Raw genomic sequence first — 57,671 nt, 5'->3', positions numbered from 1 at the left:
ACCTCTACACCGAGCAGAACGTGCTCATCACCGCCACCCACACCCACGCCGGTCCCGGCGGCTACTCGCACCACCTGCTGTACAACACGACCACGTTCGGCTTCCACCGCAAGACCTTCGAGGCGGTGGCGGACGGCCTGTTCGAGGCCGTGCGGCGGGCCCACGACGACCTGGCGCCGTCCGAACTGGTGCTCAGCCACGGCACGTTGACCGGGGCCAGCGTCAACCGCTCCCGGTCGGCCTTCGAGCGCAACCCGAAGGCCGACCGCGACCACTTCCCGGACGCCGTCGACCCGCTCACCACCCTGCTCCGGGTGGAGCGGGCCGGGCGGACGGTGGGCGCCGTCAACTGGTTCCCGGTGCACAGCACCAGCATGTCCGGGGACAACCGCCTGATCAGCGCGGACAACAAGGGGTACGCGGCCTACCACTGGGAGCGCGAGGTCCACGACGTCGACTACCTGTCCGACGGCTCCCCGGCGTTCGTCTCGGCGTTCGCCCAGACCAACAGCGGCGACATGTCGCCCAACCTCGACCTGACGCCGCCCACGACACCGGAGGACTTCGCCCGCACCCGCGCCAACGGGCTCCGGCAGTACGAGGCCGCCGCGGCCCAGGTGCACCGGCCGGGCGTCCGGCTGTCCGGCCCGGTGGACTCCCGGTTGGTGTACGTCGATCTCTCCGACGTCACGGTGCGCCCCGAGTTCACCGGCGACGGACGGACCCACCGGACCTCCAAGCCCTGCGTCGGCGCCGCCATGGCGGCGGGCAGCCTGGAGGACGGGCCGGCCTTCCCGGGGTTCGAGGAGGGGGAGAACCCCTTCTGGGACGCCGTCTCCGACTCCGTGATCTACACGGTCTCACCGGAACTCGCACAGGCACAGGCGCCGAAGGACGTCTTCGTGCCCATCGGGGAGATGAACCGCGTCTACCCCTGGGTGCAGGAGCGGGTGCCCGTGATGCTGGTCCGGATCGGCCGGCTCCACCTCATCGGCATCCCGGGCGAGGTCACCATCTGCGCGGGACTGCGGCTGCGGCGCACGGTCGCCGGCATCGTCGGCGCGGACCTCGACGACGTGCTGGTCGCCGGGTACGCCAACGCGTACTTCCACTACCTGACCACCCCCGAGGAGTACGACGCGCAGCAGTACGAGGGCGGGAGCACGCTCTTCGGCCGCTGGCAGCTTCCGGCGCTCCAGCAGACCGCGGCCGAACTGGCCACCGCGCTGCGCGACGGCACGGATCTCCCCCTCGGCCCCGAGGCGCCGGACCTGTCCGGCAAGGCGCTCTCCCTGCAGCCCGGAGTGGTGCTGGACGCGCCTCCGGTCTTCCGGGCGTTCGGGGACGTGCTGGTCGGGCCGCGGGAGAACTACCGGGCCGGTGAACGGGTCGAGGTCGTCTTCGCGGGCGCCCACCCGGGCAACGACCTGCACCGGGGCGGGACGTATCTGGAGGTCCAGCGCCAGGAGTCCGGCGGGACCTGGCGCACCGTCGCCGACGACGGCGACTGGGCGACCCGGTTCCACTGGAAACGCGACGGGATCGCCGCCTCCCGGGTCACCGTCACGTGGGACATCCCGCAGGGGACCGTGCCCGGCACCCACCGGATCGTGTACCACGGCGACGCGAGGAGCGTGGTCGGCACCCTCACCCCGTTCACCGGTACGTCACCGGCCTTCGCCGTGCGCTGACCCGGAGGCCGGGGCGCCCGGTCCGCCGACACGGCCGGCCCCCAGGACCGGCCCGGCACGGCACGGTCCACCGGCGTCGCGGACAGAAAGACGTCCCTTCCCCCACCCGCGTGCCGGCCCGGTCGGCGTCCTGCCGATCCGACGGATCGTACCCGTGAGGGAACCGGCGCGACGCGCCGAGGACGGGGCCCGGCCGCCGGGGTCCACACGGCTTCGCCGCACCGGTGAACGCCGAAAGCGCCCCGCGCGTATCCCCTGGCGCCGTCCGGGCGGACCGCCCGAACCTCAAATGTTGCTCTGAAGGCCGCCGTGACGCGGTTCGGGGGCCGGCTCCGGGGCCATACCCCCGTCAGTCCGGCGGGGGCCGGTGGAAGCCGGACGGCCGGACGGCCGGTGGAGGAGGGGACGATGGTGCGACTGGGGACGGGGATCGGGTGGCGGCCGGAGATCGCGGAGGCCGTCGAGGGCATGCCGGGGATCGACTGGGTGGAGGTCGTGGCCGAGAACGTCTGCCCCGGGCACCTGCCCGGGTCACTGCTGCGGTTGCGCGAGCGCGGGGTGACCGTCGTGCCGCACGGGGTCTCGCTGGGGCTGGGCGGGGCCGAGCGGCCCGACGAGGGACGGCTGGCCGCCCTGGCCGAGCGGGTCACGGCTCTCGGGTCGCCGCTGGTCACCGAGCACATCGCGTTCGTGCGGGCGGGCGGGGCGCTGACCGCCTCGCCGCGGCTGGAGGCCGGGCATCTGCTGCCCGTGCCGCGCACCCGCGACGCCCTCGACGTGCTGTGCGAGAACGTCCGCATCGCCCAGGACGCGCTGCCCGTGCCGCTCGCCGTGGAGAACATCGCCGCGCTGATCTCGTGGCCCGGCGAGGAGATGACCGAGGGACAGTTCCTGTACGAGCTGGCCGACCGCACCGGCGTGCGGCTCCTCATCGACGTGGCCAACCTGCACACCAACCACGTCAACCGCGGCGAGGACCCGGCCGAGGCGCTCGCCGAACTGCCCCTGGAGGCCATCGCGTACGTCCATGTCGCCGGCGGTGTCGAGCGGGACGGCGTGTGGCACGACAGCCACGCCCACCCCGTCCCCGGCCCCGTGCTCGACATCCTCACCGACCTCGCGTCCCGGGTCTCCCCTCCCGGTGTGCTGCTGGAGCGGGACGAGAACTTCCCCGAACCGGCCGAGCTGGCGGGCGAGTTGGGGGCCATCCGGGTTGCCCTGGAGAAGGGTGCGGGTCAACGGGCCGGCACGGGGGCGGAGTCGGAGGCGGAGACGTCCGCTGCGGAGGGGCCTCCCGTCCGCGCGGAGGCGGGGCGGGATTCCTGCGCGCCCTCCCGGCAGCGGCTCGCCCTCGCGCAGACCGCGCTGCTGTCCTCGCTGGTCGCCGGGACGCCCGTGCCCGAGGGGTTCGACCGGGCGCGGACGGCCGTGCAGGCGCGGGCGCTCGCCGCGAAGCGGGCGGATGTCGTCGCCAAGGTCGCGCCCGAGCTGCCGGTGATCCTCGGCAGCCGGTACCGGGCCGCCTTCCTCGCGTATGCGCAGGGGCAGCCGATGGGCGGGGGCTACCGGCAGGACGCGCTGGACTTCGCCGAGCACCTGCTGCTGGCCGGGCGGCCGGAGGAGGAGCGGGCGCGGCGCGAGCTGCGGGAGTGGTGGCTGGAGCGGTCGGGGCCGGCGCCCCGGTCGCGGCGGCCGGCGGTGCGGCTGGCCCGGGCGACGCGGCGGGTGCTGCTGCGGCGGTGAGCCGCCGTGGTCCCGAGTCCCGAAGACCCCGGCGGGGCGTCACGTGTGGACAACGCTCCGTCCCGGATGGTGAACAGGGCATGGTGTTTTCGTGACCGTGTCCCTTACAAACAACCCATGTTCTGGGTCCTCCTCCTGCTGCCGGCCTGGGCCGTCGCCGGTGCGGCGTGCACCCGGCTGTGCCTGGCCGCCGTTCGTGCGGCGGCCGCCGACCACACCGGCACGGCCGACGGCGGGGGGCGTGATCCGGCCTCTGTCCCCCTGACCCTGTACGAGACCGCGTTCCTGTCCGGCGGTCCCCGGCGGGTCGCCGACGTCACGCTGGTCTCCATGGCGCGCCAGCGGCGCCTGCTGCTGGCCCGTACCGGCTGGGCGACCGTGGTCGATCCGCACGGGCGGGACGACATGGAGCGGTCCGTGATAGGGGCGATCGGGCCGGAGGGGCAGTCCCCCCTCGCGCCCGTACGGGCCGCCGCGGCGACCGCCGACCCGGTGCGCGGCCTCGCCGACCGGCTGGTCCGCGCGGGACTGGCCGTGCCCGACGCCCACGCCGGTACGACGGTCGCCGACGCGGTCCGCCAGGTGCGGCTCGCCGCGCTGGCCGTGGCCGGGCTGGGCGCCGCCGCCCTGATGCTGCCGGTCCCCCCGGACACACCGCGCCACCTGGTCGCCCTGTGGTTCGCCCTGCCGCTCGTCCTCGCGCTGAGCTGCCTGGCGATGGCACGGTTCGAGGTCCACCCGTACTCGCGCTGGGCCTCCCCCGCCGGTCAGCGGCTGCTCGGGGCCCTGTCCCGCGGGGCCGACGGCGCCGGTGACGACCGCGCGTACCTCACCTCCGTCGCCGTACGCGGCGTCCGCGCGATCGGTGAACCGGACCTGCGGGCGGCCTTCGCGCACCGTGAGCACGGCCGCCGCGCCGGGGGCGAACGGGAGTACTGACGGCGACACCCGCGAGCGGTGCTTGCCTTACCCAACCATCGAACGAAACATCCCTTTTGTCACCACCGTGCACCGAAGGGACACACGATGAGAACCGCCGCCGTCCACGTGGCCGCCGGGTCCCTGCTGCTCACCGCCCTGGCCGCCGCCCCGGCCGGCGGTGCTCCCCCGGTCGCCCGAGCCGCTCCCGCCGCCCTCACCGCCCCCGGCGCGGCCGAGCTGCGCGGCACCGCGGTGGCCGCCGCGCGCGCCGCGCGCGAGGGCATCGCGTTCGGCGCGTGCCCGGACGCGGAGGACCTGCCGGCCACCGTCCAGTGCGGCACGGTCGGCGTCCCGCTCGACTACGCCCGCCCGAACGGCAAGCGGATCGAACTCACCGTCAGCCGTGTCCGGGCCACGGGCAAGGACCCCGCCGACAGCAAGCGCGAGGTGCCCCGGCAGGGCGCCCTGGTCTACAACCCGGGCGGGCCCGGCGCGAGCGGCATGTCCTTCCCGCTCCTCGGCGTGCTCCCGGAGTGGAAGCGCGTCGCGGCGGCCTACGACCTCGTCGGCTACGCCCCGCGCGGGGTGGGCCGTTCCGCACCGCTGTCCTGCACGGACCCGAAGGAGTTCGCCGAGGGACCCACCGAAGCGCCGGTGCACCCCTCGGCGGCGTACAAGCGGGAGCGCGTCGCGAGGGCCGAGGCGTACGCGCGCGGCTGCGCCGAGCGGGCCGGCGACGCGCTGCGGCACTACACCTCCCTGAACAACGCCCGCGACCTGGACGTGCTGCGCGCCGCGCTGGGCGAGAACCGGCTGACGTATCTGGGCGCGTCCTACGGCACCTACCTCGGGGCGCTGTACGCGACGATGTTCCCCTCCCACGTGCGGCGGATGGTGTTCGACTCGGCGGTGAACCCGGACCCGGGACAGATCTGGTACCGCAACAACCTCGACCAGTCGGCCGCGTTCGAGGACCGCTGGGCGGACTTCCGGGCCTGGGTCGCCCGGCACGACGACGTGTACGGGCTGGGGGACACGCCGGACGAGGTGCAGCGCGGCTACGAGCGGGCGCGGGCGCGGCTGGCGGAGGAACCGGCCGGCGGGAAGGTCGGGCCGGGGCAGTTGCAGCAGGCGTTCCTGCAGGCCGGGTACTACGACGACTACTGGCCGCAGCGCGCCCACGCCCTGTCGGCGTACCTGAGGGGAGACGCCGGGCCGCTGGTCGAGCAGGCCCGGGCGTACCCGGAGGCGGCGGTGGAGAAGGAGAACGCGCGGGCGGTCTACCTCGCCGTGGAGTGCAACGACGCGCCCTGGCCGACGGACTGGGCGGTGTGGGACCGGGACAACACCCGGCTCGCGCGCCGGGCGCCCTTCGAGACCTGGAGCAACGTGTGGACCAATCTGCCCTGCGCCTCCTGGCGGGCGCCCCGGCAGCGGCCGCTGGACGTCCACACCGGGCGCGGTGAGCTGCCGCCGACGCTGATCCTGGCGGCCGAGCGGGACGCGGCCACTCCGTACGACGGTGCCCTGGAGCTGCGCCGCCGGCTCGCGGGCTCGGTGCTGGTGACCGAGCGCGACGCCGGCACCCACGGCATCGCGGGCGGGCCGAACGCCTGCGTGAACGGACACATGGAGGCGTATCTGCTCGAGGGACGGGTGCCGGGGCGGCGCGCGTCCTGCGCACCGCGCCCGGAACCGAAGCCGAGGCCGGCGGACGGGCCGGCCGGAAAGGGGCCCGCCACCCGGCCCGCCGGCCGCCCCGCCGCCTGATCGGCCGGCCGGGCGGACGGCACCGCCGACCGCCCGGCCGGCGTCCTGCTCATCGGGCCGGTCAGGCCAGGCCCGCGACCAGTTCCGCGATGTCCTTGCGGCGGCCCGTGAAGAACGGGACCTCCTCGCGGACGTGCAGCCGGGCCTCCGAGCCGCGCAGGTGACGCATGAGGTCGACGATGCGGTGCAGCTCGTCGGCCTCGAAGGCGAGGATCCACTCGTAGTCGCCGAGGGAGAAGGAGGCGACCGTGTTGGCGCGCACGTCGGGGTAGCCGCGGGCCATCTTGCCGTGGTCGGCGAGCATGCGGCGGCGGTCCTCGTCCGGCAGCAGGTACCAGTCGTAGGAGCGCACGAAGGGGTAGACGCTCACGTAGTCGCGGGGCGTCTCGTCGGCGAGGAACGCCGGGATGTGCGAGCGGTTGAACTCGGCGGGCCGGTGCAGCGCCATGTTCGACCAGACCGGGGTGAGGGCGCGGCCCAGCTCGGTGCGGCGGAAGAGGTTGTACGCCTCCTGGAGCTGGTCGGCGGTCTCGGCGTGCCACCAGATCATGAGGTCGGCGTCCGCGCGCAGGCCCGACAGGTCGTAGGTGCCGCGGACCGTGACGTCCTTGGCGGCGAGCTGGTCGAACAGTTCCTGGACCTCGTCGGCGTACCCGGCGCGGTCCTCGGGCAGCACGTCCTTCAGCTTGAAGACGGACCAGAGGGTGTAGCGGATGACCTCGTTGAGGTCCTTGGCCAGCTTGCCCTTGTTGGGGATCCGGTCGGGGGCGGGGGTGGTGGCGTCGTCACTCATGTCCCTCATTCTCCTGCTCCTCCGTGGAGGCTCTGCACCGGGTGGGCGGTGAGCTCCTGCACACCGCGCAGGTCACCGTGGATCCGGTCGACGGCGGCGTACGCGCTCGCGATGCACGCGGGGATGCCGACGCCGTCGTAGGCCGCGCCGCACACGGCCAGCCCGGTGAGGTCCGCGAGGTGCTCGCGGACGCGGGCCACGCGCGCGTGGTGACCGACGGGATACTGGGGCAGGCCGTCGTCCCAGCGGGTGACGCGGGTGGCGACGGGGGCGGCGTCCAGTCCGGCGGCCGCCTTCAGGTCGTGCCGGGAGACCTCCACGAGGTCGGCGTCGTCGCGGCGGAGGATCTCCGTCTCGCCGTGGCGGCCGACGGAGGTGCGCAGGACGACCAGGTCGGGGTTCTCCTCGGCGACCCAGCCCCACTTGCGGGAGGCGAAGGTGGCCGCCTTGATGGTGCGGCCGTCGACCGGCGGCACCAGGAATCCGCTGCCCTCGGGGAGGCCGGTCTCCGCGCGGCGGTAGGCGAGGGTGATCAGCGCCATGGAGGCGTACTCGACTCCGGCCAGTTCGGCGGCGGCCCGGGGGGCCTCGGCGCGCAGGAGGCGGGCGGCGGCCGGGGCGGGGACGGCGACGACGACCGCGTCGGCGGGCAGGACCCGGTCCCCGGCGACGACCCGCCACCCGCCCTCGGGCGTCCGGCGCAGCCCGGTGACCGGCGTACCGGTGAGGATCTCCCCGCCGCGCGCCCGGACCGACGCGGCGACGGCGAGCGGCAGGGTGCCCACTCCGCCCTCGATGCCCATGAACACGGGGCCGGTCCGCCCGGAGGCGGCGGACCTCGCCTGGATCTCGCGGACGCCCTCGGTCAGGGAGGTGTGGGTCCGGGCGGCCTCGAAGAGCTGCGGGACCGCCGAGCGCATCGAGATGCGGTACGCGTCGCCCGCGTACACCCCGCCCAGCAGGGGCTCCACGAGGCGGTCGACGACCTCGCGGCCCAGGCGCGCCGCCACGTACTCACCGACCGCCACGTCGTCGCCGACCTCGGTGCGCGGCAGGTCGGCGTCGCGCTCGATGCGGGCGAGCCCTTCGTCGGACAGCACGCCGGCGAGGGCGGCGGCGGTGCCGGGTACGCCCATGACGTGGCCCCTCGGCATGGGGCGCAGGGCACCGCGGGTCCACAGCGAGGCCGTCGCGGTGGCCGGGGGCCGGAGACGGTCGGCGAGGCCCACCTCGCGGGCGAGGGCCACCGCCTCGGGACGGCGGGCCAGCATCGACTCCGCGCCGAGGTCCACCCGCGCGCCCGCGATCTCGCCGGGCAGCAGCTTGCCGCCGACCCGGTCCGAGGCCTCCAGCACCGTCACCCGCGCCCCGCGCTCCAGCAGCCGGTGCGCGGCGGCCAGCCCGGCGACACCGGCTCCGACGACGACGACCCGCTGTCCGGCGCCCGTACGTGATCCGCTCATGGCTCCAGCTTCTCAAACGCCACCGGCGGCCCCACCAGGGCCATGGGGCCCTGACGAGTCCCTGCCCCGTCCCCGAACCCTCCCCGGGCCGTCCCCGCCGAGTCCCTACCGTGACCTCATCGGGACCGTTTCGCGCCAACGTCCCGTGCCCGTCCGGCGTCGTAGGAGCGTCAGTCGTCACGACCCCGGGGGGAAGACCCACATGCGCACACGACGATCCGTACGACCGGCCCACGCCCTGGCCGCGGTCCTGCTGTCCGCGGCCCTCGCGGTCACCGGGTGCAGCGGCACCGACGACGCCTCCGGCAGCACGGCGGACGGTGGCGGCAAGGCCGCCGCGCAGGCGGACGCCCAGGCGGCGCCGGAGGGTGCCGAGCAGGGCGCGCCCGGCGGCGCGGCGGACGGTGCCCGGGCGACGGCGCCGGCGAAGGCCCCCGCTCAGCACATCATCCGCACCGCCTCACTGACCGTACGGGTGAAGGACGTCCCGAAGGCCCTGGACGAGGCCCGCGCCACCACGGAGGACGCGGGCGGCTACGTCGGCAACGAGACCACCACCCGCGACGAGGAGGGGCACGAGCGCACGCGCGTGGTGCTGCGCGTGCCCGTCGCGCGGTACGAGGAGGTCCTCGCCGACCTGGAAGGCGCGGGCACGCTCCTCGAACGCAGCGCGAAGGCGCAGGACGTCACCGACCAGGTGGTCGACGTGGAGAGCCGGATCACGTCGCAGCGCGCCAGCGTGGCCCGTATCCGCGAGCTGATGGACCGGGCCACCAGGCTCAGTGACGTGGTCACCCTGGAAGGGGAACTGAGCACCCGTCAGGCCGATCTGGAGGCCCTGCTCGCCCGTCAGGAGTCGCTGAAGGACCGGACGAGCCTGGCCACCATCACCCTGTCCCTGTCCGAGAGGCCGGTGGAGAAGGCCGCGCGGGACGACGACCCCGGCTTCGTGGACGCGCTCGCGGGCGGCTGGGACGCGTTCGTGACGATGCTGCGCTGGCTGGCGGTGGCGATCGGCGCGGTGCTGCCGTTCGCGGCGGCGGTCGTCCTGCTCGTCCTGCTGTGGCAGAAGGCCGTGCGTCCCCGGCTGCCGCGGCGACCGGTGCCGGCGCCCGCGACGAGCGCCCCGGGTCCGCTGCCGGCGGCCCGGCCGGCACAGCGGCCGGCCCGCGGCGGAACGGAGGAGAGCGGGGGGAACGGGGAGGGCTGAAGGGCTCTGCGGCGGGCCCGGGCCGGACCCGAAAGGCCCTGCCCCCGTAGCGTGTTCGCATGAGCATGAGCGATGCGCGGAGTGCGCGGGGCACGCGGGAACGCCTGGTCGTGATCGGCGGCGACGCCGCGGGGATGTCCGCGGCGTCGCAGGCCCGTCGGCTGAAGGGCCCGGACGAGCTGGAGATCGTGGCGTTCGAGCGCGGCCACTTCACCTCCTACTCGGCGTGCGGCATCCCGTACTGGGTGGGCGGTGACGTCCCCGAACGGGACCTGCTGATCGCCCGCACGCCCGAGGAGCACCGCGCGCGGGACATCGATCTGCGGCTGCGCACCGAGGTGACGGAGCTCGACCTCGGCCGGGGACGCGTACGCGCGCGTGACGTCGATTCCGGGGCCGAGTCCTGGACGTCGTACGACAAGCTGGTGATCGCGACCGGTGCGCGGCCGATCCGCCCGGAGCTGCCCGGCATGGACGCCCCCGGGGTGCACGGGGTGCAGACCCTGGACGACGGGCAGGCGCTGCTCGACACGTCGGCCCGCACGCGTGGCGGCCGCGCGGTGGTCGTCGGGGCGGGCTACATCGGCGTGGAGATGGCCGAGGCGATGATCAACCGCGGCTACGAGGTGACGGTCGTCAACCGGGGCGAGGAGCCCATGGCCACCCTCGACCCCGACATGGGGTGCCTGGTGCACGAGGCCATGGTGGGCATGGGGATCACCATGGTCAACGGCGCCGAGGTCACCGAGCTGCTCGTGGGGGACGACGGCCGGGTGCGGGCGGTCGTCGCCGGGGAGGCCGAGTACCCCGCGGACGTCGTCGTCCTCGGCATCGGGGTGCGGCCCGAGACGGCCCTCGCGCGGGCGGCGGGACTCCCCCTGGGCGAGCACGGCGGACTGCTGACCGACCGGTCCCTGCGGGTGCGCGGGCAGGAGAACGTGTGGGCCGGCGGCGACTGCGTGGAGGTGCTCGACCTGGTCTCCGGACAGCAGCGGCACGTCCCGCTCGGCACGCACGCCAACAAGCACGGTCAGATCATCGGCGCCAACGTCGGCGGCGGCTACGCCACCTTCCCCGGTGTGGTCGGTACGGCGGTCAGCAAGGTGTGCGACCTGGAGATCGCGCGCACCGGCCTGCGCGAGAAGGACGCCCGCCGCGTGGGCCTGCGGTTCGAGACCGTCACCGTCGAGTCGACCAGCCGCGCGGGCTACTACCCGAACGCCTCCCCCATGACGGTGAAGATGCTCGCCGAAGTGCGCACCGGCCGCCTCCTCGGCGTCCAGATCGTCGGCCGCGAGGGCGCGGGCAAGCGGGTCGACATCGCCGCGGTGGCCCTCACGGCCGGTATGACGGTGGAGCAGATGACGACCCTGGACCTGGGCTACGCGCCGCCCTTCTCACCGGTCTGGGACCCGGTCCTGGTGGCGGCCCGCAAGGCGGCGGCGAAGATCCGGGGCACGGGGTGAGCCGGAGGCGGTGAGCCGGGTGGGCCGGAGGCGGAGTCCGGCTACGCCGTCCCGGTGATCCGTTCGATGGCCTGGCGCGCCTGCTCGGCCGACGGGCGCGCGGGCAGCGACGAGACGGAGGCGCTCGAGGGCGCCGGGGGCGGCTGCTCCCCCGCCGGCCTGGCGTGCGCCGCGGTCCGCGCCGAGCGCAGGCGGTGGCCCGCCGCCTCGTCCAGCGTGACCGGCCGCTGCGTCTGGGCGGCGAGCCGTCCCGCCTCCTGGCCCAGCCGGGCGACGTCCTCCCAGGGCAGGCGCACCACGAGCGTGAGCTCGGCCTCGCCGCCGGGCAGCGCGTGCAGGGCGGGGGTCACTCGGTCGTTCATCGTGTGTTCCTCACGTCGGCCCCGCGACCCCTTCCCCGCGCCGCGGGCGGTTGACGACAGATACGCACGGCCGGACGGCGGTGTTCAGCGCCGCCGCGGATTCACCGACCGCCGCCCGGGCACAAGGGGGATGTGGTGATCCCCGTCCATGACGTGAACCCCGCGCGGCGCACTCCCTGGGTGACGTACGCACTGCTCGCCGCCAACTTCACCGTCTTCGTGTTCCTCACCCCCGGTGTCGCCGGTTCGCTGACGGGCGAGGGCGGTCTCGCGCAGCTGTGCGGCCTCCAGGCGTTCCTGGAGCGGTACGCGGTGGTGCCGCAGGAGCTGATCCACCACCGGATGCCCCGCCTGGTGCCCACGGGCGACACCGGGGTGGGACCGCAGGGGCCGGGGTGCGTGGTGGGGCCGCCGGGTTACGAGAAGGTCCCGGAGCTGAGCGTCCTGACGTCGATGTTCCTGCACGGCGGCTGGCTGCACCTGCTGGGCAACCTGCTCTTCCTGTGGATCTTCGGCAACAACATCGAGGACCGCATGGGGCACGTCCGCTTCCTGCTGTTCTACGTCGTCTGCGGCTACGCGGCCGCGTACGTCTTCGCCCTCGCGAACTCCGGTTCGGGCGCCCCGCTGATCGGCGCCTCCGGAGCCATCGCGGGGGTGCTGGGCGCCTACCTGGTGCTGTATCCGAAGGCACGCGTGTGGGTGCTGGTGCCGTTCCTGATCTTCCTGCCGCTGCGGCTGCCCGCCTGGACCGTGCTGGGCTCGTGGTTCGTGCTGCAGGCCGTGTACTCGTCCGGCGGAGGCGTCTCGCAGGCCGGGACCGTGGCCTATCTGGCACACGTCGCCGGCTTCGTGGCGGGCATGCTGATCGCCTGGCCGCTGCGTCCCGGCACTGCGCCACCGCCGGAGCCGCGCGGCGTGCGGTACGGCAGGCACGCACGGCCGGGTCGGTGAGGGAGCCGGGGCGGCGCACGAGCGGAGCCCCGGCCGTCGCAGCGATACGCGCGCTGCCGGACTCCGCCTCCGCCGGTCAGCGGCAGCCCCTCAGCTCCTCGAGACGCTCGAGGTCGTCGTGCACCGACTCCCGCTCCCGGTCGGTGAGGCGGACCGCGGCGGCCCGGGCGAGCGCGGAGGCCGCGGTCTCTTCGTCACCGAGGCGCCGGGCGACATCCGCACGCAGCACGAGGAGGCGGAGCAGCTGCACGGGCGTCGGCCGTTCGTCCTCGATGCGCAGCACCCGGTCGACGATCTTCGCGGCGCCCTCCGGGTCCTCCCTCGAGTCCGCGAACAGGGAGGCGTGGTGGAGGGCCCGGGAAAAGGTTCCCCCGGGGGCGGGCCGGTGGTGCTGGTCCCGGCCCGTCGGCTGCCCGACGCGGAGGCAGTTGCCGCCCGGATCGGTCACGAGGAACTGCCGCACGCCGTGCGACGTGTCCTTCAGCGGCCCGATGCGCGGCAGCCCCCGGGTCGGGATCCTCCCGTACGCCGCCTTGAGCCTGGTCCGGAAGACCTCGTGCAGACCGTCCACGTCATCGGTGCGGATGTGACACGTGCTGAACGACTCGGCCGGCTCGTACTGCTTCATTCCGAAGAAGTGGAGCTGGATGCCGCCGCGCTCCACCACCGCGTACGGATGGGGGCTCTTCTGCTGGAAGGTCACCTCGAACCCGAGGACGGTGTAGAAGTCGAGAACGGGCTGGAGGGTCCGGCACGGCAGGATCGGGATGGTCCTCTCACTCATGCCCGCCACTGTAGTCAAATTTGAGTAGCAAGGGGGCGGGTTTGTCGCGGGAGGGCCGGCGGGACGTGCCCGCTACCGGTCCGGCCTCTCGTGGTTCCGGTGGAGCCTGCCGTCGCGGTGATCGCGGTCGTCGGCGGGGGGCGCGGGCAGTCGCAGGGCCACCATGGCCACGTCATCGTCGTTGTCGACGGTCAGCAGGTCGGCGAGCAGCTCGTCGCAGAAGGCCTCCAGCGGGCGCCGGACGGCGATCGACGCGTGGTGGCGCAACCGCTCCAGACCGACGGTGAGGTCCTCCTCGCGGCGCTCCACCAGCCCGTCGGTGTACAGCAGCAGGGTCGAGCCGGGCGGCAGCGGTTCCAGGGCGCTGCTGTACTCGGGGTGCGGGACGAGCCCGAGCATCGGGGAGCGGCCCTCGGTCAGGAAGCGCGCGGTGCCGTCCGCTTCGACCAGCAGCGGCGGGGGGTGTCCCGCGACGGAGTAGTGGATCTGGAAACGGCCGGGCGCCGGGCGTTCGACCCGGGTCAGGATGCAGGTGGCGGTGCACTCCAGGTAGAGGGTCTGCAGGGAGACGTCCAGGCGGCGCAGGATCGTGCCGGTGGGTTCCTGGCGGTCGAGGGTGAGTCCGCGCAGCATGTTGCGCAGCTGGCTCATGGTGACGGCGGCGGGCAGGTCGTGCCCGGAGACGTCGCCGATGGTGAGGACGGTGGCGCCGTCGCGCAGCACGAAGGAGTCGTACCAGTCGCCGCCGACCTCGGCGGCCGAGGTGCTGGGCCGGTAGCGGACGGCGATGTCGAGGCCGGGCACGTCCGGCGGCTCGGTGAGCAGGCTGCGCTGGAGGGCCAGCGCCACCTGCCGGGTGCGCTGGTACTCCAGGGCGTTGCTGAGCGGTGTGTGGGCCCGTTCCAGGAGCGTCTGCAGCAGGCTGATCTCGGGTGGGCCCAGGGGCGGGCGGTCACCGGTGACGGAGGCGGCGACCAGGGCGGCGGCGGTGCCGTCGACGACGACGGGAAGCACGACGACGCTGTTGGCGTCGTGGGCCAGCCAGGGTTCGGCGGCGGGCGGGGCGAGGTCGGGCGGGGGTGAGCCGGGCGGGAAGACGGCGTGGACCGGGCGGCGCTGGTCGGCGGCGCGGGCGAGCGGGCTGCCGGGCCCCAGGTGCTCCGCGTGGTGCGGGGGCAGGTCGGGGTGGCCGTCGCGGATGACGGCGGCGACGCGTTCGGCGGTCAGCGCGGTCCCCGGCGTGCGGTGCAGGGCCTGCGGGAGGAGGTACATGGTGCAGCTGTCGGCGAGGGCGGGCACGATCACCCGGGTGAGGGCGGCGAGCATCTCGTCCAGCTGGGCGGTGTCGGCCGTGACGGCGGTCGCGCGGGCCAGCAGCTCCTCGCGGCGGGCGTCCTGCCACTCCTGCTCGACGTCCCGGCAGGTGCCCACCCACTCGATCACCGTGTCCCCGTCGCGGACCGGTGCCGCCGCGACGGCGAAGTGGCGGTAGCCGCCGGTGGCCAGCCGCAGCCGGTAGGTGTGGGTGAACAGCGGCCGCACCTCCTCCAGGGCCCGGCCCCACTCCTCGAGGATGGCGGCGCGGTCGTCGGGGTGGACCGCGTCGATCCACCCGTCGCCCCGGAACTCCTCCCAGCTCTGCCCGGTCACCCGCTCCCAGCCGGGGCTCGGCTCGATCACCCCGCCCTTGGGGCCCGTCACCCACACCATCTGGGTTCCGGCCCGCACCAGGCTGCGGTAGCGCTGCAGCGCGCGGCGGCGTTCCTCGGACAGGACGCGGATCCGTTCGGCGGCGGTGACCTGCTCGGTGACCTCCACGAGCACGCCCAGCACCCCTTGCCGGCCGTCGCTCGTCGTGCCGGGGGAGAGGCTGAACGTGAAGTAGCGCGTCCCCTCGTCCGTCGCGTCCGAGAAGGCCAGGCCGACGGGGACGGCCGTGAGCACTTCGGCCTTCCCGGTGGCGAGGACCCGGTCGAAGATGTCGAAGTAGCCGGACTGCTCGAGGTCGGGAAAGGCCCGGCGGATGGGCCGGCCCAGCGGACGGTCCCCGAAGATCTTCCGGTAGAGCTCGTTGGTGTACGCGAGCCGGTGCTCCGGCCCTTCGGTGAAGACCACGCCGATCGGAGCGGGGTCGAACATTTCGAGCCTCATGGGGCCTCCACCTGCCCGTGCCCGGGAGCGAACGTGGCGGACAGCGTATGCCCAGTACCCCGTACCCGGGATCCGACTCCCGACCGGCGCGTACGGGGGCCGGCCGGCGGTACCGGGACCGCGTCCGGCCCCGGTACCCGGGGTGGCTCAGCGGGCGGTCTGCGTGTGGACGTACTCCACGAGGCGGGTCAGCGCGTCCGGGTCGGTGGACGGCATCACGCCGTGACCGAGGTTGAAGACGTGGCCCTCCAGGCCTGCGGCCGCCTGCAGCACCTCCCGGGTCCTGGCCTCGACGGCCTCGCGGCCGGCGAACAGCACGGTCGGGTCGAGGTTGCCCTGGAGCGCCTTGCCGGGGCCGACGCGGCGGGCGGCCTCGTCCAGCGGGACGCGCCAGTCGACGCCCACGACGTCCGCGCCGGCCTCGCCCATCGGGCCGAGGAGCTCACCGGTGCCGACGCCGAAGTGGATGCGCGGGACGCCGTAGCCGGCGACCGCGCGGAACACCTTCGCCGAGGCGGGCAGCACCGAGCGCCGGTAGTCGGCCGGGGCGAGCGCGCCGGCCCAGGAGTCGAACAGCTGGACCGCCGAGGCGCCGGCCTCGATCTGGACCTCGAGGAACGCGGCGGTGATGTCCGCGAGGCGGTCGAGCAGGTCGGCCCACAGCCCGGGGTCGCCGTACATCATCGCCTTGGCGTTCTCGTACGTGCGGGACGGGCCGCCCTCGACGAGGTAGCTCGCGAGGGTGAACGGGGCGCCCGCGAAGCCGATCAGCGGGGTGGACCCGAGCTCGCGGGTCAGCTGGCCGACCGCCTCGGTGACGTAGGAGACGTCCTCGGGGGTGAGGTCGCGCAGCCGGGCGAGGTCGGCGCGGGTGCGGACCGGCTGCTCGACGACCGGGCCGACGCCGGGCTTGATGTCGAGGTCGATGCCGATGGCCTTGAGGGGGACGACGATGTCGCTGAAGTAGATCGCCGCGTCGACGCGGTGGCGGCGCACCGGCTGGAGCGTGATCTCGGTGACCAGGTCGGGGCGCATGCAGGACTCGAGCATCCCGATGCCCTCGCGGACCTTGCGGTACTCCGGCAGTGAGCGCCCGGCCTGCCGCATGAACCACACCGGGGTGTGCGGCACGGGTTCGCGCCTGCACGCCTTCAGGAAGGCACTGTCGTACGTCGCGGTCGGCTGCATGCCCGCCGTCGGGCTTACGTTGGCACTCACACCGGCAAGTCTCGCACGGTCCGCCGGCGCCCCCGCACCGCAGGGCACCTGGTGCGCGGCGCCCGTGGGACACGATCCGGACACCGCGGGGCGGCACGGGTGTCCCTCCCCGCACCGGGCACCCGTTCCCCTTAATCTTCCCCGCATGGCTGCGGCTCAGGGACGACTGTCGGACGGCGCTGGCGGAATGGACGAACCGAAGGAGAACGGGACGGATCCCGGGCACGGGGGCGCGCCCCCGCTGCCCTTCCGAGCCGCTGTCGACGCGCTGCGCGGCGCGCGGCTGCGGCCGCAGATCGAGGTGGAGCCGGCTCCCGCGCCCAAGCGGCTCGCGCCGTACGCGTACGCGCTGGAGGCGGCGGTCGTCGACGGCGAGCAGGACGTGGCCGACGGCCGGCTGGTGCTGCTGCACGACCCGGCCGGGCACGACGCCTGGCGGGGCACCTTCCGCCTGGTGACCCTGGTGCGGGCGGAGCTGGAGCCGGAGATGGCCGCGGATCCGCTGCTGCCGGACGTGTGCTGGTCCTGGCTGACCGGCGCGCTCGCGGCGCGCGGGCTGGCGTACGGCGAGCCGAGCGGCACGGTGACCCGTGCGAGTTCCCACTACTTCGGCGGGCTGTCGGAGCGGCCGGCCGCCTCGCAGATCGAGATCCGCGCCTCCTGGACGCCCCGGGAGGGTCTGGGCGGGGTGCCGGACACGGCCGCCCATCTGGCCGCGTGGTGCGATCTGCTGGCCCAGGTCGCGGGGCTGCCGCCGGCCGCCCCCGGGGACGCCTCCGTGGTGACGCTGCCGCAGCGGAGGGGGCCGCAGTCGCGGTGAGTCCCCTGCGGGCTCCCGGCCGTCGCCGACGACGCCGGCCCCGTTGCCCATCTCTTTGTCGATACGGCCACTTTCGGAAGCATTGCGACGCAGAGTGAAACCGTTCGATCTTCGAATGATCGATCGCGCGTCCGAATTGCACGGATTGTTACTCACCAGATCGTGATCATTCCCTAAAGGACACCAGGTTTGTTGCCGAAGACGACTGTGACCTTGAAAGCACGGTTATCCCGGCTTCACCCCCCACGAGCCGGCCCCGTCCCGCACCCCAGGAGGCCTGGTGTCCGTTCTCCTCGAGCAGCCCGCAAGCCTGGTCGCCTACCGCCCGAACAAGCCGACCGCCATGGTGGTCGTGGCCGACCCCCGCGTCCGTTCCACCGTCACCCGCCACCTGTGGGCGCTCGGTGTGCGCGATGTCATCGAGGCCTCGTCCGTCGCGGAGGCTCGTCCCCGCATCGGCAACCCCCGCGACATCTGCGTCGCCGAAGTCCACCTGCCGGATGGTTCCGGCCTCACCCTCCTGTCGGAGACCCGCGCCGCGGGCTGGCCCAACGGCCTCGCCCTGTCCGCCGCCGACGACATCGGTGCCGTGCGCAACGCCCTCGCCGGCGGCGTGAAGGGCTACGTCGTCACCGGCACCCGCACCAACCTCGGGCTCCCCACCCGACCCGGTGCCGCTCCCATCGGCGCCGCCGCCGCGCGCCTGCACCGCCGCCCCCCGGGTGCTCCGAGCCACCCGGGCGGCTACCGCGAACTGTCCGGCCGTGAGGTCGAGGTGCTGCGGCTGGTGGCGGAGGGCCAGTCGAACAAGGCGATCGGCGTCTCGATGGGCCTGTCCGCGCTGACCGTCAAGAGCCACCTCGCCCGCATCGCCCGCAAGCTCGGCACGGGCGACCGCGCCGGAATGGTGGCGGTGGCCCTGCGCACCGGCATCATCCACTGACCTCCCCCTGCCCCCGTCGTCCCTCGTCCCCACCGGTCGCTTCGCTGACGCGAACGGGACCGGCCGCGGCTCCCGGCCCGCCCTCCCCGCGGGCCCGATCCCGCACCGTCCTGACCGGTTCACGACCCCCCGGCGCCCGCCGACGGAACGTTCCGTCGGCGGGCGCCTCCGCGGCACGGATACTCTTGACATGTGACCGACGCCCACGACACCGCAGCAGACAGTTCACTGCGAACCACCGGAGGCGCCCCTCCGGACGACGGCGGATCTTCTGCTACGGAGGCGCCGATCCCCTTGCTCGCCCCCCGTGAGGGTGTACCGCCCGTGATCGCGGACGAGGCCGGCCTCGCCGAGGTGGTGGCCGCCTTCGCCGCGGGCACCGGCCCCGTCGCCGTGGACGCCGAGCGCGCCTCCGGCTACCGCTACGGGCAGCGCGCCTACCTCGTCCAGCTGCGCCGCGAGGGCGCCGGGACCGCGCTGATCGACCCCGTCGCCTGCCCCGACCTGTCCGCTCTGGGCGAGGCGCTGTCGGGCGTCGAGTGGGTGCTGCACGCCGCCACCCAGGACCTGCCCTGCCTGCGCGAGATAGGGATGGTGCCCACCCGGCTCTTCGACACCGAGCTGGCCGGACGCCTGGCCGGGTTCCCCCGGGTCGGCCTCGGCGCGATGGTCGAGAACGTGCTCGGCTACGTGCTGGAGAAGGGGCACTCCGCCGTCGACTGGTCCACCCGCCCGTTGCCCGAGCCCTGGCTGCGCTACGCCGCCCTCGACGTCGAGCTCCTGGTCGACCTGCGGGACGCGCTGGAGAAGGAGCTGGACCGGCAGGGCAAGCTGGAGTGGGCCCGGCAGGAGTTCGACGCGATCGCCTCGGCGCCGCCGCCGGAGCCCCGCAAGGACCCCTGGCGGCGCACCTCCGGCATGCACAAGGTGCGCCGGCGCCGGCAGATGGCCGTCGTACGGGAGCTGTGGCAGACCCGCGACCGGATCGCCCGGCGCCGGGACGTCTCCCCCGGCAAGGTGCTCTCGGACGCGGCCATCGTGGAGGCCGCGCTCGCCCTGCCGGCCAACACCCACGCCCTGGCCGCGCTGAACGGGTTCGGGCAGCGCCTGGGGCGGCGCCAGCTGGAGCAGTGGCAGGCGGCCGTCGACCGGGCGAAGGCGCTGAGCGAGTCCCAGCTGCCCCAGCCCGGCCAGCCGGTGACCGGTCCCCCGCCGCCGCGCGCGTGGGCCGACAAGGACCCGGTGGCCGCGGCCCGGCTCGCCGCGGCCCGGGCGGGCGTCAGCGCGCTCGCCGAGCGGCTGAACATGCCGGCGGAGAACCTGATCACACCGGACACGGTGCGGCGGGTGTGCTGGGAGCCGCCGAAGCCGGCCGACGCCCGGTCGGTCGCCGCCGCGCTGACGGGGTACGGGGCGCGGGCCTGGCAGGTGGAACAGGTGACGCCGGTACTGGTCGCCGCGCTGGCCTCCGGTGCCGACCAGGGCGCCTAGCCCCTGGGCGCGCTACTTCGTCGCCCCCCTCATGAAGCCGTTGTAGATGAAGCGCTGGAGGGACAGGAAGACGATCAGGGTGGGCAGGATGACCAGGACCGCGCCCGCCGAGATCGTCTCCCAGTGCGCTCCGAACGGGCCCTTGAAGCGGAACAGGGACGTCGAGATCACGCCGAGATCCTCGGAGGGCATGTAGAGGAAGGGGATGTAGAAGTCGTTGTAGACGTTGATCCCCTTCACGATCACCACCGTCGCGATCGCCGGCTTGAGCAGCGGGAAGATCACCTTGCGGTAGACGGCGAAGGCGTTGGCGCCGTCGAGGCGTGCCGCCTCGTCCAGGGAGACGGGGATGGAGCGGATGAACTGCAGGAAGATGTAGATCGACACGATGTCCGTGCCCATGTAGAGCGCGATCGGTGCCCACAGGCTGTCGAACATGCCGAAGCTGTTGACGATCTGGAAGGTCGCCACCTGGGTGGTCACCCCGGGGACCAGCGCGGCGAGCAGGAACAGGGCGACCACCAGCTTCCTGAAGCGGAAGTGGAAGCGGTCGATCGCGTACGCCGTCATCGAGCCGATGAGGATCGTGCCGCCGACGGCGACGACCAGGATGACCGCCGTGTTGCCGAAGGCGGAGAGCATCTGGCCGTCCCGGAACGCCGTCACGTAGTTGTCGAAGTTCAGCGGGTCGTCGGGAAGGGCGAGCGCCCCGCTGCCGTTCGCCATCTCCCCGGAGGACTTCAGCGAGGTCAGGAAGACCACGGTGAGCGGCAGCAGCACGACCAGCGTCGCGAGGATCAGCGACAGGTACACGAGGGTGCGGGCCACGGTGCGGCGGGTCATACCAGGTCCACCTTCTCGTCGGGGACGATGCGCCGCTGCACCCAGGTGACCGCCAGGACGATCAGCAGCAGCACGACGGCGGCGGCCGAGGCGAGCCCCGTCTTGTTGAACTGGAAGGCCAGCTTCACGGTCTGGATCACGAACGTCTCGGTGCCGGTGGCGCCGCCGGTCATGATGTACGGGATCTCGAAGACCGACAGCGAGCCGGAGACGGACAGGATGACGCTCAGGCTCAGCACGGGCTTGATGCCGGGCGCGATGATGTGCCGGAACTGGTGCCAGCGGCCGGCGCCGTCGATCTCGGCCGCCTCGTACAGCTCACCCGGGATGGACTGGATGGCGCCGAGGAACAGCACGAAGTTCAGGCCCAGGTAGCGCCAGACCGAGACGCCGGCGAGCGAGGTGTTCGCGGAGAACGGCGTGCCCAGCCAGGCGTGGTCGGTCTCGACGCCGAGCAGACGCAGCACGGAGTCGAGGGTGCCGCCGTCCTGGAAGAAGTAGAGGAAGACGAAGCCGATCGCCACCCCGTTGATCAGGTAGGGGAAGAACAGCACGCCCTTGAAGAAGTTCCGGAAGCGGACGTCGAAGCTCAGGATCGTGGCGAAGTACAGGGCGAGGACGATCTGCACCACGGAGGCGACGAGGTAGTAGCCGCTGACGAAGAACACCTCGAACAGCTCGGAGCGGGTGAGGAGTTCGGTGTAGTTCTCGGTGCCGGTGTAGTTCAGCTCCGGGCTCACGCCGTCCCAGTCGGTGAAGCTGTACGCGATCATGTTGGCGATCGGCGCGTAGGTGAAGGTGAGCAACAGGGCCAGCGGTGCGATCAGGAACAGCCAGGGGGTGAGGCGGCCCCGGATCCGTGTGCCGCGCGGGGCGGGTGCCCGCTTCGGTCCGGCGGGCGCGGCCGGGGGCACCGGCCGCGCCGCCTTGCGGGTGGTGTCCGTCATCAGGGCTCCAGGGACTTCCGCGCCTCGGCCCACCGCTTCGTGAGGTCGCCGAGGAAGTCGTCCAGGCTGCCCTTGCGCGCGCCGCGGGCCAGGTCGACGAGGTCCTGGCGGTAGTCGGGCTTGTAGATGCCGACCTCGGACTGGTTGTCGATGGACTTCACCTCGGCGCCCTTGGTGTCGTCGAGGTCGAGCAGCTTCACGCCCTCCTCCTCGTACGGCTTCAGCACCTCGGGCAGCGGGGCGTCCTTGAGCGGGGAGAGCGCCAGATTGGCCTCCGCGTAGCCGGACTTGTCGGTGAACCAGTCGATCCAGGCGCGGGCGGCGGCCTTGTTGTCGGAGTGGACGTTGACGGCCTGCTGGTAGTCGGGGGAGGTCACCGCGCAGAACGCGCCGTCCTTCTGCGCCGGGAAGGGCATGAAGCCGATGTCGGCGGGGTCGGTGCCGGCCTGCTTCGCGGCGTCCCGCATCTGCACGACGGCCCAGGAGCCGAGCCACATGGTGGCGATCTCGCCCTTGGCCAGCTTCGGCTTGGAGGCCTCCCAGTTGGTGGTGGTCGGGTCCTTCTCGGCGAGACCGCCGCGCACGATGTCGTACAGCAGGGTGTCGGCCACGCGCAGGTCGGCGCCCTCGGCCCACGGGTCGCCCTCGGCGAGTTTCGTGGTGGCGCTCGTGTCGCAGCCGACGGAGCCGTTGACGTTGGTCCACTGGGTCAGCGGCCACATGTCCTTGAAGTTGGTGTAGTACGGCACCGCGTCGGTCTTCGACTCGATCGCCTTCAGGTCGTCGAGGAACTCGTCGGGGGTGGTGGGCCAGTCGGTGACGCCGGCCTCGCTCCAGACCTTCTTGTTGTAGACGAACCCGGGGACGACGCCGACGGGGCTCTGGCCGTAGACCTTGCCGTCCACGGTGGAGTAGTCGGTGAAGCGGTACTTGGCGTCGCGCTCCGCCTCGCCGCCCAGGGAGGCGAAGAACTTCGGGTAGTCCTTCTTCTCGATCACCGCGGGGATCATCAGGACGTCGCCGTAGTTCTCGGTGTTCATCCGGATCTTGACCTCGCCCTCGTAGTCGGTGAGGGCGTCGAACTCGACCTTCACCCCGGGGTAGGTCCTGTTGAACTCGGCGGCGTACCTCTTCATCGTCCCGTCCTGCACCAGGTCGGTCCGGTGGGTGAGGACCGTGATGGACCCCTTGGCCTCGGAGGGGTCGTCGGGCGCCTCGGCGTCCGCGCCCCCCGATGAGCCCCCTGTGCCCGTGCAGGCGGAGGCCAGGAGGGCGAGGACGGCGATCGATCCGGCGAGTGCCTTGCGGCGGTTCATGTGCACCAGCTCCGTTCACGGGGCGGACGAGCACGAGTGGGTTGGCTGGTTCGGCACTCTGGCAGCCCTTGCTAAACCGGTAAAGTCTCTATTGCGCCAACGATGCCAAAACGTTTCCCAGGCAAGAATGAATCGGTTTAGGGAGTGTGCATGCGTCAGGTCACACCACTCACCGACGGATGGAGTCTGCGCGACCCGGACGGCACGGGGGACCCGCTCCCCGCCGTGGTGCCGGGGTGCGTGCACACCGACCTGCTGGCGGCCGGGCTGATCCCCGATCCGTTCCTCGGCCGCAACGAGGCCGAGGTCGCGTGGGTGGGCCGGCGGGACTGGACCTACGAGACGGAGCTGGCCGCCGGACCGGGCGCGCACGAGCAGACGGATCTCGTCTTCGACGGCCTCGACACCGTCGCCGAGATCCTGCTCGACGGCCGGCCACTGGGCCGGGTGCGCAACATGCACCGCTCCTACCGCTTCGACGTGACCGGGCTGAGCGGCCGGCTCGCGGTGCGGTTCGCCTCCGCCTACGCCGAGGCCGAGGCGGTGCGCGGCCGGGTGGGCGAGCGGCCCGGCGCCTACGCCGAGCCCTACCAGTACGTGCGCAAGATGGCCTGCTCGTTCGGCTGGGACTGGGGGCCGACGCTGGTGACGGCCGGGATCTGGCGGCCGGTGCGGCTCGAACACTGGTCCACGGCCCGGATCGCCCGGGTGCGCCCGCTCGTCACGGTCGAAGGCGGCGTGGGCCGGGTCGAGCTGGCCGTCGACGTGGAGCGCACCCGGGTCGAGGCACCGCTCACCGTCGAGGCGAGCGTCGGCGGCGTACGCGCCCGCGCGGAGGTCGACGGGACGCACGGGACCGTACGGCTCGAGGTGCCGGACGTACGGCTGTGGTGGCCCCGGGGGTACGGCGAGCAGCCGCTGTACGACGTCGCGCTGACGCTGCTGCACGGCGAGGGTGCGCTGGACGAGTGGCGGCGCCGGATCGGGTTCCGCACCGTGGAGCTGGACACCTCGCCCGACGCGCACGGCACCGGTTTCACCCTGGTCGTCAACGGTGAGCGCCTGTTCGCCCGGGGCGTCAACTGGATCCCGGACGACGTCTTCCCGTCCCGGATCACCCGGGAGCGGTACCGGCGGCGGCTGGAGCAGGCGGCCGGCGCGGGCGTGGACCTGGTCCGCGTCTGGGGCGGCGGGATCTACGAGAGCGAGGACTTCTACGACGCCTGCGACGAGCTGGGGCTGCTGGTCTGGCAGGACTTCCCGTTCGCGTGCGCGGCCTACCCCGAGGAACAGCCGTTGCGCGGGGAGGTGGAGGCGGAGGCCCGGGAGAACGTCGTCCGGCTGATGCCGCACCCCTCGCTGGTGCTGTGGAACGGCAACAACGAGAACCTGTGGGGCTTCCGGGACTGGGACTGGGAGCCGGGGCTGGCCGGGGACTCCTGGGGAGAGGGGTACTACCTGGGCGTACTGCCGCGCGTGGTGGCCGAGTTGGACCCGACGCGGCCGTACACGGCGGGCAGCCCCTGGTCCGGGTCCTGGCTGCACCACCCGAACGACCCGGCGCACGGCACGCACCACTCCTGGGAGGTGTGGAACCGCACCGACTACGCCGACTACCGGCTGCACGTGCCGCGCTTCGTGGCCGAGTTCGGCTGGCAGGCGCCGCCCGCGTACGCCACGCTGCGCCGGGCGCTGCCCGGGGAGGAGCTCGCGCCGGACTCCCCCGGCATGCTGCACCACCAGAAGGCGGACGACGGCAACGGCAAGCTGGAGCGCGGGCTGGCCCGTCACTTCGCCGTGCCGGAGGGGGACTTCGACCGCTGGCACTATCTGATGCAGGTCAACCAGGCCCGTGCGGTGGCGGCCGGGATCGAGCACTGGCGCGCCCACTGGCCCCTGTGCGCGGGCACGGTGGTCTGGCAGCTCAACGACTGCTGGCCGGTGACGTCCTGGGCCGCGATCGACGGGGACGGGCGGGAGAAGCCGCTCTACCACGAGCTGCGGCGGCTGTACGCGGACCGGCTGCTGACCGTGCGCGCGCACGCCGGCGGTCTGGTGCTGGCGGCGGTCAACCAGTCCGCCGAGGCCTGGCACGGCACGCTGCGGCTGCGGCGGATGTCCGTCGAGGGCACGGTGATCGCGGAGGCGGGTCCGGCCCTGGCCGCCGAGGCGCGGACCGTGGCCGGGATCGGCGTGCCCGCGGAGCTGGTGCCGGCCGGTCCGAGGGAGTTCCTGGTCGCCGACGCGTGGGGGTCCTCCCGCTCGGGAGAAGCCGGGAGCGGGGACGGGCTGCGGGCGCTGCACTTCCCCGTGCCGGACCGGGAGGTCGCCTACCCCCGGCCGGAGTTCGAGGTCGCGCTCGCGCCGGGCGGGATCACGGTGACGGCCCGCACCCTGGTACGGGACCTGCTGCTCCAGGCCGACCGGCTGGACCCGGACGCGCGGGCCGACCGGGGGCTGGTGACCCTGCTGCCCGGGGAACGGGTGACGATAGGGGTGCGGGGCTGGAAGACTCCGGACCCGGACAGCGCCCGTTCCGCCCTGTACTGCGTGGAGCCCACTCGATGACGGCAACACCGCCCCCTCGCGTCACGATCAAGGACGTCGCCGCGCGCGCCGGTGTGTCCAAGGGGGCCGTGTCCCTCGCCTTCAACCGGAAGCCGGGCCTGTCGGAGGCGACCCGGGACCGGATCTTCCGGGCGGCGCGGGAGCTCGGGTGGGCGCCGAGCTCGACCGCGCGCACGCTGGCGGGTTCGCGGGTGGACGTGGTGGGGCTGGCGGTGTGCCGGCCCGCCCGGCTGCTCGGTCTGGAGCCCTTCTACATGGAGTTCATCTCCGGTGTGGAGAGCGTCCTGGTCGAACGGTCCTGCTCGTTGCTGCTGCGGCTGGTGCGCGGCCAGGACGAGGAGGTCGGGCTGATGGAGTCGTGGTGGCGGGGGCGGCAGATCGGCGGGTCGATCCTGGTCGACTTCCGGGCCGACGACCCCCGCCCGGCGGTGGCCGGGCGGCTCGGGCTGCCGGCGGTCGCCGTCGGGCACCCCTCGCTGACCGGCGGGCTGACCTCCGTGTGGACCGACGACGCCACGGCCGTGACCGAGGCGGTGCGCTACCTGGCGGCGCTCGGGCACCGGCGGATCGCCCGGGTGGGCGGCGCGGCGGCGCTCGGGCACACCTCGATCCGTACGGCCGCGTTCGACGAGGCGGTCCGCGCGCTGGAGCCGGCCGCCCGGGCCTGGCAGGTGGCCACCGACTTCTCGGGGGACGCGGGCGCGCGGGCGACCCGCTCGCTGCTGACCGCCGCACCGCCGGAGAGGCCGACGGCGATCGTGTACGACAACGACATCATGGCGGTGGCCGGCCTGTCGGTGGCGGCCGAGATGGGGCTGCGGGTCCCGGAGGACGTGTCCCTGCTGGCGTGGGACGACTCCCAGCTGTGCCGGCTGACCCATCCGACGCTCTCCGCGATGAGCCACGACGTGCACGGATTCGGCGCGGACGTGGCGCGGACGCTGTTCGGGGTGATCACCGGGGAGGGGCCCGGTTCGCACCCCGTGCCGACCCCGGTCCTCACTCCGCGCGGCTCGACGGCTCCGCCGAAGGTGTGACGCCCGGGGTGTGACCTTCACCGCTTGGGGCGGGGGGACTGGGCTGCTACGTTACCCACAAGTAGCATGGGTTCTGAGCGCGCGCTCAGCGCAACGCAGCAGTGCCATCCCGCACCCTGGAGGAGAGCCATCGTGCCTCGTACCGTCAGGGACGTCGTCTTCGTCGACGGCGTCCGCACCCCGTTCGGCAAGGCGGGCCCGAAGGGCATCTACCACGAGACCCGCGCCGACGACCTCGTCGTGAAGGCCATCCGGGAGCTGCTGCGCCGCAACCCCGGGCTGGACCCGAAGAAGATCGACGAGGTCGCCATCGCCGCGACCACGCAGATCGGTGACCAGGGCCTGACCATCGGCCGCACGGCCGGCATCCTCGCGGGCCTGCCCACCTCGGTCCCGGGCTACTCCATCGACCGCATGTGCGCCGGCGCCCTGACCGCCGTCACCACGGTGGCCGGCTCCGTCGCCTTCGGCGCGTACGACGTCGCCATCGCGGGCGGTGTCGAGCACATGGGCCGCCACCCGATGGGCGAGGGCGTCGACCCGAACCCGCGCTTCGTCTCCGAGAAGCTGGTCGACGAGTCCGCCCTGTTCATGGGCATGACCGCGGAGAACCTGCACGACCGGTACCCGCAGATCACCAAGCTGCGCGCCGACGAGTACGCGGTGCGCTCCCAGGAGAAGGCCGCCAAGGCGTACGCCAACGGCAAGATCCAGGCCGACCTGGTGCCGGTCTCGGTGCGCCGCACCAACCCCGAGGGCGGCGAGACCGGCTGGGGCCTGGTCACCGCCGACGAGCCGATGCGCCCGGGCACCACGCTGGAGAACCTGGCGAACCTCAAGACGCCGTTCCGCGTCCACGGCCGGGTCACCGCCGGTAACGCGGCCGGTCTGAACGACGGCGCCACCGCCTCGGTCATCGCCTCCGAGGACTTCGCCCGCGAGAACGGGCTGCCGGTCAAGATGCGCCTGGTCTCCTACGCCTTCGCGGGCGTGGAGCCCGAGGTCATGGGCTACGGCCCGATCCCGGCGACGGAGAAGGCGCTCGCGCAGGCGGGCCTGTCCATCTCCGACATCGGCCTGTTCGAGATCAACGAGGCCTTCGCCGTCCAGGTCCTGGCCTTCCTGGACCACTACGGCATCGCCGACGACGACGAGCGCGTCAACCAGTACGGCGGCGCCATCGCCTTCGGCCACCCGCTGGCCTCCTCCGGCGTCCGCCTGATGACGCAGCTGGCCCGCCAGTTCGAGGAACAGCCGAACGTCCGCTACGGCCTGACCACGATGTGCGTCGGCTTCGGCATGGGCGCGACGGTCATCTGGGAGAACCCGCACTTCGAGGGGGACAAGTGAGCACCACCGCAGAGCTGCTGAAGGGTGCGGCCGAGCTGTTCCCGGGCGAGGTCGTCACGCAGGCGCACGTGCGCCACTTCGACCTGCCGCTGGGTGCGGGGCGCTTCGCGCTGATCACCCTCGACAACGGTCACGACCACACCAAGCCGACCACCCTCGGCCCGCAGTCGCTGGCGAACATCGACGCCGCCCTCGACCGGGTCGAGAAGGAGGCCGCGGACGGCGAGATCGTCGGCGTCGGTGTCACCGGGAAGCCGTTCATCTTCGCCGTCGGCGCCGACCTCAAGGGCGTCGAGCTGCTCAAGCGGCACGAGGACGCGCTCGCCATCGGCAAGGGCGGCCACGACGTCTTCAAGCGGCTGTCGAAGCTCGCCGTGCCGACCTTCGCGTACTACAACGGCGCCGCCATGGGCGGTGGCGTGGAGATCGGCCTGCACTGCACCTACCGCACGGTGTCCGCGGCCCTTCCGGCGTTCTCCCTGCCCGAGGTCTTCCTCGGCCTGGTCCCCGGCTGGGGCGGCTGCACGCTGCTGCCGAACCTGATCGGCGCCGACAAGGCCGTCTCGGTGATCATCGAGAACAGCCTCAACCAGAACAAGCAGCTCAAGGGCAAGCAGGTCTTCGAGCTCGGCATCGCCGACGCCATCTTCGAGGGCGCCGACTTCCTGGAGCAGTCGCTGATCTGGACGGCCTCCGTCCTCAAGGGCGAGATCGAGATCGAGCGCCCGGCGATCGACCGCGGCGAGGCCTGGGACCAGGCCGTCGAGCGCGGCCGGTTCGTCGCCGACTCCAAGGTGCACGGCGCGGCCCCGGCCGCCTACCGCGCCCTGGACATCATCGCCGCCGCCAAGAACGGCGATCTCCAGCAGGGTTACGACGCCGAGGACCAGGCGCTCGCCGACCTGATCATGGGCGGCGAACTGCGCGCCGGCATCTACGCCTTCAACCTGGTGCAGAAGCGCGGCAAGCGCCCGGCCGGCGCTCCGGACAAGAGCCTGGCCCGTCCGGTCACCAAGGTCGGTGTGGTCGGCGCCGGTCTGATGGCCTCGCAGCTCGCGCTGCTGTTCCTGCGCCGCCTCGAGGTGCCGGTCGTGCTGACCGACATCGACCAGGAGCGCATCGACAAGGGTGTGGGCTACGTCCACGCCGAGATCGACAAGCTGCTCGGCAAGGGCCGCATCAACCAGGACAAGGCCAACCGTCTGAAGGCGCTGGTCACCGGTGTGCTGGACAAGGCCGAGGGCTTCGCGGACGCGGACTTCGTCATCGAGGCCGTGTTCGAGGAGATGGGCGTCAAGCAGCAGGTGTTCGCGGAGGTCGAGGCGGTCGCCCCGGCGCACGCGATCCTCGCCACCAACACCTCCTCGCTCTCCGTGACGGAGATGGCGTCGAAGCTGAAGCACCCCGAGCGGGTCGTCGGCTTCCACTTCTTCAACCCGGTCGCCGTCCTGCCGCTGCTGGAGATCGTCCGCGGTGAGCGGACCGACGACGCCTCGCTGGCCACGGCGTTCGGTGTCGCCAAGAAGCTGAAGAAGACCGCGGTGCTGGTCAAGGACGCCCCGGCGTTCGTCGTGAACCGCATCCTGACCCGCTTCATGGGCGAGATCCAGAACGTCATCGACGAGGGCACCCCGGTCGAGACCGCCGAGAAGGCGGTCGAGCCGCTCGGTCTGCCGATGTCGCCGCTGGTGCTGCTGGAGCTGGTCGGCCCGGCGATCGGCCTGCACGTCTCCGAGACGCTCCACGGGGCGTTCCCGGACCGCTTCACGGTCTCCCCGAACCTGAAGGCGGTCGTCGAGGCGGGCAAGCGCGGCTTCTACGTCTACGACAGCGGCAAGCCCGAGCTGGACCCGGAGGTCGCCGCGCTGCTCAAGCAGGGCGACACCGTCCTGACGGAGGAGCAGGTGCGGGCCCGCGTCCTCGACGCGGTGGCGCAGGAGATCGGGCTCATGCTCGACGAGGGTGTCGTCGCCGAGGCCCAGGACATCGACCTGTGCCTGATCACGGGCGCCGGCTGGCCGTTCCACCTGGGCGGCATCACGCCGTACCTGGACCGCGAGGGTGTCTCCGAGCGCGTGAACGGGAAGCGGTTCCTGGCCCCGGGCGTGGCGAGCGTCCCGGCGTGACCGGCCGTCCCTGACGAGGGGGTGGCCCGCACGGTAACGATCCGTGCGGGCCACCCCCTTTCGTCACAGGCGTACCGATAGGATCTCCACACGACCTGACCACTTGTCTACTCGTGCGCGTCGTCGCCCCGTTGAGGAGTCCCCGTGGCGTCCACCCGCCGCCGCCCACCCCGGCGCCGATTATGGCCCAAGGTCCGGCTGCTGCTGTTCGTGGCCGTGATCGCCCTCGGCGCCACGGCGCTCTACCCCGTCTGGAGATCGGCGGACCCCGACCCGCCCGATCTCCTCGTGCGCTACCGGACCGACACGCCCGCCACCTCGACGGTGGCCAGGCCGTCGCTGGAGGTCTTCAACAAGACCGACGAGCCGCTGCGGCTCAGCGACGTCTCACTGCGGTACTGGTTCACCGCCGACGACGGCGCCGGTTCCCCGGGGTACGCCTTCAACTGCGTCAACGCCGCCTTCGGCTGCTCGCACCTCGCCGGCCGCGTGGTGGAGTCGGACCGGCCCACCGACACCGCCGACCGCTATCTGGAGATCCGCTTCTCCGAGGCCGCCGGCTCCCTGGCACCCGGCGCCAACAGCAAGGGCATCGACCTCCAGCTGTTCCGCACCGACCACAAGGAGCTGGAGCAGTCCGACGACCGCTCCTTCGACGCGGAGACGACCAGCTACAAGGAGGCGAAGAAGGTCACCGCGTACAAGCGGGGCGTGCTCGCCTGGGGCGAGGAGCCGGACGGCACCGGGCCGGACGACGCCGGGAAGAAGGCGAAGACCGCCGCTGCGCCCGAGCCGCTGCCGGCCGCCCCCGACGGCGTGCTGTTCGACACCTTCGACTACCTCGGCGCCAAGGACCCCGCCCTCTTCAAGCACGGCTGGCTGGTCCGCACCAGCAAGGGCGGCCCCGGCATCGAGAACACCTGGTCGGCCGACGGCGTCACCTTCCCCGGCGACGAGGAGGCCCTGGACGGCGGCCAGGTGCTGCGGCTGCGCGCCAGCACGGACGGCACCGAGGCGGGCACCCGGCAGGCCAGCCTGGGTACCGCCGCGAGCAAGTTCCGCGAGGGGACCTACGCGGCCCGCATCCACTTCAGCGACGAGCCGGCGACCGGTGAGAAGGGCGACCACGTCAACCAGACCTTCTACACCATCGGCGGCAGGGGCGCGACGTACAGCGAGCTGGACAACGAGTACATGCCCAACGGCGGCTGGGGCCGGCCCGGTCCGAAGCTCGACACCGTGACCTGGTACGACCACAGGACGAACGACCGCGTCTACACCACCACGAACAAGAGCCTCGCCGGCTGGCACACCGTGATGATCAGGGTGAAGGACGACGCCGTCTCCTACTGGCTCGACGGCGAGAAGCTCTTCGTCAGCAACGGGAAGTACGCCCCGCGCACGGACATGTCGGTGAACTTCAACCACTGGTTCGTGGACCTGCCGTTCAAGGGCGACCGCGCCTGGGACATGAAGGTCGACTGGCTCTACTACAACGCGAACGACACCTTGTCGGCGAAGGAAGTCCGGGCCCGGGTCGAGGGCTTCGCCGACAACGGCGTGAACTACTTCGACACGGTTCGGGGGTCCTGAGTGGGAAAACGGCGGTCCGGCGCGCGCGGCCACGGTACGGCGGGCGAGAAGGCGGTGGTGAGCCGGCGCTCCGCGCTGCTGATGGGCGGCGCGGGCGGTGTCGCGATGGCGGGCGGGGGCGCCTGGCTGGGCAGTGTCGCCGCCCAGCCCGCCGCCGCCCCGGTGGCCGAGGGCGCCATCGGCGGCCTCACCACTCCCCCTCCCTACGCCCCGTCGGGCCGCCGGCCCAAGAACCGCCGGGCCACCTGGTCCCAGCAGTTCCAGGCGTCCCACGGCTGGACCGCCGGGGGCGCGGGCACCGCGTCGGCCGAGGCGAACGACAGGACGCAGTTCGTGCGCGGCACCCAGTCGGTACGGGTGACCACCAACGGCACCGGCAAGCAGTCGTACGTCCGCAGGTCCGGTATGACGGCGGTGAACCTGACCGGCAAGATGATCCGGCTGGTGTTCCGCGTCGACGACGTGACGAACCTGTCCAAGCTGGTGTTCTACGTGGGCAGCGGCGCGCTGAAGAACCACTTCTCGTGGACGTTCCACGTCCACTCCAGGACCGCGGCCAACTACGTCCAGTCCGGGGAATGGGTCACCGTCCACCTCCAGTGGGCCGACGTCACCGGTGCGGCCGGTACGTACGCGATCTCGGCCACGGGCACGCCGTCCACGACGGCCGGGTTCACGGACATGTCGTTCGCCGTGTACGACAACGCGGGCGGGCCGGTGACGTACCGGCTCCAGGCGGTCGAGCTGATACCGGACACCGCCGACGTGTTCCCCCGGGGCGTCGTCTCCCTCACCTTCGACGACTCCCACAAGTCGATCCACGACCTGGCCCGCCCGGTGATGGACTCCTTCGGCTTCCCCGGCACGGTGTACAACATCGCCGACGCCATCGGGACCGGAAGCTTCCTGACGGTCGACCAGATGCGCTCGATGCAGAACTTCTCCGGCTGGGAGATGGGCGGTCACGCCTACGCGAACGCCACGCACACCGCCAGCTATCCCAAGCTGACCGCGGAGCAGGCCGACGAGGACTTCCGCAGACTGCGGGAGTGGCTGGTGTCCAACGGCTTCACCAGCGAGCACTTCGCCTATCCGCACGGGGCGTTCCAGAAGACCTCGGACGGCGTCCCGGTGGACCTGATCGCGAGCCGGCACTTCACCACGGCCCGGTCGATCATCTCCGAGACGATCGAGTCGTTCGCCCCGGCGCACCCGTACCGCCTGAAGGCGCTGACCGGCATCACCGACGGTACGGGCATCGGCGGCACGGCGCTGTCGAAGCTGACCGGCGAGGGCGGCAGGCTGGACCGCTGCGCCGAGAGCGGTGACTGGCTGATCCTGTGCCTGCACAAGGTCGTCGAGGGCGCCCCGAGGACCAGCACGGAGATCGGCACGGCCGGTCTCACCACGCTGATGCGGGAGATCGCGGACCGGGACATCCCGGTGGTGACGGTCGAGGAGGCGATGGCCCACTACCAGTAGGCCCGCGGGAACGGGGAAGGGGGCGGCCGCAGGACCGCCCCCTTCCCCCCTCACGCGCCCTCTCCGTACGCGCCGCCGCGCCTACCAGCCGCCGTCCTGACCGCCCTGCGGCCGGCCGGGGCCCCGGTCATGGCCGCCCTGGTGCCCGTCACGGCCGTAGCCGTGGTCCTGCGGGTACGGCTGCGGCGGGTACGGCTGCTGCGGGTGCGGGTGCTGCGGGTGCGGGTGGTACGGGCCGCCGTGACCGCCGTCCTGCCACTGCTGCTGTTCGCCGCCGTACCACTGCTGCCCGCCGTGACCGGCCGGCGTCCGAGCGGGCTCGGGCGTTCCCCAGCTCACGGGCTGCTGGGGCACGTTCTGGTGGTGCTGCTCGTCGTAACCGGGCAGCGGCTGCGGCCGGCCGGGGATGGTGGCCGTACGGGGCCGGGTGCGCAGGGCGACGCCCTCGAGGCGCATCAGCTGGAGCGTCTCGGTGACCTTCTTGTCGGAGTACGGGTCCTCTTCCTCGAAGATCTCCGTCACACCGGCCTCGTGATCGCCGGCCACGGACACCTCGACACCGGCCTGGCGGGTGCCCCAGTTGCCCTTGTGCAGGGTGAGCAGGGCGTAGAAGCGCAGCGGGGTCAGCAGGAAGAGCTGGATCAGGCCGTACAGCGGGGCCAGCAGGAACATGCCGAACCGCTTGACGAAGCCCATGCCGCGGCGCGGGAAGTCGAGGTAGCGGACGTTGCGCAGATAGCCCATGAGGACCATGAACAGCGCGTAGTCCCCGATGTGGTCGACGAACCGGGCCGGTTCCATGACCGGCAGGATGACCATCGAGTAGAACATCGCCGAGCCGAAGACCAGCCACAGGCCGAGTTCCATGCAGGTCAGCCAGAACGCGGGCCGGTACTTCTTCTGGTGCCGGAAGGCCCACAGGGACTCGCGGAAGAACGACTTGTTCCAGCGGACCTGCTGGCGCAGGAAGTGCGGCAGCTTCTCGGGGACGGCGGTGTAGCCGACGGCGGTCTCCTGGAAGACCACCTGGCCTTCCATCAGGCAGTAGTTGGTCATGCGGCGGTCGTCGCCGAAGACGGCCGGCTTGCCCAGGAACTGCTGGTTGAGGAAGTCCGGCAGGTACTTGCGCACCAGCGAGCCGCGGTACGCCGACAGGGCGCCGCAGCAGCACAGCACGGACTTCAGCCGCGAGTAGGCGGCCCGCTCGAAGAGGAAGGAGTTGCCGTAGCGCAGGTCCTGCAGGCGGGTGAAGACGTTGCTGTCGTGGTTGAGCGCCAGCACCATGCCGGTGGAGGCCATGATCTTCTCGTCGGCCATCGGCAGCAGCAGCTCACGGACCGTGTCCCGGGAGAGCACGGTGTCGGAGTCCACGCACAGGAAGATGTCGGAGTACGGCGCCGCCTCGAAGCCCCGCGCCAGCGCCTCGCGCTTGCCCTTGTTCTCGGGCTGGACGCTGACGGTGTACTTGACGCCCTTCGCCTCGAACTCGGTCCGCAGCCTCTTCGCCGCCCGGATGCCGCCCGGATCGGCGCTGCAGTCGTCGATGATGTGGATCTCGTTGGGGAGCCGGGACTGCGCGAGCAGGCTGCGCATGCCCTGCTCGAACATCACCGGGTCCTCGTTGTAGATCGGGATGACCGCGGTGACCCAGCACTTCTCGAGGTACTCGAGTTCCTCCCGCCCCGCCTTGGCGGGGCGGTAGAACAGGGCCCCGAACATCTTCAGGGCCAGCAGGCCCATGGCGCCCATCGAGTACAGGTGCAGCGAGTCGGAGTCGAGCCGGGTGGCGATGAGCGCGGCGATGGCGACGAAGAAGAAGTACGAGACCTTCAGCTGCCGTCGCTTGCGGTGTCCCCGGCGCCCGCCGGAGTCGACGGCTCCGGGTATGTACGTGTCCTCGGTCGTCACAGCTTGACCACCCGCGGGTGATCGGCGGACCTGCCCCGGGTGTCGAAGAGCTTGCGGGCCCGGTCGGCCAGCAGGCCCAGGTCCATCTCCCGGTGCGGCTGGAGCAGGATGGTCAGGTCCGCGGTCCCGGCGGCGGCCAGATAGTCGTCCGCGCGCTCGACCGGGACGCCGTCGACCGTCCAGTCGTCGACGTGGGGGTCGAAGTAGACCAGCTCGGCACCGCGGGCGCGCAGGTTCCCGGCGACGGCCAGGGCCGGACTCTCGCGCTGGTCGGAGATGTCGGGCTTGTAGGTGACGCCGAGCAGCAGGACGCGGGAGCCGCGCACGGCCTTGCCCTCGTCGTTGAGCAGATCGGCCGCACGGTTGACCACGTGCACGGGCATGCGCTGGTTGATCTCCTGCGCCAGCTCCACGAAGCGGAACGGGATGCCCAGCGAACGCACCTTGTACGAGAGGTAGTTGGGGTCGATCGGGATGCAGTGCCCGCCGACGCCGGGGCCGGGGTAGAACGGTGCGAAGCCGAACGGCTTGGTGGAGGCGCAGCGGATCGCGTCCCACAGGTCGACGCCGATCTCACGGCAGAACATCGACATCTCGTTGACGAGCGCGATGTTGACGTGCCGGTAGGTGTTCTCCAGGAGCTTGGCCATCTCGGCCTCGCGGGTGCCCTTGGCCTCCACCACGCGGGTCACGAAGCGTTCGTAGAGGGCGCGGGCGGCCTTGGTGCAGTCGGCGGTGACGCCGCCGACGACCTTCGGCGTGTTCTCCAGTCCGAAGGAGGCGTTGCCCGGGTCGATGCGCTCGGGCGAGAACGCCAGGTGGAAGTCCCGGCCGACCTTCAGACCGCCGGCCTCCAGCCGGGGCCGTACGACCTCGTCGGTGGTGCCGGGGTAGGTCGTGGACTCCAGCACCACGAGGGTGCCGGGCGTGAGGTGGGTGGCGGTGTCCGCCACCGCGGCGTGCACCGCGCCGAGGTCCGGGGAGCCGTGCTCGGTGAGCGGGGTGGGCACGCAGATGACGACCGCGGCGGCGCCGGCGATCACCTCGGGGCGGTCGGACGCCCGGAAACCCCGGCCGAGCATCGCGCCGACCTCGGCGTCCGTGATGTCGTCGACGTGGGAGCGGCCGCTGTTCAGCCCCTCCACGACGGTGCGGCTGCGGTCGAGACCCACCACCCGTAATCCGGCGGACGCGGCGGAACGGGCTAAAGGTAACCCCACGTAACCGAGTCCGACGACGACAAGATCCACCGTGGAGGACTTGTTCACGGCACCATTCCCCAACCCCCGTTGCGCGGCCCGGCCGGGCCGGTTCCGGGCAGCACTCATCACCCGAGTCGTTCGAACAACTCTCGGGAGGCTAACAGGATTTTCACTTTTCCAACCCCGTCCGCTCGCGTGCGCCTTGTCACGCGCGCACCTCTGCAACGCTCGGCGCGGTTCGTGCGTCCACCGCCCCTGCGGTGTCCGTCCGACCCCGCGGGAAAGGGGGTGTCAGGGCGTCCTGAGGGTGAACCGTCCCTTCAGCAGCGCGTGGTCGGATTCGGCGTACTTCTCGGCGTCACCGTCCTCGACGGCGAAGTGCCGTCGGTCGGCGAACACGTAGTCGATCTTCCGCGTGCCGGCCGTGGGCTCCCGGTCCGCCTCGTCCGCCTCCGCGAACCCGCCGGTGAGGTGGGAGAGGGCCGGTGCCGCGGGCGGAAGGTTGAAGTCGCCGGCCACGACGACGGGAACGTCCACCGGGAACGCGGCCGGATCGGCCGTCCAGTCCCTGATCTCGCGCAACTGCTCGGGGGCCCTGGCGTAGGTGTGCGCCGTGCAGGCGATGAGACGTCCGCCGGCGAACCGGGTGTCGGCGCACAGCAGTCCCCTGCGGACCGTGACCGTGCGGCCGCCGTTGGTGTAGGTCTCACCGCCGGTGTGGCGGAAGGGGTGGTACCACTGCTTTCCGTCCGGGACGTCCTCGCGGCTGAGCACGGCGGTGCCGAAACGACCGCTGCTCCCGCAGGCCGGGACGTTGTTCTGGGAGGAGGCGTAGGTTCCGTCCATCGGCCGCCCCGCACGGGCCAGTTGTTCCTTCAGGGCCGCGTACTGCGTCAGGCAGATCTCGTTCAGGGTGACGACATCGGGGTCGTGGCGCACCGCCTCCCGGACCAGACGCGCCACCGAGGTGCCCGGCCCGGACGATCCGGCGTTCCACGGGCACACCGCGGCCGCTCCGCAGAGGTTGTAGTGGAGCACCCGGAGGGTGCGCCGGTCCGGCGTCGCCCTCCCCTGTCCGCCCGGTGCGGCGACGGAGAGTCCCAGGATCACTGCCAGGGCCGCGGCACCGGCGGTGAGCCACGTCCGGACGTTCCCGCGCAACGCGTCTACCGGTCGCCCGTGAAGGGCCTGTGCTCGCAGACCGCCCCGCAGTCGTGCCGGGAGGCCCCGTGTGTCCTGATGGGACTGTTCTCGGGGATTCCGACGACCTTGAACGTCCGCACGGCCGGGGCGGACTCGGTGGCGCCGAAGAGCGCGATCGCCCGGATCGTGTGGGTTCCGGGACGCCAGGCGTGCCCATGGGTGAACCCCCACTCGCCCTTCTCGTTCACCCCGGTCGCGCCGATGAGCAGGTCCCCCTCCATGAGCACGACCTTGGTCACCCCCCGCTGCACCTTGCCGGAGAAACGCGGCCGCGGGCCGGCGAAGGCGCCCTCGGCGGGTGAGGTCACCAGGGGGGCCGGCACGTCGGTCATCACCGTGAACCGGTGCTGCACCACCGGTGAGCAGCCGTCACCGCGCAGCCCGACGCACTGGACGACGTGCTCCCCCGCCGTCCAGTTCACCGAGCGCCGCCAGGTCCACTGCCCCGAACCGCCCACGCCCGCGCCGCCGATGTACTGGCCCCCCTCGAAGAAGAGGACGTACTCGGTCCCCGGCGCGGTGACGCCGGAGAACTTCACCATCGGGCCGGCGAGACCGTCCATGGCCGGCTTCGTGATGCCCGGCGGCTCCCCCACGGGCTGCGCGTAGTGCAGCGCCGACTCCGGTGCCTGGATCGTGAACTCGGTGGAGACCGGCGGCATCACCGGCGGCTCCATGAGCGCCGGCATGTCGACCTCGCTCTTGTCCAGCACTCCGAGGTGGCACAGTCCGGCCACCACGATGCGGGCCACCTCGAAGGCCCCGGTGTGGCTGAGGTGGGACGAGTCGATGTTCCCGTCGGGGTGGAGGGGGTGCTCCCCCGCGTCCACCCAGCAGAAGTACTGGCGCAGCCGCATCGGTCCGATCTCGGCCCACAGGTCCATCGTCCGGCCGGTGAGGTCGATGGCCGGCACACCGAGCTCGGAGGCGACCTCCAGCATGGCCCGGGGGTAGTCGCCCCGTGTGTTCAGCACCTCGCCGCTGCCGGAGAACGCGTACCGTGCCGCGGGGGTGACCAGGACCGGCGTCCCCCCTTCCTGGTACACGTACGTGGCGAACAGCCGGAGCAGTTCCCTGTACTCGGGAACGGGGACGTAGCGCATGCCGTTGTGGATCATGTGATCCACGCCTCCGAAGCCGATGAGGACGACGTCCCCGCGCTTCATGCGGTTGAGCATCGCCGGGAACCGCTCGGTGAAGTACTTGCGGGTGGTCATGGCGCTTCGGGCGTAGTTGGCGACCTCCACCGGGCCGGCCAGGAGATCCTCGATCTTCTGGCCCCAGCCCGCCATCGGCGCTTCCTCGTCCGTCCGCGGAGCAGGGACGGAGTCCCCGAGTACGAAGATCGTCCGATTCATGTCTCTTCCATCCCTAGCGGTCGACCACGTTCATGGCCATGGCTCCCGAAGCGGAGCAGTAGGCCCGCACCCACACCGGACGGGCCGGGTGGATCACGGCGAATTCCGACGGCTCGTCCCCCACGAGCGGCACCGACGGGTAGGTGAAGGCACCCTTCACGTCGGGGAAGTCCTCCAGCAGGTGGCAGACGCGGACCTTCGCCCGGTCGGCCGGGTCCGGCTGCAGCCACCAGTCCCAGTCCTCCCACCGGTCCAGCCGGTGGTCGACCGCCTTCCGCACCGGGACCTCGGCCCTGAAGCGCCGGTTTCCCATCAGCCCGACCGGCACCGCGAAGTTCACCGGGTGCTGGCCCCGGCGGCTGACCACGAACAGGGCACCGGGCTTGAGCAGCCGATCACCGCACAGAACGCCCTCCAGCGCGATGCCCGCGTCGGTCACCTTGACGCCGGTGCACTCGGCGTGTTCCCGGCGGAGCACGGTGCGCAGCATGAGGCGGCCGTTGGGCTGCGCGTAGGGAAGGTTCCAGCCGAGCGGTTCCGCCGTCGGCCGGGCGACCAGTCGTTCCCGCGCGTCGATGAGCGCCCTGGTGTCGCGGATGCCCGCCTTCATGTGCACGGCCCCCGTCTTCGGCGAGCGCATCGTCACCTGCCAGCGGCCGTCCCCGAGGTGGTCGAGGGCGGAGGGGGTGACGGCGGCCGTGTAGCGCGTACCGCCGTTGTCGAGTGGCTTGCGCACGGTGCGCAGCGGCAGGTCGGGCAGGGCGGGCCCGTCGGAGGGCTTGTGGCGGAGCACGAACTGCCAGCGGTGGCGGCCCTCGCCGGGACCGTCGGCGGAGAACCGCAGCCAGCCGGCGTCGTCCGCCGTCACGTCCACGCCGGCCGAGCCGAGGGAGACCGGAGGCACCTTGGCCTGGGGCGCCGCGGTCCGCCGGGGACCGGCGGGTGCCCGGTAGCCGCGTACGGCGGCGGCGCGGCGGCGGGCCGCGTCCTCGAAGAGTTCGACGTACCGGGCGGCCACGGCCGCGGGGTCGTACCGGGCCGCGTTGCTCAGCGCGGCGGCGCCCATGGCCCGGCGCAGGGCATCGTCGGCCATCAGCCTGCGCAGGCCCCAGGCGATCGCCTCGGCGTCCCCGTTCGGGACGAGCAGGCCGTCCTCCCCGTCGCTGAGGATCTCCCGGGGTCCCACGGGACAGTCGGTCGAGACCACGGGCAGACCGCAGCGCATCGCCTCCACCAGCGTCATGCCGAAGGACTCCGCGCTGGAGGTCACGGCCGCGATGGAGCCCTTGGCCCACTCCGACTCGATCGGCGAGAAACCGCCCATGAGCAGGGCCCGGCCCGCCAGGCCGAGTTCGGCGACCAGCGCGCGCAGCTTCCCGGCCTCGCCGCCGTCGCCGTAGATGCGCAGCTGCCAGTCGGGGAAGTCGGCGGCGAGCATGCCGAAGGCCCGGATCAGCAGGTCGTACCGCTTGACGTGGTGCATGCGGCCGGCGCTGACCACCACCTTGTGCGTACAGTCGGACGGCGGAACGGACGGCCGCGGGACGCTGTTGGGGATGCCCACCACGGGGATGCCGGGAATCGGCGTGTTCTCCGTGAACGAGCGGGCGTCGGCCTCGGTGACCGTCGTGATGGCGTCGAGCCGGGGGTAGACGCGCGCCATCTCCGCGCGTACCGCGAGCGGGATCGCCAGGTGGGTCATGTGTTCCTGGGCCACGCGCAGAGCGCCGTCACGGGTGTGGGCGGCCACGAAGAGGTTGAGGCTGGGCCGTGTGCCGACGACCACGTCGGCGTCCGTCCTCTGCAGCTCCCGGATGATGCGGGCGTCGGTGAACCGGCTGTACTGCGCGTAGAACTCCTCCTGGCGCGGCACCACTTCGCTGGGTTCGGTGCTGCCGGCGGCGCCGCGGTCGGCGGACCCGGGACGCAGGTCGACGAGGGCCCGGACGGTGACGCGCGGCGAGATGTCGAACTTCGTCGCGTTCGCGCGCCGGAAGACCGAGACGATCTCCACCTCGTGGTGGACGGCCAGCGCTTCGGCGAGGTTGATGACCGTGCGGTTCGTCCCTCCGATGCCGTAGATGTTGTTGATCAGGAAGGAGATCTTCACCGGACCTCGCCCTCCTTCCGCTCGAAGGGACTCGGCACCGGGTAGTAGGCCCTGAGGAACCGGCTGAGCATCGCCGTCTGGCGTTCGACGTCCTGGCCGTCCGAGAGCGTGTCGTTGATGCAGAACGCCTGCCTGTCGCGCTTGGCCAGCAGGATGCCCAACCGCCGCTGGATCTCGGGCTTGGCCAGGTCGAGGTAGGCGAAGGAGATGTCGGAGGGCACGGCGCGGCCGGTGAAGTACGCGTAGTAGTGGTACAGCGAGGACGGGATCGAGATGTCGGTGGGGCTGCGGAACCGGCTGTGCGAGGTCTGCCGGTGCGCGTCGGCGAACTCGTGCTCGATCTCCTGGAGCACGCTGCGGCGCAGGGCGTAGGGCGCGTGCCGGATCTTCTGGACGATGGCCGAGCCGAAGTTCTCCAGCAGGAGCTTGCGGTTGTTCTTGCCCGCCGCGTCGACCGGGCGGTCCCCCAGGGTGAGGTCCCACCGGGGCACCTGGGAGGGCGACAGGAAGGTGCGGGTCATGCCGTTCGACAGGAAGAAGGTCTGCGGCGTGACCGGGCAGCCGAGGAACATGTCGTCGTTGAAGTACAGGAAGTGTTCGGCCAGGCCCTTGATGTGGTGCAGACGGCTCTCGATCGCGTGGGAGTTGAACGTGGGCAGCGCGGAGGGGTCGTCGAAGATCTCGGAGTGGTCGACCACGGTGATGCGCGGGTGGCTGTCGTTGAGCCACGCGGGCCGCTGACGGTCCGTCACCACGTAGACGTGGCGCACCCAGGGGGCGTTCTGCTCCAGCGCGCGCAGGGAGTAGCGCAGTTCGTCGCGGCTGATGTAGCGGGCCGCGTTCGCGGACTCGGTGTGGTACCCGCCGTGCCCGTACGCACTGCGCCGCCGCTGCCACGCGGGGTCGTTGCCGTCGACCCACGTGTAGACGACGTCGACCGGGAACCGCACGTCCTCGGGCAGGGCGTCGGCACACGGAAGGATGGTCCGCACCGACCGGGTGCGGCGGGTGTGCAGGGCGGCGAAGCCCGTCAGCCGGCTGACCGGCACGGTGACCCGGGGCTCGTCGCACGCGACGTCCTCGGTGACGCGGTTGGGACGGGGGGCGACGAGGCGCCCCTCCTCGGGGCGCCAGAACTCTATGTCGCAGCCGTGCTCGAGTCCCAGGAAGAGGGAGCCGGCCGGGTCGCTCCACAGCATGCCGATGCGCAGCACCGCGGACTCCCGTGCGAGGCGCCGGCCGCGCCGGGAGCCGCACAGTGCGGTTTTGCCCACGGCGGTGTCACCCCGGCAGGCCGTCACGTACACGGGGCCGGTGTCCGCGCAGCGGTCCAGCGCCCGGCCCACCCGTTCCCGGTCCGCCTCGGCGACCGCGAGGCACGAGCGGAAGTCGGAGTCGCCGCGGATCGCGAAGTAGTCGACGCCCTCTTCCTCCAGCAGGGCCGCCACCAGTTCGAGGTTGGCCTCGCGCAGCCCGAGCGGTGACACGGTGGGGCGTACGAGGGTGATCCGCTTGCCGTGCCCGGCCAGCGTCGCGAGCCGCTCGCCCTCCCGGAACAGGTGCGGCCAGCGGCGGCGCGCCCGCACGCCGCGGAACAGCCGGGCGCCCAGGGTGAGGGTGTGGAGGTGGCGCAGCAGCTGCTTGAGCACCGTGCGCAGCCGCGCCGGTACACGGCGGGCGATCCGCCGTCTCAGTCCTGCGGGGACCAGGACTCGGTACGCTCCGACCGCGGCGGACGCCTCGGGATTGCCCATGCTCACGACTGGTTGTCCGGTTCCTCGGGATCCCCTTGCTCGAAGACGGCGGCCACGGGGAAGTAACGGTGCAGGAAGGTGATGACGGTTTCGGTACCGCCCCGGCCGAGGGCCTGCTCGGTGCCGAGGCCGAGGAGCCGGATCTGCTGGGTGTCCCTGCGGACGAGGAGGCGTCGCAGGTGGTTGTCGATGCCGGGCAGGGCAGCGTGCAGCGCCACGGACGCCTCGCCGGACGGGTCGGCGAGGCCCGCGACGTAGCCGCAGTGGTGGACCAGTCCGTCCATGGGGTGCGTACCCGGCACGACGGGCGTCCGCTGGCCGTCGATGAGCTCCAGGGGCACGGCACCCGTCCGGGCGATCCGCTCGAGGACGGCGCAGCTGTAGGGCTGGGGTCCGTCCGCGTAGCCGTGGGCGGTGACGCGTCCGGTCGCCGCGTACGCGGCGCGAGTCCAGGCGGAGAAGGACTCCTCGGCGGTCCAGGGGCCTTTGCGCGGACGGGTCGCACCGCTCGGGGCGAAGTAGTCGAAGGGCCTGACCGGCCGGCCGAGCAGGGCTCCCGGCCGCAGCAGCAGGAAGTGACCGGCGATGTCGGGCAGCCGGTGCAGGTCCCATTCGGCGCCGGGGCGCGCGGGCACGATGCTGAGACGCTCGTCGGACCGGAGCCAGGACGGAACGGGAGCCTGCGCGAGGACGTGGACGACGTCCACCCAGGGCGCGTACTGGTGCAGCGAGCGGAGCGCGGCACGCAGGAGCTCCTCGCCCCAGGGCGTGGGGTGCTGCCACAGGAGGACCGCGTCGACGGGGAAGGTGATCTCCTCCAGGCGGGGGACGTCGAAGCCCTCCAGCGTGATCGTCGGCTCCATGTCGCCGTCGGTGTCGCAGTACCCGGACAGCCGGTCGAGGCCTATCTCGATGCCCGGTGCGTCGCTGGGGACGGCGCGCTGGACCCGGTTGGGGCGGGGGCCGATGAGCCGCTCCTGGGGCAGGTCGGTGTTGACCGTCCAGAACTCGATCTCGACGCCCTGGTCCTCCCCGGTCCAGAGGTTCTCCGTCGGATCGGTGCGCAGCCAGGTGAGGCGGATCACCCGCGCCTTGCCGAAGTGCTTCCAGGCCTTCACATGGCTGCCGGGGATCGCCTGTGTGTCGTTGTTGGCGGGCGAGACGGAGACCACGTATCCGGTGTGTTCCTCCAGCAACGCGCGGAGCGCTCTGCGCACGGCCCCCTTGTCCCGCTGCTCCACGGCGATGCAGAGACGGCGGTCGTCGAGGGCGGGAACCGCGAACCACGGAATGTCGGCGGTGTCGAGCGCGTGAGTGACCAGGTCGTGGTCGAGCCTGCGGGCGGCGTCGACGGACAGCCCGGTGTGCACGTGGCCCACCCGGCCGTCGGGCGCCTTGGTCCTGCGCTCCGAGTGACCGAAGTCCGCCTTGCGGACACGGCGCAGGGCGCGGCGGTGCAGCCGCGCCTCGCGCTGGCTCAGCCTACGGGCGAGTCCCCGCTTGACCTTGCGCCGGACGCGCCCGGGCACGGTGCTGGCGGCGACGGAGCGGACCGGCTGGGGGACGAGTCGTTTGTAGACGTGGGCGGCGGAGCTCAGCGACGTCGGATCCGGCACGTCATGAACTCCGTCTCATCGTTCGTACGGGCTTGGGGTGGGGAAGTAGGCGTTGAGGAATCCGTCGAGCAGTTCCTGCTGGGCCTCGATGTCCTCGGGTGTCGAGAACGCGTCGTTGAGGCAGAACGAGTCCTGGTTCCTGCCGTCGAGCAGCCGTTGCAGCCGGTCCGCGAGGTCGGGCACGGCCAGTTGCAGATAGGTGAACGGCATCGAGCCCGGCTGCGCCCGTCCGGTGAGGGCCGCGTAGTAGAGGGCGAAGGACGATGTCGGCGACAGGTCCGTCATGGCCCGGAACCGGCTGGCCGACGTGCGTGCCCATGCCTCGGGGAAGTCGCGCTCGGCCTCCTCCATCGCCGAACGCCGCAGGGCGTACGGAATGTGTTCCATGGGTTGCGTGATCACCCTGCCGAAACGTTCCATCAGGAGGGCGCGGTTGTTCTTGCAGGCCGCGTCGACCGGTGTGTCGGTTTCGGCCACGGGCCCCTGCGGGATGCGGTTGCGCGAGGGGAAGTAGCGCGCGGTACCGCTCGGGGTGAAGAAGGCGTGCGGCGCCACCGGGCGCCCGATGAACATGTCGTCGTTGAAGTACAGGAAGTGCTCCGCGAGCCCCTCGATGTGGTGCAGCTGGCTCTCGATCGAGTGGGAGTTGAACGTCGGCAGGTCCTCCGGCCGGCGGAAGATCTCGCGGTGGGTGGCGATGCGCAGCCCGGGCACGTCCTCCCGCAGCCAGGCCGGGACCTGGTCGTCGGTGACGATGTAGATGTTGCGGATCCACGGCGCGAACAGGTGCAGGGAACGCACCGAGTAGCGCAGTTCGTCGCGGCTGATGAAACGGGCGTCGCTCGCGGACTCGGCGTGGTAGACCTCGCCCTTGGCCTGCGCCTTGCGCTGCTGCCAGACGGGATCGTTGCCGTCCACCCAGGTGTAGACGGCGTCGACCGGGAAGGTGATGTCGTCCGCGCAGTTCACCAGGAACTCCGGCCGGGTGGCGAGCGCCGGCGCCAGGTGCCGCGGGGTCCAGTCCGACACGAAGCGGCTGAACATCCGGGCGGCGCCGAGCACGTTGGTCCCGCCGGCCGCGACGGCCCAGGTGGCGCGGTTGGCCCGGGGGGCGACGAGGTGGGTGCCGTGCGGTCGCCAGAACTCGATGGCACAGCCGTACTCGTGTCCCAGGAGCAGGTGCCGGCCGGGGTCCGTGCGGTACCAGCTGACCTGGAGCACGCGTGCGGTGGCGACGTCCCGCCAGGCTTTCGGGTCGCGGGAGGACACGGGGCGCGCGGGCCGGGGCGCCTCCGGGTCGATCACGCTCAGGTGGCCGGGGTACTGCCCCAGGCCGCGGAAGACCACGCCGAGCACGCGCTCGCGGTCCGCCTCGGCCACGGCGACCACGGTCCCGTGGTCCGAGGTTCCGCGTACGGCGAAGTACGGGACGCCGGCGGAGTCGAGCAGCGAGGTGAGCGCGGAGCGATTGGCCTCTCTGGCCATCAGCGGGGTCAGCCCGGGCTCGACGTAGACGTCGTCCTGCCCGGCACCGGTGAGCGGCTGCCGGCCGGACGCCTGTCCGGCGGTTCCCGCGCCGCCGTGCCGAGGGTGGCCGAAACCACCCGCCGTCCGTTGGACCGCGGGGTCGGAAACGGTCGTCACACGGCCCGCCCTTCACGGGTCGACGCGCACAGCGACACAGCCACCCCTCCTCCATCCCGCCCCAGCCGGAGGCCGATGACGCGTACCGGTGGCCGCCCGCCCTCGTGCCCCCCCGGGCTCGAAATCAGCGGCCACTCATCCGCCGGCAGCACCGCCGGCATCACTCATGTAAAAACTTAAACCTTCACAGGCCTGACACATCATCACTAAGCGCTCCTGCGGATGTCAACAGCAGTCGTAAATGACAGAAAACACACATCTTTCCGTCTCGTGATCGAACAGACGATGTCCATCGGGTGACGGAGGACCCACCCGTCGGGACGGGGATTCGGTCTATAGTTCGGACATACTGCGGCGTCCCGTGGTTGTCCGGGCTCGGCCTCTCCCCCCACTCGTGCCCTCCCCACGTTTTCATCCGGCATCGAGTCACGCAGCGAGAGAGGAACCCAGGCATGACGCACGCCCTGACGGACATGGACACCGGGCCCCGCAGGTCCCGACGTGCTCAGTCCAGTCGTCGGGCCAGGCCGCCGCGCCGCCGCCGGGTGTGGCGCCTGCTCCTCCTGGGCCTCGTGGTCCTGCTCCTGGCCGTCGGCGGCACCGGGTACTGGTTGTACAGCGACCTGAACAACAACCTCGAGGGTGTCGACCTGGACAAGGCGATCGGTGACGACCGGCCGGAGAAGCTGCCCACCTCGGGACGGAACATCCTGGTCCTGGGCTCCGACTCGCGTTCCGGGGACAACGCCTCGCTCGGCACGGGCGACGTCTCCGGTGCCCGGTCCGACACCGCCCTGGTCATGCACATCCCCGAGGGCCGCACGGAGGCCGTCGCCGTCAGCATCCCGCGCGACACCCTGGTCACCCGTCCCGAGTGCACCAAGCCGGACGGCTCCGTCCTTCCCTCCGCGGAGCGCGTCATGTTCAACTCCGTCTATTCACTGGCCGGTCCGGCCTGCGTCGTGAAGACCGTGGAGCAGATGTCCGGCACCCGCATGGATCACTTCATGGAGATCGACTTCTCCGGGTTCAAGGAACTCGTCGACGCGATAGGCGGCGTGACGGTCACCGTCGACGAGCCCATCCGGGACAAGTCCAGCGGGCTGGACCTGGAAGCCGGTACCCACAGGCTGAACGGCACCGAGTCGCTCGCGTTCGTCCGCACCCGGCACGGCGTCGGCGACGGCAGTGACCTCGGTCGCATCGGGCTCCAGCAGCAGTTCATGATCGCCCTGCTCTCCGAGATCAAGAAGCAGGACCTGCTGGGCAGCCCCACGAAGACGTACCGGATCGCCGACTCGCTGACCGGCTCCCTCACCACCGACTCCGAGCTGGCCTCGCTCACCTCGCTCGCCGAGTTCGGACGCAGCCTCAACGGCGTCGAGCCGTCGCGCATGGAGACCATCATGCTCCCGGTCGCGTACGACAAGAAGGACCCGAACCGGGTGGTGGCCGCCGAACCCCAGGCGAGCCGCCTGTGGAAGGCACTGCGCGAGGACAAGGAGATACCCGAGTCCGCGAAGAAGTCGCCCGCCACCGGCCGGACGGCGTCCTGACCGGACCGGCAGCGGCACAGCGGGGCGGGGTTCGCACAGGTGCGGGCCCCGCCCCGCGGCACGTCACGGGAAGGACGCGTCAGACCCGGACCGAGGGGGCCATGGCCAGGCCCGCCTCGTCGTTCTGCCGGGCGACGTGCAGCCCTCCGTCCGCGCCGACCATGGCGAGCACGACACGGCCGTACGCGTCCCGCGCCAGCGCCGGTGCGCCCACGCAGTGCTCGCCGGTCGGCGACCACCAGACGCCGCCCTGCTCGTTCTCCGTGCCGCAGGCCGCGAGCATGACCTGCCCCTCGATGTCGCGATGGGCCAGCACGGTGCAGTCGTATCCGTCGAGCGCCGTACGGAGCACCGCCACCGGGTCCTCGCCGGGCGCACCGCCGAGAGGGATCACCCAGCCGCCGGGACGATGCGCGACGATCCCGCCGGTGGCCGGGTCGGTCCAGTAGTACGTGGCCCGGTCGGGCGCGGTCTCCAGGGCCACCGCGCTTCCGCGGGTCACGGCGAGCGGGATGTTGGGGGTCTGGCGGAAGTCGCCGTCGGCCCGGTCCTGCACCCAGCGCATCATGAGGTTCCGCCCGCCGGCCATCGCCTCGATCCGTCCGGAGGCATGGGTGACCACCACCAGGGGGTCCTGCGCCAGGCTTCCCTTGAGGTCCGTCCACGGTCCCCACTTGCCACCGGGCAGCTCGCGGCGGAGCATGACGCCGCCCCCCGCGTTGCGCACGAAGACGTGCACCGTGCCGGACGAGCTCACCGCCGCGGCCGGCGTGCCGAGCCGTGCCGCCTTCTCCCGGTCCTTGTGCGGATTGCCCAGCGACCGCCACTCGGTGACGGGGCGACCGGTCTGGTACTGGATGGCGTGCACGAGGTCCACGGCGGGCGGCCCGTCGCCCTTGTGCACCTCTCGGCGGCCGAGGAAGTGCACATAGGTGTCCGCCCCCTGAGCCACCCTGATGTCGGACACGTCCGGAACGGGGCAGAGGACCGGGCCGGACCACTGAGGGCCTCCCGGCCGGACTTCCGTCCAGCGCAACATGCCGCCGTGGCCGCGGGCGTACGCCGTGAGCCTGCCGTCCTTGCCCAGGACGAGCCACGAACCGGTGACCGTGCCGAGCGCCTCCTGCCGCTCGGTGGCCACGCCGCTTCCGGCACCGGCCGTTCTCCGCTGGGCGGCGGCGCGCCCGGACTTGGTCCGCATGACGTGAGCTGTCCCTTCCCATGATGCTCGGCGCGGCTCTCCGGCCGCCTCCTCGCACCAACACATGGGAGGCCGAGCGTGCCCATCATAGGATGAACGTTCGACCAACACCGTAGGACGACGGGGTGTGCGACCCTGACCTTCATGACGGCCCCCTCACTCGTGATCATCGACGCCGCCAACGTCGTCGGTTCCGTCCCCGACGGCTGGTGGCGCGACCGGCGCGGCGCGGCCGAGCGGCTGCGGGACCGGCTGGCGCGCGACGGTGTCCCGGGACACGACGCTCCCGTGGAGATCGTGCTCGTCGTCGAGGGCGCGGCCCGCGGCGTCGCGTCCGTGCCCGGTGTGCGGGTCGACGAGGCGCCCGGCAGCGGGGACGACCGGATCGTCGAGCTCGTCGCCGAAGCAGCCGGACGGTCCTGTCTGGTGGTCACCGCCGATCGTGAACTGCGGCGTCGCGTAGGTGAGTTGGCCGCCGAGGTCATCGGGCCGCGCAGCGTGCTCGGCCGGTCCTGAGGAAGCGGGGAGGACGAGGCCGGAGCACGGAGGGTCCCGGTCACCGGGTGTCGTGTCCCGGGGGACGCATGACGTCGCCGGCCGTCGTCTCCTCCCCGCGGGCCAGGCGGCTGTGGCTCCGGCTGTAGACGAAGTAGACGACGATGCCGAGGGCCATCCAGACGGCGAACCGGACCCAGGTCTCGGCGGGCAGGTTCAGCATCAGCCACAGCGAGGCGGCGACCGACACGATCGGCAGGAACGGCACCCAGGGGGTGCGGAAGGAACGGTGCAGGTCGGGGCGGGTCCGGCGGAGGATGATCACGCTGACGGCGACGATCACGAAGGCGAACAGCGTGCCGATGTTCACCAGCGCGGCGAGCTCGTTCAGCGGGGTGAAGCCCGCGAGGACCGCGATGACGACGCCGAGCAGGATGGTCGGCCGGTGCGGGGTCTTGAACCGGGGGTGGACCCGGGAGAAGAACCGGGGCAGCAGTCCGTCGCGGCTCATCGCGAAGAACACACGGGTCTGGCCGAGCAGCAGGATCATGCAGACGGTCGTCAGGCCGACGGCGGCTCCGAAGCTGATGAAGCCCGCGAACCAGGGGTGCCCGGTGGCCTTGAACGCGTCCGCGAGCGGGGCGTCCACGGACAGCCGGCTGTAGTGCTGCATGCCGGTGACGACGATCGACACCAGGACGTACAGCACGGTGCAGATGAGCAGGGAGCCGAGGATGCCGCGGGGCATGTCGCGCTGCGGGTTCTTGGTCTCCTCGGCGGCCGTGGCGACGATGTCGAAGCCGATGAAGGCGAAGAAGACGACCGAGGCGGCGGTGAAGATGCCCATGACGCCGAAGTTGGACGGCGCCCAGCCGAACATGAGCTGGATGAGCGGGGAGTCGAGGTTGTTGCCCGCCTCCACGGGCTGCGCCTTCGGGACGAACGGGTCGTAGTTGTCGGCGGTGACGAAGAAGGCACCCGCGACGATCACGACGAGGACGACGGTCACCTTGATGGCGACCACGAGCGAGGTGACCCGGGCGGACAGCTTCATGCCGAGGACGAGGATGCCGGTGAGCACCAGCACCAGGACGGCGGCGAGGATGTCGAACCCGAAGCCGTCGGCGCCCTCGCGGCTGCCCAGGACCGCGGGCATCTCCCAGCCCGCGTTGCCCATGAGCGACTGGATGTAGCCCGACCAGCCGACGGCCACCACCGCCGTGCCGAGCGCGAACTCCAGGACCAGGTCCCAGCCGATGATCCACGCGGGCAGCTCACCGAGGGACGCGTACGAGAAGGTGTAGGCGGAGCCCGCCACCGGGACGGTGGAGGCGAACTCGGCGTAGCAGAGCGCGGCGAGCGCGCAGACGACACCGGCCGCCGCGAAGGCCAGGGCCACCGCGGGCCCGGCGTTGTTCTTGGCGACCGTACCGGTGAGGACGAAGATGCCGGTGCCGATGATGACGCCGACGCCGAAGACGGTCAGGTCCAGCGCGGACAAGGATTTCTTGAGCGCGTGCTCCGGCTCCTCGGTGTCGAGGATGGACTGCTCGACCTTCTTCGTCCGGAAGAGGGGGCTTGTCACGGGTACCTCCCACGCTTGTCGTCCTCGACATGATCGAGAGGGGGCGTAGGTCGAATGCCCCGGCGCGGGAGCCGTCACGCGGATGGGCCGCCCGCACCACTCTTCACGGTGGCACGGGCGGCCCATCCGGGCGACGCGTGGGGGGGCCGTTCAGTCGCGGGCGGGTTCCACCGAGTCGACGGCGTCGGCCGTGGAGCGCTCGTACCTGCCGTCCAGCTTGGCCACCAGGCCGGTGACCTGGCGGGCGATGTCGGGGGCGGTGAGCCCGATCTCGGCCAGGACCTCGGCGCGGGAGGCGTGGTCGAGGAAGCGCGGCGGGATGCCGAAGTCGCGCAGCGGCACGTCGACGCCGGCGTCGCGCAGGGCCTGGGCGATGGCGGAGCCGACGCCACCGACGCGGGAGTTGTCCTCGACGGTGACGACGACGCGGTGCTTCTCCGCGAGCGGGGCCATGGCCTCGTCGACGGGCTTGACCCAGCGCGGGTCGACGACGGTGGTGGAGATGCCCTGCCGGTCGAGGAGGGCGGCGACCTCCAGGCACATCGGGGCGAGGGCGCCCACGGAGACCAGCAGGACGTCGGGGGCGTCGGTGCCGGACTCGCGCAGCACGTCCATGCCGCCGACGCGGCCCACGGCGGGCACGGCGGGGCCGACGGCGCCCTTGGAGAAGCGCACGACGGTCGGGGCGTCCTCGACGGCGACGGCCTCGCGCAGCTGGGCGCGGACCTGGTCGGCGTCGCGCGGGGCGGCCAGGCGCAGCCCGGGGACCACCTGGAGGATCGACATGTCCCACATGCCGTTGTGGGAGGCGCCGTCGGTGCCGGTGATGCCGGCCCGGTCGAGGACGAACGTCACGCCGCACTTGTGCAGGGCCACGTCCATCAGGACCTGGTCGAAGGCGCGGTTGAGGAAGGTGGCGTACACGGCGAAGACGGGGTGCACGCCGGCGTGGGCCAGGCCCGCCGCGGAGACGGCGCCGTGCTGCTCGGCGATGCCGACGTCGTAGACCCGCTCGGGGAAGCGCTTGGCGAACTTGTCGAGGCCGACCGGCTGGAGCATCGCGGCGGTGATGGCGACGATGTCCTCGCGCTCCTCGCCCAGTTTGACCATCTCGTCGCCGAAGACGGAGGTCCAGTCGGCGCCGGAGGAGGCGATCGGCAGACCCGTGTCGGGGTGGATCTTGCCGACGGCGTGGAAGCGGTCGGCCTCGTCCGCCAGGGCGGGCTGGTAGCCGCGGCCCTTCTCGGTGAGGCAGTGCACGATCACCGGGCCGCCGAAGCGCTTGGCGCGGGCCAGGGCGGACTCCAGTGCCTCGATGTCGTGGCCGTCGATGGGGCCGACATACTTCAGGCCGAGGTCCTCGAACATGCCCTGCGGAGCGATGAAGTCCTTCAGGCCCTTCTTGGCTCCGTGCAGGGTGTCGTAGAGGGGGCGGCCGACGACCGGGGTGCGCTCCAGGAGGTCCCTGGTGCGGGCCAGGAAGCGCTCGTAACCGTCGGTGGTGCGCAGGGTCGCCAGGTGGTTGGCGAGGCCGCCGATGGTGGGCGCGTAGGAGCGCTCGTTGTCGTTGACGACGATGACGAGCGGGCGGTCCTTGGCGTCGGCGATGTTGTTCAGCGCCTCCCAGGCCATGCCGCCGGTGAGCGCGCCGTCGCCGATGACCGCGACGACGTGGCTGTCGCGTTTCTTCAGCTGGTTGGCCTTGGCGATGCCGTCGGCCCAGCCGAGGACGGTGGAGGCGTGGCTGTTCTCGATGACGTCGTGCTCGGACTCCGCCTGCGAGGGGTAGCCGGACAGGCCGCCCTTCATCTTCAGCCTGGAGAAGTCCTGCCGGCCGGTCAGCAGCTTGTGCACGTAGGACTGGTGGCCGGTGTCCCACAGGACCTTGTCCTTGGGCGACTCGAAGACCCGGTGCAGGGCGATGGTGAGCTCCACCACACCGAGGTTGGGGCCGAGGTGGCCGCCGGTCTTGGAGACCGCGTCGACGAGGAAGGTCCGGATCTCCCCGGCCAGCCGGTCGAGCTCCTCCGGGCTGAGCCGGTCCAGATCGCGCGGTCCCCTGATGCGGGTCAGCAGCGGCACCCGTGCCTCCTTGCAGTAGAGCTGATCGAGCTGTTGCCGGGCTCGTCGAGTCTAATGTTCCGCTCCTGCGGGCGGTGCCCGGGCGGTGCGTCGTGCGTCACGCGTTCGGCAGTACCCGGGATCGCCCTGTCCCATGACATGGCCGTACCCGGCACCGCCGTGGGTGCCGGGCACGGGACCGCGAGGGACGGGGCCTAGGCGCGGCCGGCCGTCTTCTGCGTCTTGCGGGTGACCGCGTCGATGACGACCGTCGCCAGCAGCACGCCACCGGTGATCATGTACTGCACCGGGGAGGCGATGCCCTCCAGGGCGAGGCCGTACTGGATGGAGACGATCACCATCACACCGAGCAGCGCGTTCCACGTGCGGCCGCGGCCGCCGAAGAGGGACGTGCCACCGATCACCGCGGCGGCGATGGCGTTCATCAGCAGGTCACCACCGCCGGCGCCCTGGTTGGCGGAGGCGATCTTCGAGGCGATGAACAGACCGCCGAGCGCGGCGAAGGTACCGGCGATCGCGAAGACCGAGATCCGGACCGCGGCCACGTTGATGCCGGCCCGGCGGGACGCCTCGACGCTGCCGCCCAGGGCGAAGACCTTGCGGCCGTAGGCGGTGCGGCGCAGCACGAAGTCCGTGACCAGCAGGACCGCGAGGAAGATCACCACGGCCAGCGGCAGGCCCTTGTACTGGTTGAAGACGATCGCCACGACGAACGCGAGGACGGCGAGCAGCACGGTCCGCACGATGATCTCGTTCAGCGGCCGGGACGGCACACCGGCGGCCTCGCGGCGGCGGTTGTCGAAGAAGGCGGTGAGGAAGTACGCCGCCGTCACGACGATCGCCAGGCCGTAGGCGGCGGCCACGTCGGAGAAGTAGTAGCTGGTCAGCTTGGCGACCACGCCCTCGGAGTCGAGGTTGATGGTGCCGTTGTCGCCCAGGATCTGGAGCATGAAGCCGTTCCAGAACAGCAGGCCGGCCAGGGTGACGGCGAACGCCGGAACGCCGACCTTGGCGAAGAAGAAGCCGTGGATCGCGCCGGCCACCGTGCCGGTGAGGATGGCCAGCACGAAGGCGAGCCACTCGTTCATGCCGTTGGTGACGCTCAGCACCGCGAAGGTGGCGCCCGCGACACCGCTGACCGAGCCGACCGACAGGTCGATCTCGCCGAGCAGCAGGACGAAGACGATACCGACGGCGATCATGCCCGTGCCGACCATGGCGACGGACATGTCGGAGAAGTTTCCGGCGGTGAGGAAGTTGGAGTTCAGGCCGGTGAAGATGGCCCAGATGACCAGCAGGCCGATGACGACGGGAATGGAGCCCAGGTCACCGGACTTCATCTTCCGCTTGAACTCGGTGACGTAGCCCGCGAAGCCCTGCTCGCGCACCAGCAGCCGGGGGTCGACGACCGGGACCGCGGCGGCGGCCGCCTCGGGGTTCTCCACGACGTGGTCCTCGGCGGGCGTCGTGGTCTTTTCGGTGCTCACTTCTTGATCTCCCCATTGGTGCGCGCCGCACGACGGGTCACGGCGTTGTCCGTGGCGCCCGTGATGGCGGAGATGATTTCTTCCTGCGAGGTCGACTTGACCTCGAACACACCGTTGTTGCGCCCGAGGCGCAGCACGGCGACCTTGTCCGCCACGGCCTTCACATCGGCCATGTTGTGGCTGATGAGGATCACCGCGTGGCCGCGCTCGCGCAGCCGCTCGACCAGGTCGAGGACCTGGGCGGTCTGCTCGACGCCGAGGGCGGCGGTGGGCTCGTCGAGGATCACCAGCTTGGGCTCGCCGAGCATGGACCGGGCGATGGCCACGACCTGGCGCTGACCGCCGGAGAGGGAGGCGATCGGGATCCGGACGCTCGGGATGCGGATCGAGAGGGTGTCGAGGAGTTCGCGCGAGCGGCGCTCCATCTCCACCTCGTCCAGGACGCCGCGCTTGCGGATCTCCCGGCCCAGGTAGAGGTTGCCGACGACATCGATGTTGTCGCACAGCGCGAGGTCCTGGTAGACCGTCGCGATGCCCAGGTTCTGGGCGTCGTGCGGCTTGTTGATCGTGACGGTCTTGCCTTCCCACTCGATGGATCCCTCATCGATGGGGTGCACGCCGGCGATCGTCTTGACCAGCGTGGACTTTCCGGCGCCGTTGTCGCCCACCAGGGCGACCACCTCACCGGCGTGGACCTCAAGCTCTACGTCGGTGAGCGCCTGGACGGCACCGAACCGCTTGGAGACCCCGCGCAACGCCAGCACGGGCGTAGCGGACACGTGAACCATCTCCTTCGCCGCCTGACCCGGCGGGAGGTTGTGCAGAGAATTTGGGGGGTGTTCCGTCCGGCGCCCCGCGTAGCTTGCGGGGCTGGTGTGTGCGGGGCGCCGGCGGAGCGCGTGGCAGTCGGTCCCGTACGGCAGTCCGGTCACGGACTCCCGTGTGTGTCACGGGACTCGGGGACTGCTTACTTCAGACCGATCTTGTCGCAGGCGGCCTTGTACTTGCCCGCGCAGATCTCCTGGACGGTGTAGATGCCGTCCTTGATCACGGTGTCCTTGATGTTGTCCTGGGTCAGCGACACGACCGGGACCAGGACCGCGGGGATGCCCTTGTTGGTGGGGCTGTCGACCTTGTCCTTGGCGATGGAGTCCAGCGACTTGCCCTGGGCGAGCGCGACGGCCATCTCCGCGGCGACGTCGGCCTCCTGCGGGTACGGCTTGTAGACGCTCATGTACTGCTCACCGGTGACGATGCGCTGCACACCCGCGAGTTCGGCGTCCTGGCCGGTGACCGGGATGTTGTCGATGCCGGCGGCCTTCAGCGCGGTGATGATGCCGCCCGCCATGCCGTCGTTGGCGGAGTAGACGCCGACGATCTTCTTCTTGCCGAGGGCGGAGATGGCGCCCTCCATGTTGGCGTTGGCGTTCTCCGGCTTCCACTCCTTGGTGTCGTACTCGCGGCCGATCTTCACCTTGCCGTCGAGGACGGAGTGCGCGCCCTCCTTGAACTGGGCGGCGTTCGGGTCGGTGGCGGACCCGTTCATCATGACGATCTGGCCGTCCTTGGCCTTGTCGCCCAGCGCCTCCAGCAGGGCCTCGCCCTGGGTCTTGCCGACGGTCACGTTGTCGAACGAGGTGTAGGCGTCGATCGGGCCCTCGGCCAGGCGGTCGTAGGCGACGACCGGGATGCCCGCGTCCTTGGCCTTCTTGACCGAGCCGGCGATGGCCTTGGAGTCCACCGCGTCCACGATCAGCACGTCGACCTTGTTGGTCACCATCGTGTCGACCTGCTGGTTCTGCAGGCTGGCGTCCTGCTTGGCGTTGGCGTAGACGACCTCGCCCTTGTTGTTCGTGAGCTCCTTGACCTTCTTCTCGATCAAGGGCTTGTCGAACTTCTCGTACCGTGCGGTCTGGTTCTCCGGCAGGAGCAGACCGACCTTGATGTTGTCGCCCTTGGCGGCGGAGTCGCCGGAGTCCTTCTTGTCGCCCGACTCCTTGGCGCTGCCACAGGCGGCGAGCGAGACGGCCATCGCACCCGCGGCGATGGCGACGGCGGCACGACGCATACGCGTGTTCACTTCTACAAACCTCCCTGACGAGGCCGCGTCGTTGCGGCCGAGGTGGCTGGAAGTCAACTCGGCCACACGTGCGACGTCAAGAAGTAAATCCTTAACGAGATGGCAACGGTGCCATCCGTTCTCTAAGTGAAGACAGGGGTCGCCGCCGCGAGCGAACCGGTCGCGGTGCCGTCCAAAAGGGTCGAATCACCCATCTCGCTGAGGGCGAGGGCGAGCGCTCCGAGCACCTCCGCACGACCCCCAAGTGCCCCGGGAAGAACGGACAGTTGGCGCGCCGCGCTGGGGATCGCGTAGCGGCCGACGGACTCCCTGATCGGCCCGAGCACCAGCTCGCCGGCCTCGGCGAGATCGCCGCCCAGGACCACCCGGCTCGGGTTCAGCAGGTTGCAGAGATTGGCGACTCCCATGCCGATGTGGCGGCCGACGTCGGCGATCACCCGACGGCAGCCCGGGTCCCCGTCCCGCGCCAGCCGTACGACGCCTTCCATCGTCAGGTCGGTGCCGTGACTGGGCTGGAGCAGCGGCAGCACATAGCGCGCGGCCGCGAAGGTCTCCAGGCAGCCGCGATTGCCGCAGCGGCAGACGGGGCCGGATTCATCGAGTGTAATATGTCCGATTTCCCCCGCGGTGCCGCCGGGACCGCGGTAGATCTTCCCGCTGATCACCAGGCCCGCGCCGACACCGCTGGCGACCTTGATGTACGCCAGGTCGCGCACGCCGCGGCCGCTGCCCCAGACCATCTCGCCGAGCGCGCCGAGGTTGGCGTCGTTGTCCACGTGCACCGGCACGCCGAGCCGCCCCCGCAGCTCCTCGGCGGGCTTGGTGCCGGTCCAGCCCGGCAGGATCGCGGTCGAGCCCAGGCTCCCGGACTCCACGTCGATCGGCCCCGGCACGCCGAGACCGACTCCGGCGATCTTGGCGCGGTCCACCCCGGTGGCCTCGATCAGCCGGTTGACCAGCTGTTCCGCCCGGTCGAAGCCCTGCGTCGAGGAGGCGTCCACGTCCAGCGGCTCGGCCTCCTCGGCCAGCACCTGATGAGCGAGGTTCCCGACCGCGACCCGCAGATGGGTGTGCCCGAAGTCGACGCCGATGACGATGCCGGCGTCCCCGCTCAACGAGACGCTGCGGGCCCGGCGTCCGCCCGCCGACGTGGGCGTGACCTCGACCGTTCCGCCGTCCTTCAGTTCCCGGACGATGTTGGAGACCGTCGCCGCGGACAGACCCGTCGTCCTCGCGATCTCGGCCTGGGTGAGGGAACCCGCAAGACGTACTGCTCGGACGACCCGCTCCAGGTTGGCTCGGTGCAGCGACGACTGCGACCCCGGAGTCTCCACGACGACCTCCTGCG

42 protein-coding genes (1 of these 42 running past the window's edge) are annotated in these 57,671 nt (G+C 71.8%); 18 read left to right on the top strand and 24 right to left on the bottom strand.

Features of this window, described 5'->3' with window-relative positions; genetic code table 11:
- The 4 genes from RIM90_RS05455 to RIM90_RS05440 all read left to right on the top strand — a co-directional run.
- Window positions 1-1,691, top strand: partial view of a neutral/alkaline ceramidase gene (locus RIM90_RS05455; RefSeq protein WP_309059402.1) — the 3' portion only. It extends 370 nt beyond the left edge of the window; only the last 1,691 of its 2,061 coding nucleotides appear in the window; the start codon falls outside the window, past its left edge; its stop codon occupies window positions 1,689-1,691.
- A gap of 408 nt (window positions 1,692-2,099) precedes the next feature.
- Window positions 2,100-3,434, top strand: coding sequence for a DUF692 domain-containing protein (locus RIM90_RS05450; protein WP_309059401.1), 1,335 nt, complete (start codon window positions 2,100-2,102; stop codon window positions 3,432-3,434).
- Between the two features lie 117 nt (window positions 3,435-3,551).
- Complete coding sequence (locus tag RIM90_RS05445; RefSeq protein ID WP_309059400.1) at window positions 3,552-4,373, top strand: TIGR04222 domain-containing membrane protein; 822 nt, start codon at window positions 3,552-3,554, stop codon at window positions 4,371-4,373.
- A gap of 87 nt (window positions 4,374-4,460) precedes the next feature.
- Complete coding sequence (locus tag RIM90_RS05440; protein WP_309059399.1) at window positions 4,461-6,125, top strand: alpha/beta hydrolase; 1,665 nt, start codon at window positions 4,461-4,463, stop codon at window positions 6,123-6,125.
- 61 nt (window positions 6,126-6,186) lie between these two features.
- Here RIM90_RS05440 and hemQ read toward each other — a convergent pair whose 3' ends face one another.
- On the bottom strand, window positions 6,187-6,918 hold the full coding sequence (gene hemQ, locus RIM90_RS05435) for a hydrogen peroxide-dependent heme synthase (protein WP_309059398.1): 732 nt from the start codon (window positions 6,916-6,918) through the stop codon (window positions 6,187-6,189).
- 5 nt (window positions 6,919-6,923) lie between these two features.
- Window positions 6,924-8,381 (bottom strand): protoporphyrinogen oxidase, encoded by a 1,458-nt coding sequence (hemG, locus tag RIM90_RS05430; protein ID WP_309059397.1) that lies wholly within the window; start codon window positions 8,379-8,381, stop codon window positions 6,924-6,926.
- Between the two features lie 202 nt (window positions 8,382-8,583).
- Here hemG and RIM90_RS05425 point away from each other — a divergent pair, with 202 nt between their 5' ends.
- Window positions 8,584-9,591 carry a DUF4349 domain-containing protein gene (locus RIM90_RS05425; RefSeq protein ID WP_309059396.1) on the top strand — a complete coding sequence of 336 codons (1,008 nt, stop codon included), beginning with the start codon at window positions 8,584-8,586 and terminating at the stop codon, window positions 9,589-9,591.
- Between the two features lie 59 nt (window positions 9,592-9,650).
- A complete protein-coding gene (locus RIM90_RS05420; protein ID WP_309059395.1) occupies window positions 9,651-11,057 on the top strand; it encodes an FAD-dependent oxidoreductase in 1,407 nt (468 codons plus the stop codon).
- Between the two features lie 41 nt (window positions 11,058-11,098).
- Here RIM90_RS05420 and RIM90_RS05415 read toward each other — a convergent pair whose 3' ends face one another.
- Window positions 11,099-11,419: a hypothetical protein gene (locus RIM90_RS05415; protein WP_309059394.1), complete on the bottom strand. Its 321-nt coding sequence runs from the start codon at window positions 11,417-11,419 to the stop codon at window positions 11,099-11,101.
- Between the two features lie 132 nt (window positions 11,420-11,551).
- Here RIM90_RS05415 and RIM90_RS05410 point away from each other — a divergent pair, with 132 nt between their 5' ends.
- Window positions 11,552-12,373, top strand: coding sequence for a rhomboid family intramembrane serine protease (locus RIM90_RS05410; protein WP_309059393.1), 822 nt, complete (start codon window positions 11,552-11,554; stop codon window positions 12,371-12,373).
- 76 nt (window positions 12,374-12,449) lie between these two features.
- On the opposite strand, the gene RIM90_RS05405 is transcribed toward RIM90_RS05410, so the two are convergent.
- From RIM90_RS05405 to hemE, 3 genes are all read right to left on the bottom strand, one after another.
- Window positions 12,450-13,157 (bottom strand): VOC family protein, encoded by a 708-nt coding sequence (locus tag RIM90_RS05405; RefSeq protein WP_309059392.1) that lies wholly within the window; start codon window positions 13,155-13,157, stop codon window positions 12,450-12,452.
- 72 nt (window positions 13,158-13,229) lie between these two features.
- Window positions 13,230-15,308: a SpoIIE family protein phosphatase gene (locus tag RIM90_RS05400; protein WP_309059391.1), complete on the bottom strand. Its 2,079-nt coding sequence runs from the start codon at window positions 15,306-15,308 to the stop codon at window positions 13,230-13,232.
- Window positions 15,309-15,455: 147 nt separating this feature from the next.
- Complete coding sequence (hemE, locus tag RIM90_RS05395; RefSeq protein WP_309059390.1) at window positions 15,456-16,526, bottom strand: uroporphyrinogen decarboxylase; 1,071 nt, start codon at window positions 16,524-16,526, stop codon at window positions 15,456-15,458.
- 145 nt (window positions 16,527-16,671) lie between these two features.
- Between hemE and RIM90_RS05390 the strand changes: the two genes are divergently transcribed.
- From RIM90_RS05390 to RIM90_RS05380, 3 genes are all read left to right on the top strand, one after another.
- Window positions 16,672-17,346 (top strand): DUF3000 domain-containing protein, encoded by a 675-nt coding sequence (locus tag RIM90_RS05390; RefSeq protein ID WP_309059389.1) that lies wholly within the window; start codon window positions 16,672-16,674, stop codon window positions 17,344-17,346.
- Window positions 17,347-17,626: 280 nt separating this feature from the next.
- Entirely contained in the window at window positions 17,627-18,289 is a 663-nt protein-coding gene (locus RIM90_RS05385) for a response regulator transcription factor (protein ID WP_004923664.1), read from the top strand.
- A 192-nt stretch (window positions 18,290-18,481) separates the two neighbouring features.
- The gene (locus RIM90_RS05380) at window positions 18,482-19,780 is read left to right on the top strand and encodes a ribonuclease D (protein ID WP_309059388.1); all 1,299 of its coding nucleotides are present in this window, start codon (window positions 18,482-18,484) and stop codon (window positions 19,778-19,780) included.
- 12 nt (window positions 19,781-19,792) lie between these two features.
- On the opposite strand, the gene RIM90_RS05375 is transcribed toward RIM90_RS05380, so the two are convergent.
- The 3 genes from RIM90_RS05375 to RIM90_RS05365 are packed head-to-tail and all read right to left on the bottom strand — an operon-like array spanning window position 19,793 to window position 22,886.
- The gene (locus tag RIM90_RS05375) at window positions 19,793-20,623 is read right to left on the bottom strand and encodes a carbohydrate ABC transporter permease (RefSeq protein WP_309059387.1); all 831 of its coding nucleotides are present in this window, start codon (window positions 20,621-20,623) and stop codon (window positions 19,793-19,795) included.
- Window positions 20,620-21,570 carry a sugar ABC transporter permease gene (locus tag RIM90_RS05370; protein WP_309059386.1) on the bottom strand — a complete coding sequence of 317 codons (951 nt, stop codon included), beginning with the start codon at window positions 21,568-21,570 and terminating at the stop codon, window positions 20,620-20,622. The genes RIM90_RS05375 and RIM90_RS05370 overlap by 4 nt, the downstream gene beginning before the upstream one ends.
- Entirely contained in the window at window positions 21,570-22,886 is a 1,317-nt protein-coding gene (locus RIM90_RS05365) for an ABC transporter substrate-binding protein (RefSeq protein ID WP_309059385.1), read from the bottom strand. The genes RIM90_RS05370 and RIM90_RS05365 overlap by 1 nt, the downstream gene beginning before the upstream one ends.
- 150 nt (window positions 22,887-23,036) lie before the next feature.
- Here RIM90_RS05365 and RIM90_RS05360 point away from each other — a divergent pair, with 150 nt between their 5' ends.
- From RIM90_RS05360 to RIM90_RS05335, 6 genes are all read left to right on the top strand, one after another.
- On the top strand, window positions 23,037-25,454 hold the full coding sequence (locus tag RIM90_RS05360) for a glycoside hydrolase family 2 protein (RefSeq protein WP_309059384.1): 2,418 nt from the start codon (window positions 23,037-23,039) through the stop codon (window positions 25,452-25,454).
- Entirely contained in the window at window positions 25,451-26,491 is a 1,041-nt protein-coding gene (locus RIM90_RS05355) for a LacI family DNA-binding transcriptional regulator (RefSeq protein ID WP_309059383.1), read from the top strand. Before RIM90_RS05360 ends, RIM90_RS05355 begins: the two co-directional genes overlap by 4 nt.
- 132 nt (window positions 26,492-26,623) lie before the next feature.
- The gene (locus tag RIM90_RS05350; RefSeq protein ID WP_309059382.1) at window positions 26,624-27,841 is read left to right on the top strand and encodes an acetyl-CoA C-acyltransferase; all 1,218 of its coding nucleotides are present in this window, start codon (window positions 26,624-26,626) and stop codon (window positions 27,839-27,841) included.
- Window positions 27,838-29,967, top strand: a complete 2,130-nt coding sequence (locus tag RIM90_RS05345; RefSeq protein WP_309059381.1) for a 3-hydroxyacyl-CoA dehydrogenase NAD-binding domain-containing protein — start codon at window positions 27,838-27,840, stop codon at window positions 29,965-29,967. Before RIM90_RS05350 ends, RIM90_RS05345 begins: the two co-directional genes overlap by 4 nt.
- 144 nt (window positions 29,968-30,111) lie before the next feature.
- Entirely contained in the window at window positions 30,112-31,560 is a 1,449-nt protein-coding gene (locus RIM90_RS05340) for a cellulose binding domain-containing protein (RefSeq protein ID WP_309059380.1), read from the top strand.
- 57 nt (window positions 31,561-31,617) lie between these two features.
- Window positions 31,618-33,042, top strand: coding sequence for a polysaccharide deacetylase family protein (locus RIM90_RS05335; protein ID WP_309059379.1), 1,425 nt, complete (start codon window positions 31,618-31,620; stop codon window positions 33,040-33,042).
- Window positions 33,043-33,123: 81 nt separating this feature from the next.
- On the opposite strand, the gene RIM90_RS05330 is transcribed toward RIM90_RS05335, so the two are convergent.
- The 8 genes from RIM90_RS05330 to RIM90_RS05295 all read right to left on the bottom strand — a co-directional run bounded on the left by RIM90_RS05330 (window position 33,124) and on the right by RIM90_RS05295 (window position 45,837).
- Window positions 33,124-34,950 carry a glycosyltransferase gene (locus RIM90_RS05330; RefSeq protein WP_309059378.1) on the bottom strand — a complete coding sequence of 609 codons (1,827 nt, stop codon included), beginning with the start codon at window positions 34,948-34,950 and terminating at the stop codon, window positions 33,124-33,126.
- Window positions 34,947-36,218 (bottom strand): nucleotide sugar dehydrogenase, encoded by a 1,272-nt coding sequence (locus RIM90_RS05325; RefSeq protein WP_309059377.1) that lies wholly within the window; start codon window positions 36,216-36,218, stop codon window positions 34,947-34,949. Before RIM90_RS05325 ends, RIM90_RS05330 begins: the two co-directional genes overlap by 4 nt.
- A 225-nt stretch (window positions 36,219-36,443) precedes the next feature.
- Entirely contained in the window at window positions 36,444-37,313 is an 870-nt protein-coding gene (locus RIM90_RS05320) for an endonuclease/exonuclease/phosphatase family protein (protein ID WP_309059376.1), read from the bottom strand.
- A gap of 5 nt (window positions 37,314-37,318) precedes the next feature.
- Window positions 37,319-38,713 carry a GDSL-type esterase/lipase family protein gene (locus tag RIM90_RS05315; protein WP_309059375.1) on the bottom strand — a complete coding sequence of 465 codons (1,395 nt, stop codon included), beginning with the start codon at window positions 38,711-38,713 and terminating at the stop codon, window positions 37,319-37,321.
- 13 nt (window positions 38,714-38,726) lie between these two features.
- A complete protein-coding gene (locus RIM90_RS05310) occupies window positions 38,727-40,823 on the bottom strand; it encodes a glycosyltransferase family 4 protein (RefSeq protein WP_309059374.1) in 2,097 nt (698 codons plus the stop codon).
- The gene (locus RIM90_RS05305; RefSeq protein WP_309059410.1) at window positions 40,820-42,577 is read right to left on the bottom strand and encodes a stealth family protein; all 1,758 of its coding nucleotides are present in this window, start codon (window positions 42,575-42,577) and stop codon (window positions 40,820-40,822) included. The genes RIM90_RS05310 and RIM90_RS05305 overlap by 4 nt, the downstream gene beginning before the upstream one ends.
- A gap of 2 nt (window positions 42,578-42,579) precedes the next feature.
- A complete protein-coding gene (locus tag RIM90_RS05300; protein ID WP_309059373.1) occupies window positions 42,580-44,193 on the bottom strand; it encodes a sugar phosphotransferase in 1,614 nt (537 codons plus the stop codon).
- Window positions 44,194-44,208: 15 nt separating this feature from the next.
- Window positions 44,209-45,837, bottom strand: a complete 1,629-nt coding sequence (locus tag RIM90_RS05295; RefSeq protein WP_309059372.1) for a stealth family protein — start codon at window positions 45,835-45,837, stop codon at window positions 44,209-44,211.
- A 452-nt stretch (window positions 45,838-46,289) separates the two neighbouring features.
- Between RIM90_RS05295 and RIM90_RS05290 the strand changes: the two genes are divergently transcribed.
- Window positions 46,290-47,393 (top strand): LCP family protein, encoded by a 1,104-nt coding sequence (locus RIM90_RS05290; RefSeq protein ID WP_309059371.1) that lies wholly within the window; start codon window positions 46,290-46,292, stop codon window positions 47,391-47,393.
- A gap of 79 nt (window positions 47,394-47,472) precedes the next feature.
- Here the strand turns inward: RIM90_RS05290 and RIM90_RS05285 are convergent, their stop codons facing one another.
- Window positions 47,473-48,594, bottom strand: a complete 1,122-nt coding sequence (locus tag RIM90_RS05285; RefSeq protein ID WP_309059370.1) for a hypothetical protein — start codon at window positions 48,592-48,594, stop codon at window positions 47,473-47,475.
- Between the two features lie 144 nt (window positions 48,595-48,738).
- On the opposite strand from RIM90_RS05285, the gene RIM90_RS05280 reads away from it, so the two are divergent.
- A complete protein-coding gene (locus RIM90_RS05280) occupies window positions 48,739-49,110 on the top strand; it encodes an NTP pyrophosphohydrolase (RefSeq protein WP_309059369.1) in 372 nt (123 codons plus the stop codon).
- A 40-nt stretch (window positions 49,111-49,150) separates the two neighbouring features.
- Here RIM90_RS05280 and RIM90_RS05275 read toward each other — a convergent pair whose 3' ends face one another.
- The 6 genes from RIM90_RS05275 to RIM90_RS05250 all read right to left on the bottom strand — a co-directional run bounded on the left by RIM90_RS05275 (window position 49,151) and on the right by RIM90_RS05250 (window position 57,657).
- Window positions 49,151-50,674, bottom strand: a complete 1,524-nt coding sequence (locus RIM90_RS05275) for an amino acid permease (RefSeq protein ID WP_309059368.1) — start codon at window positions 50,672-50,674, stop codon at window positions 49,151-49,153.
- A gap of 150 nt (window positions 50,675-50,824) precedes the next feature.
- On the bottom strand, window positions 50,825-52,756 hold the full coding sequence (gene dxs / locus RIM90_RS05270; protein ID WP_309059367.1) for a 1-deoxy-D-xylulose-5-phosphate synthase: 1,932 nt from the start codon (window positions 52,754-52,756) through the stop codon (window positions 50,825-50,827).
- A gap of 194 nt (window positions 52,757-52,950) precedes the next feature.
- Window positions 52,951-54,243 carry a sugar ABC transporter permease gene (locus RIM90_RS05265; protein ID WP_309059366.1) on the bottom strand — a complete coding sequence of 431 codons (1,293 nt, stop codon included), beginning with the start codon at window positions 54,241-54,243 and terminating at the stop codon, window positions 52,951-52,953.
- Window positions 54,240-55,031, bottom strand: a complete 792-nt coding sequence (locus tag RIM90_RS05260) for an ATP-binding cassette domain-containing protein (protein ID WP_309059365.1) — start codon at window positions 55,029-55,031, stop codon at window positions 54,240-54,242. The genes RIM90_RS05265 and RIM90_RS05260 overlap by 4 nt, the downstream gene beginning before the upstream one ends.
- A 179-nt stretch (window positions 55,032-55,210) precedes the next feature.
- Entirely contained in the window at window positions 55,211-56,311 is a 1,101-nt protein-coding gene (locus RIM90_RS05255) for a sugar ABC transporter substrate-binding protein (RefSeq protein WP_309059409.1), read from the bottom strand.
- A gap of 134 nt (window positions 56,312-56,445) precedes the next feature.
- Window positions 56,446-57,657, bottom strand: coding sequence for an ROK family transcriptional regulator (locus tag RIM90_RS05250; protein WP_309059408.1), 1,212 nt, complete (start codon window positions 57,655-57,657; stop codon window positions 56,446-56,448).
- Window positions 57,658-57,671: the final 14 nt, after the last annotated feature.

This window comes from Streptomyces sp. (genome assembly GCF_031181555.1).
Lineage (GTDB): Bacteria > Actinomycetota > Actinomycetes > Streptomycetales > Streptomycetaceae > Streptomyces > Streptomyces fimbriatus.
This window is presented reverse-complemented; position numbering and strand designations above follow the sequence as displayed.

Coding starts and splice junctions, on each gene's coding strand:
- RIM90_RS05370 (WP_309059386.1), bottom strand. CDS start 21,570: ATGACGGACACCACCCGCAAGGCGGCGCGGCCGGTGCCCCCGGCCGCG.
- RIM90_RS05420 (WP_309059395.1), top strand. CDS start 9,651: ATGAGCATGAGCGATGCGCGGAGTGCGCGGGGCACGCGGGAACGCCTG.
- RIM90_RS05450 (WP_309059401.1), top strand. CDS start 2,100: ATGGTGCGACTGGGGACGGGGATCGGGTGGCGGCCGGAGATCGCGGAG.
- RIM90_RS05260 (WP_309059365.1), bottom strand. CDS start 55,031: ATGGTTCACGTGTCCGCTACGCCCGTGCTGGCGTTGCGCGGGGTCTCC.
- RIM90_RS05355 (WP_309059383.1), top strand. CDS start 25,451: ATGACGGCAACACCGCCCCCTCGCGTCACGATCAAGGACGTCGCCGCG.
- RIM90_RS05285 (WP_309059370.1), bottom strand. CDS start 48,594: ATGCGGACCAAGTCCGGGCGCGCCGCCGCCCAGCGGAGAACGGCCGGT.
- RIM90_RS05440 (WP_309059399.1), top strand. CDS start 4,461: ATGAGAACCGCCGCCGTCCACGTGGCCGCCGGGTCCCTGCTGCTCACC.
- RIM90_RS05290 (WP_309059371.1), top strand. CDS start 46,290: ATGACGCACGCCCTGACGGACATGGACACCGGGCCCCGCAGGTCCCGA.
- hemG (WP_309059397.1), bottom strand. CDS start 8,381: ATGAGCGGATCACGTACGGGCGCCGGACAGCGGGTCGTCGTCGTCGGA.
- RIM90_RS05375 (WP_309059387.1), bottom strand. CDS start 20,623: ATGACCCGCCGCACCGTGGCCCGCACCCTCGTGTACCTGTCGCTGATC.
- RIM90_RS05315 (WP_309059375.1), bottom strand. CDS start 38,713: ATGAATCGGACGATCTTCGTACTCGGGGACTCCGTCCCTGCTCCGCGG.
- RIM90_RS05305 (WP_309059410.1), bottom strand. CDS start 42,577: ATGGGCAATCCCGAGGCGTCCGCCGCGGTCGGAGCGTACCGAGTCCTG.
- RIM90_RS05445 (WP_309059400.1), top strand. CDS start 3,552: ATGTTCTGGGTCCTCCTCCTGCTGCCGGCCTGGGCCGTCGCCGGTGCG.
- RIM90_RS05415 (WP_309059394.1), bottom strand. CDS start 11,419: ATGAACGACCGAGTGACCCCCGCCCTGCACGCGCTGCCCGGCGGCGAG.
- RIM90_RS05255 (WP_309059409.1), bottom strand. CDS start 56,311: ATGCGTCGTGCCGCCGTCGCCATCGCCGCGGGTGCGATGGCCGTCTCG.
- RIM90_RS05405 (WP_309059392.1), bottom strand. CDS start 13,157: ATGAGTGAGAGGACCATCCCGATCCTGCCGTGCCGGACCCTCCAGCCC.
- hemQ (WP_309059398.1), bottom strand. CDS start 6,918: ATGAGTGACGACGCCACCACCCCCGCCCCCGACCGGATCCCCAACAAG.
- RIM90_RS05425 (WP_309059396.1), top strand. CDS start 8,584: ATGCGCACACGACGATCCGTACGACCGGCCCACGCCCTGGCCGCGGTC.
- RIM90_RS05360 (WP_309059384.1), top strand. CDS start 23,037: ATGCGTCAGGTCACACCACTCACCGACGGATGGAGTCTGCGCGACCCG.
- RIM90_RS05365 (WP_309059385.1), bottom strand. CDS start 22,886: ATGAACCGCCGCAAGGCACTCGCCGGATCGATCGCCGTCCTCGCCCTC.
- RIM90_RS05390 (WP_309059389.1), top strand. CDS start 16,672: ATGGCTGCGGCTCAGGGACGACTGTCGGACGGCGCTGGCGGAATGGAC.
- RIM90_RS05400 (WP_309059391.1), bottom strand. CDS start 15,308: ATGAGGCTCGAAATGTTCGACCCCGCTCCGATCGGCGTGGTCTTCACC.
- RIM90_RS05280 (WP_309059369.1), top strand. CDS start 48,739: ATGACGGCCCCCTCACTCGTGATCATCGACGCCGCCAACGTCGTCGGT.